Origin of the sequence: Sorangium sp. So ce1153, from assembly GCF_051521595.1 — a bacterium.
Taxonomy (GTDB): domain Bacteria; phylum Myxococcota_A; class Polyangia; order Polyangiales; family Polyangiaceae; genus Sorangium.
Genome location: NZ_CP150361.1, coordinates 14,697,984 through 14,755,654, shown reverse-complemented (window position 1 = coordinate 14,755,654; position 57,671 = coordinate 14,697,984). Strand labels below are relative to the sequence as shown.

Here is a 57,671-nt window from a genome sequence, read left to right as displayed (position 1 = left end):
CGTCGCCGGCGCCCTCGCTCGCCCAGGCATCGCCGGCGCCCTCGCCCGTGCAGCCGTCACCGGCGCCCGCGCCCGCCCAGGCGTCGCCGGCGCCCTCGCTCGCCCAGGCATCGCCAGCGCTCTCGCCCGCCCAGGCGTCGCCGACGCCCTTGCCTGTGCAGCCGTCGCCGCCGCTCGCGCCCGTCCACGCGTCCCCGCCGACGCCGCGCTCGCAGGTGCGCGAGGCCGAGGCGCCCGCCGCAAGCCCGCAGATCGCGGCGCCCGACCTCGCCACGGAGCTCCAGCAGCGCGCCGAGCGGCTCAAGGGCCGCGATCCGGTCGGCGCGGCGCGCACGCTCGTCGAGCTCGGCATCCACGAGGAGCGGACGCTCAGGGACCCCGCCGCCGCGCGCCGCTCGTACGAGCGCGCGCGGCAGCTGTCCCGCTCGCTCGAGCCGGCGCTCTCGCGCGTCCATCGCCTGATCGACGCGCGCACCGAGCTCGCCCTCGCGCTCGAGGTCGTCGAGGACAAGCTCCGCGTCGCCGACACCGACGCCGCCCGGGCCGATCTGCTCGCCGAGCGGGCGCGCCTGCTGCAGGCGCTCGGGCGCACGCCGGAGAGCTGCGACGCCTTCACCGAGGCGCTGCGGCTCGTCCCGCTGCACGCCGCGTCGCTGCGCGGGCTGGAGATCGCCCTGCGCCGCGAGAGCGCGCGCGGCACCGAGCAGGCCGGGAGGGACCTCGCGGCGCACCTCGATCGGCTCGCCGACGCCTACGCCCCCGGGCGCGGGCAGCCGGACGGCGACGGCCAGCTCACCGCCTGGATCCACGTCGAGCGCGCCGCCGTGCTCGATCGGAAGCTCCACAGGCCGGAGCTCGCCCTCGCGTCCCTCGAGGGCGCGATCGCCTTCGATCCGGGGCCGGGCCCCGTCCGGGAGGCGCTCCGCCGCCACCTCGTGCACCACGACGGCATCGTCGGCCTCGTCGGCGCGCTCTCGCTCGAGGCCGAGCACGAGCGCGACGACGAGCGCGCGTCGCGGCTGCTCTACACGGCGGCGCGGCTGCTCATCGACAAGATCCGCTCGCCGGCGGACGCCGTGCCCCTCCTGACGCGCGCGTCGGCGCGGGCCCCGGCCGGCTCGCCCACCGCGCGGCGCGTGGTCGGCGAGCTCATCCGCCTGCTGGAGGCGAGCGGCGCCCTCGAGCAGGCCGCCAGCGTGCGCCAGAAGGAGCTCGCGCTCCTCACCGACAACGAGGCGATCGTGCACGAGCACGTCCGCCTCGCGGAGATCCACGACACCCTGGGCAACGCGGAGCAGGCCGCGCTCCACGCGTCGCGCGCGCTGGCCCTCGATCCCGAGGACAGCTCGACGCGGGAGCGGCTCGACCGCGCGCTCCAGCGCCTCGGCCACCACGACGAGCGCGTGGAGGTGTGGACCGCCGTCGCCAACGCGAACCGGCCCACGCAGGTCCGGGTCGCGGCGCTCCTGCGCGCCGCCGACATCTGCGAGCACCAGCTGAAGCGGCGCGACGAGGCGCTCGCCATCCTGCGCGCCGCGTGGGCGATCGAGCCGGGCAACGGCGCCGTCTTCGACGCGCTCTCGGCCCTGCTCGCGCCAGAGCCGCTGTCCGTCGACGAGGAAGATCCGCGCGGCGTGCGGGAGCGGATCGATCTCTACACGCAGGCCGCCAGCGCGACGGACGACCCAACGCGCAAGATCGGGCTGCTCGAGAAGCTCGTCTCCATCTGGGAGGACGAGCTCGCCCAGCCCGCCCGCGCCGTGGAGGAGGTCGAGAAGATCCTCGAGATCGACCCGGAGCGGCGCGCCGCCATCCTCGCGCTGCAGCGCAACGCCGCCCGCGCCGGCGACGCGCAGCGGCTCGCGCGCGCGCTCTGCGCCGAGGCCGAGCTCACGAGCAGCCCGGGCCAGCAGCGCCGGCTCTTCCTGCGCGCCGCCGACATCACCGAGATCAGGCTCGGCGATCGCGACCGGGCCTCGGCGCTCGTCGACCGCGCGCTCGCGATCGACCCGACCGACCCGGACGCGCTGCGCGCGCGCTTCCGCCTCGACGAGCGGTCCGGCCGCTACGAGGAGGCGCGCCGCTCGCTGCTCAAGCTCATCCAGCGCGACCCCGCGGGAGACGCGGCGTTCAGCCTCTGGGTCGAGGTCGCGGCGCTCGACGAGCGGCGCCTCAAGCGGCCGCACAGCGCCGTCGAGTCGTACCGCGAGGCGGCGCGGCGGAGGCCCTCCCACCCGCAGCCGCGGATCGAGATCGCGCGGCTCCTCCGCGAGACGGGCAACTACGAGAAGCTCGTCGAGGTGCTGAGCGCGCTCGCCGACGAGACGCAGCGGCCCGACGACCACGCCCGGCTGCTCTTCCAGGCGGCCGAGGTGCAGGAGCTCGCGCTCGGGCGCGACCAGGACGCGCTCCGCCTCCTCGCCCGCGCCGACGCCGCGCTCGCCTCGAGCCAGCCCGACCCGGCGATCCTCGACGCGATGGAGCGCATCTACGTCCGCGCCGGCGGCGCCGGCTTCGGCGTGGGCATCGGCGCGCCCGCCGCGCAGCGGCCGGCGACCGGCGCGCGCGCCGCGTCCAGCCTGCCGGGGATGTCCCACTCGATGATCGCGAGCGAGCTCGCGGGGCTGTACGCGCGCTGGCTCGAGCGCAAGCCGCCGGCGCTCGTCGATCACGCGCTCCGGATCTCGCTCGCGCTGGTCCTCGCGGAGAACAGCCCGCGCCAGGCCATCGAGATCCTGGAGGGGCTCGTCGCCGTCGTGCCGAACCACGTCCCGGCGCTGCGCATGCTGGAGCAGCTCTACCGGATCCTCGAGGCCCCGACGTCGCTCGCGACGGTCTTGCGCGCCGAGGCCGACGTGTTCACGTCGAGCGTCGCGCGCGGGGGCGCCCTCTGGGAGATCGCGTCCCTCGAGGAGCAGCTCGGGCCGGGCGCCGCGCTCGAGGCGCTCGCGCGCATCGTCAAGGAGGCGCCGCGGGACTCGGCCGCGCACCTCTCGATCCTCCGCATCGCCGGCAGGTCGGGCCCCAATGACCCGGCCGGACAGCGGGTGGAGGTCCTCTTCGCCAGCGCCATCCGCGACAGCCGGGAGCTCTCGTCCGACCCCACCGCGCGCGCCCTCTACTTCATCGAGGAGGCGCTCCTCGCCGAGGCGCAGGCCGACGCGGACCCCGCCGCCGCACGCGCCGCGCTCGCAGGCTTCCGCAGCGCCCTCTCGCTGTGGCCGGAGAGCCTGCTCGCGGCGCGCGGCCTCGACCGGCTCGCGCAGCGCCTCGGCGACAGGGCGAGCGTCATCGCCGCCCAGCTCGCGCTCGCCGACCTCGTCCTCGGGGAGCCGGCGCGCGCGATGCACCTCGTCCGCGCGGCGGAGCTCACCGCCGAGGACGCGTCCCCCGAGGCCGCGGCGCGCGCGCTCGAGCTGTACGAGAGCGCGCTCCGCGCGGATCCGAGCTGCGTCGCCGCGGCGCGCGCGCTCGCCCAGAAGCTCGCGGGCGACCCCCACCGGCTCACCGACCGCCTCGGCGAGGCGCTCGGCCGCGCCACGAACCGCGCGGCGATCACGCTGCTCGGCACGGAGATCGCGCGCTCGGTGCTGCAGCACCAGGGGCGCCCCGGCGCGATCGATCCCGGCGTGGGCATCGCGGCCGTCCGGCGCGTCATCGACGCGACGCCGAGCGAGCCGTCGGCGCTGCTCCTCCTCGCCCGGCTGCTCACCGTGCAGCGCGTCTGGCTGGAGGCGCGCGACGCCCTGAAGCGCGCCGTGGCCGCGGCCACGGACGCCGAGACCAAGATCGCGGCGCAGTTCCTGATCGCCGACCTCTACGAGGGGGCCCTCGCGAACCCGGCGCTCGCGCAGGACGCGCTCCAGGCGATCCTGTCGATCGACGCGCAGAACCGGCCCGCGCTGGAGCGGCTGCACAAGCTCGGCGTCACGCGCGGCGATCACGCGCTCGCGCTGCGCGCCCTCGGGCGCCTCGTCGAGCTGTCGACCGACCCGAGCGCCCGCGTCGAGGCCGGCCTGCGCCTCGCCGACGCCTACCGCGACGCCGGCGACAGCGCGGGCATGGTCCGCACGCTCTGCGACGTCATCGTGAGCGCGCCGAGCAGCGACACGCGCGGCTGGACGGCGCTCGCGCGCCTCTACCGCGTCGAGACGAGCGAGGGCGCGGCGGCCTACGCCAAGGCGCTCGCGCAGCTGCTCGAGGTCGCCGCGGCCCGCCGCGTCCCGCCCGATCCGCGCTGGCTGACCACGCTCGGCCTGCTCGAGTCGACCTTGCTCATCCGGCCCCGCGACGGGCTCGCGCACCTCCAGCAGGCGGTCGCGCTCCCGAACGCCCCGCCGGAGTCGCGCACCGCCCTCGGCCGCGGCCTCGAGGCCGCGGGGCGCAACGCGGAGGCGGTCCAGGTGCTGCGGGAGATCCTCACGGCCGACGCGGAGGTCATCGCGCGGCTGCCGGACCTCGGCCCCGCGCTCGCCGCGCTCGAGGCGGCGCTCGCCAAGGACGGGCGCGCCGAGGAGCGGGTCACCGTCGAGGAGGTCCGCGCCTGCCTCGGCGAGGTGTCGCTCGAGCGCATGGGCCGGCTGAGGAGCCGGCGCGTGCCCTCGGAGGCGCCCTACGTCGGCGCGTTCGCCGGCCCCGAGATCGGCCGGCTGCTCGTCCCCGAGGCCCGGAGCTCGTGGATCGACGTGGCGCTCGCGATCGCGCCGATCGCCGCGAAGGCGATCCGCTTCGAGCTGAGCAACCTCGGCGTCGGCTCGCGCGAGCGGCTCGGCCCGCGCGACAACCACCCGACGCGGCAGCTCGCCGAGCGGGTGGGCCGCGCGCTCGGCATCGAGGCGTTCGAGCTCTACCTCGTCCCCTCGTGGCAGGGCGCCGCGCGCGTCTTCCCGGGCGATCCGCCGGCCATCGTCGCGCCGACCTCGCTCACCGAGCTGCCGGAGCTCGAGCAGACGTTCGCGCTCGCGCGCCTCTTCGCGCGGGTCGCGGTCGGCTTCACCTTCCTCGACGAGATCCCGGCCGAGGCCACCGACGGCCTGCTGATCGCGGCGATCCGCACGCTCGATCCCGGCTTCGGGTCGGGCGCCATCTCGCCCGCGCGCGAGCACGCCGCCCAGCAGATGCTCCCCGGCGTGCAGCGGGCCATCGGGCGCCGGCAGCGCAAGATGCTCGAGGAGATCGCGCCGAGCGTGGCCGTGACGTACGACGCGCGCGCCTTCGTCATCGGCCTGCGCCGGAGCGAGTACCGCGTCGGCTACCTGCTCTGCGGCGACGCGCTCGCCGCGATCGACTACCTCCGCCGGTACGATCGCGACATCGCCCGCTCGACCGAGGAGCCGCGCCTGCTGCTCCAGCACCCGGTGTCGAACGAGCTCCTGCGCTACGCGCTCTCGGCCGAGGCGTTCGCCGAGCGCCGCCGCGCTGGCTCGATCTGGCCAGCGGTGTAGGGGAGTCCCCTCAGCCCCTCTGCGACGACAGCGGCGCACACGCGCCGCTGCGTCGTTCACGTATTTGTATTTGTTCGACCCGAGCGGCGCAGGGGCGTCTCAGGCGCGCGGCGCCGGCCCCGCGGACCGCGCGTGGTATTCTTGGTTTGCTTGACCAACACCCTGGTCCCGGGCGCCCTGGTGGCGAGTCGCTATCGGGTCGATCGCCAGCTGGCCGAGGGCGGCATGGGGGTCATCTGGGCCGCCACCCACCTCTCGAGCGGCGAGCGTGTGGCGTTGAAGATGCTTCGCCCCGGCGCGACGGAGGACGCCTCGATCCGCCGGCGCCTCCTCCGGGAGGCGCGCGCCGCCGCCGCGGTCGATCACCCGAACGTGCCGTGCATCCACGACGTCCTGGAGCTCGACGACGGGACCCCGTTCCTCGTCATGGATCTGCTCGAGGGGGAGTCGCTCCGGGACAAGCTCCTGCGCGAGGCGCGGATCCCCCTCCCGGAGCTGTCGCGCATCCTCTTGCCGGTGATCTCGGCGGTCGGCACCGCGCACGCGCTGGGCATCGTCCACCGCGACCTCAAGCCCGACAACATCTTCCTGCTCACGCCCGAGGCGGCGGCGCGCTCGTCGAGGAGCGCGGCTCGAGGGCCGGACCTGGGCGCCGCGCTCGCCGACGAGCGCGCCGCCGCCGCGCCGGACGCGCCGGACGACGAGGCCTCCCGGGTCCGGGTGCTCGACTTCGGCATCGCGAAGCTCACCGCGAGGCACGGCCAGACCGCGTGGACCTCGGGGCGCACCGGGACCGGCGAGATGCTCGGGACCCCCTACTACATGTCGCCCGAGCAGATCCTCGGCGAGCACGACGTGGATCACCGCGCCGACATCTGGTCGCTCGGCGTCATCCTCTACGAGTGCCTCACCTCGGTCCGGCCCACCGAGGCCGAGAACATGGGCAAGGTGCTGAAGCGCATCCTGACCGGCGCGATCCGGCCGATCGGGGAGATCGCGCCCGCGCTGCCCGCCGGCGTCGCGGCGATGATCGATCGCATGCTCTGTCCGGATCGCGCGCAGCGCCTCGCCGACCTGCAGGAGGTCGGCGCGTTGCTGGGGCCGTACGCGGGCGTGGCGCTCCGCCCGTTCGGCCCCCCCGCCGCGCCGGGCGAGCCGGAGGGCGACGCGCCCGCCGTGGAGGCCCGCACCGGCGACGCGCTCTCGGCGGGCGCCGCCGACCTGGACGGCGAGGCGTCGCTCGCGACGCTGCGCGCGGGCAGCCTCCTGCCGGCGCCCCCGTCGAGCACCCCGCTGCCCCCGCACCTCGCCCGGGCGGCCGCGCTGGAGGCGCTGGCGTCGGCCGCCGACGCGCCGATCTCCGCGCCCCGGCCGGCCGCCGCCGCGCTCGCCGGGGCCGCGGCCGTCGCCCCGGGGGCGCGCCGCGCGAGGAGCTCGGGGATCAAGCTGATCGCCGCCGCGCTGCTCGTCGCGGCCGGAGCAGGCCTGTCGCTCCTGCACTGTTCGACGTCATCGGCGCACGAGGCGCCGCGCATCTTCACCGTGTCGCCGGGCGCCAATGCGCCAGGCGACACCGCCGACACCGGCGCGCCGGGCGCTGACGCTCCGGCGAACAGCGAGGTGAGGAAGTCAACCCAGGGTGAGCCGGAGATGCCTTGAGGGGTATGCCTGAACAGCCCGTGTAGGGTCTCCCTTACTGCTGTCGTGATGCCTTGAGACGGTGTTCGGGAGGAGTCGGATTCCTGTTGCGCCGGGCCTTTGAACAGGGTGACGTTCTCTCACCTTAGGAGAGAGCATGCCTACCGAAGTCATCGTCCGGATCCGTTCCCCTCGCGGGATCGTCGACTTGCCTGGAACGGTGGACGCCGTCGGACCGGCCGCGTCCGCCGCATTCCAAGAGCGCAAGTCCACGCCGGGGATTCGCCTGCTGGCGGTGAATGACAACGACTATGCCATCTCGCTCCAGGCGCCCGTGCCCGCGGCGGACCTCGCGGCGCTGCGCGAGCGCGAGGGCCGGGCGGTGCTCATCGTCTTTCCGGGGCGCACGCCGGTGCGCCGGCGGCTGCAGGCCGTCGCCGTCTCGACCGTGGAGGTCGAGCCGGATCAAGGCGTGGCGTCGCAGGCGGCGCCCCTCGATCTGAACGGCGGACGCGAGGGGGCCGCGCCGCTCTGGCTCTTGCCGGTCGGGGTGTTCAGCGCGAGCCCGACCCTGGCCCCTGAAGGGATCGCGGCCCGCGACGCCCTCGTCACCGCCGCCCGGTGGATCTCCTCGCGGCGGACGAGCACCTTCACGCAGCTGTTTCCGCCGAGCGCCTTCCACCCGGAGGAGCCGCTGCGCAAGGAGCGGCTCTCGGCGGGCCGGGGCATGGCGGTGCTGGAGCAGGCGCGCGCGGCGCTCGCGGCCGCGGCCGTCGGCGGCGACGAGGCGAGGCGCGACCCGACGTCGGCCGCGACCCTCCGCTCCGCGGCGCTGACCATCCTGTCGCACCTCATCGCGACGTCGCTGGACGACCGCAGCTTCGCGCCGGTCGCCGAGCGGGCCGCCGAGGAGATCTTCGCGCTCATCGACAAGGAGGCCGGCGACGAGGCCGCCCGGCCGGCGCTGCGCGCCCACGCGATCCAGCTGCTCCAGCTGCGCGCCCCGGGGCTCACGGCCGACCAGCAGGAGCGCGCGCGGGGGCTCGTCCGCGGGCTGCTCCGCGAGGCGCCGCCGTACGACGAGCTGACGGGCCCGTGGAACTTCGCGGTGTGCAGCGGCTCGGAGTTCCACGAGGGCGAGTGCCGCATCCTCGTGTCGACCCACGGCTTCAAGGAGATCGCGCTCCCGCCGGGCGCGCCGCCGTCGCCGAGCGGCTGGAGCCCCTACCGCGCCTTCGAGGCCCCCTTCAAGACGCCCGCCGGCGAGCCGATCCGCGTCTTTGCCCGCACGGCCACGCCGCGGGACGAGAACCTCGAAATGGGCATGAAGTTCTTCGTCGGGTTGCTCATCAACCGGCACGCCCAGCTCGGCTCCTTCGACCTCCGCGCGGCCGCGGTGAAGGTGAGCCAGGAGGGGTACAAGCTGATGATGAACTCGCAGTGCGCGGGGCTCACTACGCGCTTTGCCATCTCGCAGGTGTTCCCTGACGCGGACATCTACTCTTCCTGGGACTCGACCTATTTCCGGGTCGGTGCGGACGGGATGGTGAGCTCGTCCGAGGGGCTCGATTGCTTCGTCGCCGCGCTGCGCGGAATGAGCGAGCGCGCGCCGCACGCAGCGCTCGACGAGCGTATCCGGAAGGCGCAATGGCACCACCCGCAGGCGCAGGTCCCCGGGTTCTCGCAGTTCGTCGGGCCCTCGCACCCGCTCGTCGTGGCCCGCTATTCCGACGTGAACCGGGACGGGCGCGCGGATTACTACGACGGCTTCCTCGACTTCCAGCTCACGGAGATCGCCGAGGACATGGAGGGCTCGATGACGCCGCGCGACCCGGGGGTGAGCGCGTCGCAGATCAGCGGCGAGGCGGCGGCGGGCCTCAACTGGGCGGCCGGCAGCCTCAATCGGGTCGCGCAGTACTCGGACATCTGGGCCGGGCTCGCGGGCCACAGCGAGCTCTATTACGTCTTCCAGTCAGGCGGCTTCTTCAGCCACCGCGAGCCGCCGCACGACGTGCCGATCGGCGACGCCGTCCGGCAGGATCTCGGGCGGCTCCCGGCCGTCACCCGCTATCAGAAGACCTCCGACGCGCTCGGCGGCCTCTCTGTCGATGTCATGTTCCACAGCCACCTGAGCCACGCGGCCCAGGAGCTGAAGCGCCTGCTCTGCGCCGCCGACGCCATGCGCCGCGCCTTCGATCTCGGCTATCTCACGGGCGGAGAGGCGCTGTCGACACCGAGGGGCCAGCGGTGCGCCATGCTCCTCACGATGGCCGGTCTCCTGGAGTTCCCCGCGGATCAGAACTTCATCGACGGCCTGTGGTCGATGGCGCTCAAGGCGCTGCGGCTGCCGCAGATCTCGCGCACCACCGTGCGCGCGTGCATCACCGAGGAAGACCATGAGATGTCGAACTACTACGGATCGCGGCGCGGGCTGGGCCAGCTCCTGGCGGCGCTCGAGAAGAGCGATCCGGTGACGTTCGAGCAGCTCGGCACGGAGGATCCGCTCGTGGGGAGGCTGGCGGAGATCGAGCTCGGGGCGGGAGAGCGGCCGGTGGGCTGAGCGGGCCAGGCGGCGCCAGGTCTGGAGCCGGAAGGGGCCGCCGTGCGCGCGAGCGCTCTCACCGGGCGGCCCTCGCGTCGCTCGCGCTGGCCGCCCCTTTCTCTGTCCTGATGACGGCCTCGACCACGAAATCCTGCCACATGACGCCGAGATTGACGAGGTTCGGGCCGCTGGACGAAGGCTCATACTGCAGGAAAGGCGTCCTGCAGATGAGGAGTTCGTAGAACGGGAAGCGGTTGTGACAGCCGTCCACGCTCATATGCACTCGCGAGGGTCCACGCCGAGACAGAGTGAGCTTGTAGTCGAAGTCAATGTTTGGCGCGAGTTCGACGAAGGGGTACGCCGCGGCGCACTCGACGTCGATCGTGGACGTGACCGAGTCCACATTCTTGACGACGGGTGATTTGCTCTTGTTCGCCGCGGTCTTGGACTCAACGACCCATGGATTCCATTCTAACGTCACTGCTGCGGCAGGCGGGCCCACGGGCACGCCCACGACGCTCTTGGCGCTGCGCGTCCGCCGGTAGGAGGGGCCGACCCAGGTTTCTATCTTGCAGCCCGGCTGCTCGGAGACGAGCCCGGCCGCGAGATCGACGAGCGACGCGCCGCTCCTGTCCTTGTAGGAGCGCAGCATGCTGCGGGAGGCCTGAACCGGCTGCGGGAGGCTCCCGATCTTGTCGGCCTGGACGGTTACCCGGCTCCAGAGGCGAGAGTTGTACTGCGCGTCGCTGTGCTGACCAAAGCCACGCTCGTCCCCCTTGAACATGAACTCCACGAGCCCGCCCTTGCTCATCCCGGGCTCATAGGCCCAGCCGTCGCTCGCAGCGAGGAGCTTCTTGTGAATGAACGCCGCGAAGAAGATCTCGATGGTTGCGTTCCCGCTCATGGAAGTCTCGTGGTCCTGGGGTGGGTGGGAGCGAGGCGCTCCGCCTATGCTACCATGAAGGAAAGTCTCGACGAGATGCGCGCGGCTCGCGGGCGCATCGGGAGCCAGAGTCCGCCGCGACGCGCGGGAGCGCCCGCGAGGCCCTGGCCTCAGGGCATGCTGGCGATGGCCACGGAGGTGAAGCCCGTGCCGGTGCCGACGGAAGCGGGAGTGCTCCAGGCGCTGCAGGCGCCTGAGGCCATCGCCGTGCAGCGGATGTGCCGGATGGCCCCGGACGTCCCGGTGCCGCCCGTCGTCGCGTCGAGCACGTAGGCGAGCTCCACGGAGGCCGCTCCGACGCCGTGGGTCAGCGCCGGAGAGCCCACGATGCGGCTGCCGCTCACGCGCTCCCCCGGGGTCGACCAGCTCCCCGCACCGCTCGGGTTGAAGAAGCTCGTGAACAGCCGTCCCGCCGTCTCGCCGGAGCTCGATCGGTAGGCGACCACCGCGGAACCCCCGTCGAGGGCGGCAAGCGCAACCTGATCGCTCGTCGTGTCCGTGCCAATCTGGCGCGGCGTGCTCCAGGCAGTCGGTCCCGTACGCCTCGTCCAGAGCATCTGCCCGCTCGCGTTGACGAAGACCACCAGCAGATCGGCCCCACTCCCGCCGCGGAAGGCGACGACCGAGGCCGGCACAGTGGACGAGCCACTCGGGCTGAGCACGGCGTCGTTCACCCAAGGGGAGGGCACCGCTCGCTCCTTGACCTTGACCGACTGCGCAGAATCCTCGGGAACCGCAAAGGCCACCGCCGGATTACCCGTCGGCAGCACCGCGATGCCGGGCGCCAGCGTCGCCGGGACCACGTTCTCCACCAGCTCGCCACGGGTGATCCATGTTCCGCCAGAGAAAGCAGCGTACCGGTACGACTTTGGCGTCGCATCCACCAGGTACGCCGCGCCGATCGACCGCGCCTCGGAGCCGAGCGCAGGCCAAGCCACGGTGTTAACGTCGACGCCTCCGAGGTCCGACAGCGGAGCCCAGGATTCGCTTGTGTAATCCCACCGCGTGTACCGCAGCTTGTTGCTGCTCGGGTCCGAGCTGCCGCGAATCAACCCGATCCCCCCCTCCAGGTTCAGCGCGACCGCCACGCGACTTTCCGTCCTCGTGCCTTCGATCGACATGGCCGTCCAGCCGGCGTCCCCTGGATGATAGTGGCCGCCCAGAACTGCTCTCGCGCTCGCGCCTCCCAGGAGTAGCACGGTTTCTCTCACGCAAACGCCAGGCGTAATACCATCGGTACGCGTGCAGAACGCACCCTCCGCACAGTGCATATCGCTTGTACAATCGGCCAGGCATTCACTCCCCACGCAGGCGAACAGACCGCAGTTGCGCGTACCTCGGTCGACACATCGACCGCTACCATTGCAGGTATCTGGCAGATTTCGCGTTACGCCATCTCCGCAGGAGGCCGGAGCACACTCCGTCCCGGATTCGTACAGCTCGCACGCGCCGAAGCCGTTGCAGCTTCCTGTCGTGCCGCACGAGGTCGCTCCCTCTTCATCGCACTCGCGGTCAGGATCGGTGCCTGTTACGATACTGCCGCAAACCCCATCCATCCCGGCGCCCTTCAGCGCCGCCGTGCACGCCATGCAGGTCCCGGTGCAAGTGCTATTGCAGCACACACCGTCCACGCAAGAATTGCTCAGGCACTCCTCGTCTCTACCCACGTCGCAGTGTGCGCCAAGCGCTTTCTTCTGCACACAGGAGCCTCCGGCGCAGTAACTGTCGCTAGAGCACCACGTGTCATCGACACAGGTCGTATTGCACGACGCCCCAGCACACCTGTACGGTGCGCAGCTTGTCTGGCCACGGCTGGTACACGTCCCCGACGCATCGCAAGCACTTCCGAGATCCAGCCTCACCCCGCCAGCTAGGCAGGAAGCGGGTGCACACTCGGTGCCGCTCGGATAGACCTGGCATGCGCCCGCACCATTGCAGAATCCGGTGTTGCCACACGACGGCACCCCCTGATCGTTGCATTCGTTGCCGGGATCTTGACCTACTGCGATGTCGCCGCAACGCCCATCCTCCCCGCCGCCCTTCAGCGCTGCCGTGCAAGCTCTGCAGGTGCCGGAGCAGCCGCTGTCACAGCATACGTTATCTGCACAGAAGTTGCTCTCGCACTCCCGCGCAGCAGCACACGGCTCGCTGAGCTGCTTCTTGGCTACACAGGTCTCTGCGACACAATAGTATCCGGCGGCACATTGCGCGTCCCCCGTGCACCTCGTGCGGCAAGCGCCGCCGGAGCAGGTGAAGGGTACACAGCTCACCTCGGCTCCCTCGATCGCGTTCCCGATGCCGTCGCAGGTGTTCGATTCCCGCCGCGTGACCCCGTCGATGCATGTAGGAGATGAGCTCACTGAGCCGGGCGCGTACAGTCGGCACGAGCCTGCGCCGTCGCATTGACCATCGCGATCGCAGCTGGACGCCGGGTCCTGGGCACAATCACCGCCAGGGTCCGTGTTGTTCGCGATGTTCCCGCATTCACCGTCAACCCCGCTTCCTTTCTCTGCAGCTCTGCAGCTCCGGCAGGTGCCTGTGCAGTCACTGTTGCAGCAAACCTCGTCGGCGCAGGAGTTGCTCGAGCACTCTCTGCGTCCGGCACACGGCTCACCCGGCCCCTTCTTCCGCTCGCAGACGGCGCCCCGACAGTAGTGTTCGGGGGCGCAATGCTCGTCGACGGTGCAGCTCGTGCGGCAGAGCGCCGTACCTCCGCTCGAGTCGCAGATGTACGGCACGCAGCTCACCGGACCGCTCCGGATATCGCAGCTCTCGGAGCCGACGCAGACGTCAGCCGGATTGAGCGTGACGGTGTCCACGCAAGAGGACGGGCCACAGATGGTGTCGATGGGATACACTGCACAGCGGCCGGATCCATCACAAGATCCCGTCGTGCCGCAGCTGCTCGGCGGCAGATCCAGGCAGTCATGGTCAGGATCGGTGCCGGGGCGAATCGGCTCGCACCGTCCATTCTGGCGACCAGTTTTCATGCCGTCGCAGGAGTAGCACGCCCCTGTGCATTCGCTCGAGCAACAGTAGCCGTCCACGCAGTTCCCGTTCGCGCACTCCCCGTAACGGGAACACAGCGTACCTTCTACCTTTTTCGCCTCGCACCTGGTGCCGGAGCAGTAATACCCCGGAGCACAATCGGCATCATCGCCTGCACAATCTGTTCGACACTCGCCGCCTCCTGCATTACAGGCATAAGGAGCACATGACTGCACGCCGTTAGGATTGCAATAATTAATACCATCGCATGTATATGCTCGGTATGAGCTTGCGCCATCGGCACACTGCGGTGCACGACACACGGTTCCACTGGCGTACACCTGACAAGCGCCTTTTCCATCGCAGGCACCTGTCGTGTCGCATTGTGCGACAGGCGTCTCCGAGCAGTCGCGGTCGGGATCTTGTCCGGCCACGATGTAACCGCACACGCCGTCCGCCCCGTCGCCTTTCTTCAAGGAGCTGCAGGCGACGCAAGCGTCGGTGCAGTCTTTATTGCAGCATACCCCGTCTCTACAAAATCTGTGCGTGCACTCGTCGTTCTTCACGCACGGGGCCCCGTCAGGCTTTGTAGAGCAGACGTTTTGTTCGCAGACGTTGGTCTGGCAGTCCTCAGCGGCCTGGCAAGGGGTTCCGAGCGGGCAGGGGGGGCAACCGCCTCCGCAGTCGTTGCCCGTCTCGTTGCCGTTCCGTACACCATCGCTGCACGTAGGCTCAGCGCACGAGCCATCTCTACAGCTGCTCGTCACGCAATCATTATTCGTGTCACAGCGCTTGCCAACTACACATTTAGCATCGCACGATCCACCACAATCAACATCGGTCTCGTTACCGCTCGCCTTGCCGTCTATGCAGCAGAATGTACCATCATCAACGACACCGTTGCAGTCGTCATCCTTGAGATTGCACTCCTCCGCTGTGGTGGACGCAGTGGGCTCACACTTGATCCCACTCAAAAAACACGTGAGCTTCCCGGGATTGCAGTGCCCTCCCAAACCAGTCTCACACGGTTTACCGACATCGGGGAGATCCTCATCGGTCTCGTCATCGCAGTCGTTGTTCAGACCGTCGCACTGCTCCTCCTGGGGGAGGACCTGGCCAACGCACTCGCCCCAGCGGCCGTCGTCGCCGCAGCGCTGCATGCCGGACCTGCACTCGCCATCGTCATCGCCGTTGCCCCCGCCGCCGCTGCCTCCGCCTCCGTTGCCCCCGTTCCATTCACCCTTGCCTGCGTCGTTCGCAGACTTGGGGCCACCGAAGCAAGGCTGCTGGTCGATGCCCGGCGCACAGTGGGCTGTTTCGTCGATCTCTCCATCGCAGTCATTGTCGTACCCGTCATCGATCTCTTTGGTCGGGACGATCGCGTGCTCACATACCCCCCACACGCCATTGAGGCAGACCTGCTCACCATCCTGGCAGGTCCCGCGCCCCCGCGTCGCTATCGAGGCGGGATAGCAGCGCTTTTTCTCCCCTGACTTGCAGCCGCAATCGCCCTCATCGATCTGACCGTCGCAGTCGTTGTCGATCGAATCGTTACATTGCTCGGATTCCTGAGGACTGAACGGCGGACAGGTCGAAGGCAGCCCTATCTCGTCGCAGGCGTCGATGAGAACCCAGCAATTGCCCTTGCCAGAGTGGCATACCTGGGGCTCGAGCCTGTCGGCGTCAGGGCTGTTGCACGGGTTGTTTTCCGGGTCTGTGTCGACACCCAGGAGGTCCGCGCAGCTGGTCACTGTCGCGACGACGGACAGCATGAGGAGCACCAGCGCGCGGCGCACCAGGACGCCCCGACTGCGCCCCGCGCCTGTCGTGCGCATCGCCTCGCCCGGAGTGGACCTCCGCTGTAGCTGCGGCCTTACCATGCCCATCTCGCCTCCACGACCGTCTCACGCCCTTGCAGACCAACCCGAAGCGCAGGTTCCGGCAAGCTCCCGAGCTGCGGTCCCTGATTCCGCCCCACCCGCGCGGTCTCCGGCTGCGTGAGATACAGGAACGCCCACACGCCCAGTCCGACAGCACCCACCGTGAAGCTCACCGTGCTCAGAGGGCTCATGACCCCGGCGAAATCGGCGGCACTCTCGCCTTTCTTGTTACAGACACCGCCGCGGCAATTGCTCTCCAGGATACCCTTCTGACTCCACGTCAGCGCGCCCGCGGTGATGCCGCCGGCGACGCCGACGACGCCCACACATCCCGAGATCCACATGATGGTCCGACGCCCTTCCGTTCCCCCGTCCAGCGGGGGCGTCTGCACCGACGGCACCGGCTCGGTCGGCGCGCTGTACCGCACCGTCTTCCTCTCCTCCCCCGCCTCCGCCACCGTCAGCTCGACCGTGAGCCGCTGCCGCTTGTTCACGAAGAACCGCTTGTCCCGCGCCGGCGCTCCGGGGGCCTCCGTCCTCACCCAATGCTCGCCCGGATCGATGGGCAGCAGCACCCCCACCCTCACCGGGACCGGATCCGGGCTCGCCTTTGACGACCGCGTCACCTTCGTCCCAGCCGGCACCGTGGCCGGCAGCCGGAACGTCACCCGTGGGATGTCGGCGTCCAGCGCGTCGCGCCGCGCCACCGCGAGCTTCTGCCGGTCCGCCTCGTCCTTCTGCTCCGGCGGGGACAGGCGCTCGAACAGATCGAGGTACTCGTCATAGTGGAGCGCCGCAGTGGCGATGCGCCCCGCCCTCTCCTCGCACTCGGCCAGATAGAAGAGCGTCCGTGGCCTCTTCTCCAACCAGTAGCTCTTGCGGAGCGCATCGCATGCCGCGCCGTGTCGGCCGGCCTGGAGATCCGCGAGCCCTCTCTCGAAGAGCTCTTCCGGCTCGCTCGCCACGGCCGGCGCCGCCACCCCTAGAAGTGCGACACCGAGCAGGGCCACTACTCCTTTGGGAGTACGCTGCCGGCACCGGGCTTGACGCTTGCGCTGAAGTTGTGATTGGGGTCGAGGAGGAAACAACAAGCGGCCATGCTCGGCGCACATCGAAACGAGCATATCGGACACGTCGTCCCCCCAGCAAGAAGGTTGCCGCCCGCTTCGGGCGAGGACAGCTCCACGTCCGGTCGCGGCAGCGACCCCTGAACAAGCTTCGTCCGCACGCACCGCGACGCGGCAGCGACGGAACGCGCGCACCTCCACCAGGACGACCAGCACAACGCCTCTCCTTCCAGAGACAAATAGTGCTGACCTATCAAGCACATCCGGCGTTCGCCGAGGCGCCCCGGAGAGCGCCCCCGGCGTTCAGCCTCCCGCCTCTCGCCCGCATCCGGTTTCTGCTGGGCCTGTCATGCAGCGCTCCCGTACCGCGCCGACCCGGCGAACTCATCGATCCCTCTGGTGCCGCCGCGAGCGCTCCGCAATTTTCTTCCACGCGCGTCGCGCCCGGGTCTACCATCTTTTACATGCCGCACGCGACCGGCGTCCGGTGGCGCCGGACATCGCTCCGCCATGCCCTCTGGGCCATGCTGGCGGCCTGCGCGCTCGCAGATTGCAGGGCCGGGTTGGTCCCAGCCCGTCATATCATCGAGTTCCATGTCGCCGCGCAGGCGAACCACAACTCGCCCATCCCCGTGACACTCCTGGCTGTTTATGACCGAAAACTCTTCGAGCGGCTCTCCGAGATGTCGGCGAAGCAGTGGTACGAGCAAAGGAATCAGCTGCGGCGCGACTTCCCGGGCGGTGACGCGTTCACCGAGTGGGAGTGGGAATTCGTGCCCGGCTACAGGCCCCCGCCCGCCTTGGTGGAGATCCCCCGCGACGCGAACGCCCTCGTGTTCGCCAATTATCGGTCGCCCGGGCCCCACCGCATCCGCCTCGGTCCTCACCAGCGGCTCCAGATCGCGCTCGGCGAGGATGATCTCTCCATGACCACGCTCGACGCCGAGGAGGGCAATTGATGACGACGACGCGGATCAGCGGCCACGCCCTCCGCAACCGCCCCTCCTGCTCTGTCGCTCGCCGGCGGCCAATCCGCTGCCGCCGAGCTCGAGGCGCCCAGCCATGAGGCGCGCCGCCGAGGTACCCGCCGCCGTCCAGTGGCACGACGGCATGCTGCTCTCGCCGCAGCACTTCCAGGAGTCCGCGCGGCGCTCCGAGCGCCTCCTCGACTACCACCTCGGGCAGCTCCACCCCTTCCATCACGGCGTCCACCACCTCGAGATCGACGCCGGCCTCCTCGCGAGCGGCACGCTGCGCCTCCTCGAGATCGAGGCCATCCTCCCGGACCACCTCGTCGTTCACCACACGACGCGCGATCCCGAGCTCCAGGTCGACCTCAAGCCCCACGCCGCCGAGCTCGCGGCCGGGCCGCTCACGGCGTATCTCGCCGTCCCGAGAGAGCACCTCGGCGGCGCCGCGGTCGGCGGCGAGTTCGCCCGCTACCGCTCCATTGAAGGCGCGCCGATCCCGGACGACAACACGGGTGACGAGCCGCTCCCCGTCCCGCGCCTCGTCCCGCTCGCGCGGCTCCTGGTCGCCGCCGCGCCCCCGGCCCGCTTCGTGTGCCTGCCCATCGCCGAGGTGCGGCGCGAGGGCGAGGCGTTCGTGCGTACAGAGTACCTGCCGCCCTGCATGGCAGTCCCCCTCACCTCGCCGCTCGGCGCGATGTGCGGGCAGATCGTCGCCCGCCTCCGGGAAAAGGCGCTCCGGCTCGCCGACCGGCTCGGCGCGCACTCGCTGACCAAGGAGCGAGAGCTGATCGCGGACCTGCGCCGGCAGATCCACGCCCTCGTCGCCGCGCTGCCGCCGCTCGAGGTCGCGCTGGGCACGGGGCGCTCGCACCCCTACGCCCTCTACCTCGCCCTCGCGTCCCTCGTCGGCCAGCTCGCCGCCCTCGCCAGGACGCCCGTCCCGCCCGTGCTGCCCGCCTACCAGCACGACGATCTGCGGGCCAGCTTCCGCGCCGCGCGCGACCACATCTTCCGCCTCGTCGACGAGGGCATCCTGGAGTCGTTCACGGCGCACGCCTTCGACTTCGGCGAGGGGCGCTATCGGGTGGAGTTCCTGCGGCGCTTCGCCGGGCGGCCCGTGCTCGTCGCCGCGCGAGGCCGCCGCGGGGCGCCGGAGAAGGAGCTCGTCGCCTGGATCGAGGGCGCGCTCATCGGCTCGGCCCGCCGCGCGCGCGAGATGCAGCAGAGCCGCGTCCTCGGCGTCGGACGCCGGCGGGTCGACCGCTACGAAGACCTGATCGCGCCGAGCGGGACCGTGCTCTTCCAGCTCGAGGAGTCGAGCCCCTACGTCGATCCCGACGAGCCCCTCGTCCTCTTCAACACGGGAGATCCCACCGCGGCCGCCGGGCCCGCAGAGCTGGTCCTCTACGTGAAGGCCGGCGACGAGCGCGCATGACGGCCGCCTCCCCGATCATCGTGGATTCACCACGGCAGGAAGGCCGCGAGCCTCTTCACGGCAGCCCCGCGCACGCCCTCGCGGGGAGCACGCTCCTGCTCGACGCCTTCCACGGCTTCTACGCCGAGGTCGTGCGGCAGCGGCAGCTCATCGCGGTCGCCCACGGCGGGCTGGCGCCAGGCGTCGACACGGTGCGACAGCGTCTCGTCGACTTCCTCGAGGCGCAGGCCGTCGCGCTCGGCCGCAAGCTCACCAAGCACGAGCTCCGCGCCTACGACGACGCCCAGTACGTCATGGCCGCCATGGCCGACGAGCTCCTGCTCGCGGCCGACTGGAGCGGCCGACACGCGTGGGCAGAGCGCCCGCTGGAGGCGCACGTCTTCCACACCCACGACTCGGGCGAGCGCATCTTCCGCAAGCTCGACGACGTGCTCAGCGGGCGCGCGACGGCCCCGTCCGCGCTCCTGCTCGTCTACCTCGCCGCGCTCGCCCTCGGCTTCCAGGGCAAGTTCCGCGCGCTCGGCAGGCACAGCGAGCCCGAGATCTACCGGCAGGAGCTCGCCCGGCACCTCCAGCGCGTGGACCCCGGCCTGGGAGAGCGGCCCACCGAGCTCTGCCCCCTGGCCCACGCGCACACCCTCGGGAGCGCGCCGCGCAGCCGGCTGCCCGCGCTGCGGCAAGGGATCTTGCCGCTCGCCGCGGTCGCGCTCTGCCTGGTGCTCGCCGCGCAGCTGCTCTGGTCGTACCGCACCTCCGAGGTCGTCGAGGCGCTCGACCGCATCGAGGGGGCGTCCTCGTGAGCTGGCCGCTCGCGGCCGCCCTCGCGCTGCTCGCCGCAGCGCTCCTCGCGCTGGGGCTCTTCCTCCGCGCGCGCCGCAAGCGCCCCGCCCCCGTGGGCGCGGCGGCCGACGCCGACCTCTCCCGCGAAATGACGCGGCTCTTCGCCGCCGCGCGCGCGGCGCTCGGGACAGCGTCCGAGGAGGTCCCGTGCTTCCTCGTGCTCGGCGCCCCTGGCGCCGGGAAATCCGCGCTGCTCGCCGGCTCGGGCCTCCGGCCGCGCGCCGGAGTGCCCGCCCGCTCGCTCGGCGCCGCGGCCACCTGCCAGCTTTGGCTCTTCGATCAGGCGATGTTCGTCGAGCCAGCCGGCAGCCTGCTCGTGAGCGAGCCCCAGGGCGCAGCGGCGCCGCACGCGTCCGGCTTCCGCGCCCTCCTCGAGGCGATGCGGCGCGCGCGGCCGGAGCGGCCCGTCGACGGGGTCCTCGTCACCCTCTCCACCCGCGACCTGCTCGACGACGACGGCGCCGCGCCCGGCCAGCGGCGGCAGATCGCCCTGCTGCGCCAGCGGCTCGACGAGGCCCAGCGCCTCCTCGGGATGCACGTCCCCGTCCACCTCGCGGTCACGCAGTGCGATCGGCTCTCCGGGTTCGACCGCTTCGCGCGCGAGCTCGACGCCGATCTCCGCGAGGCGACCCTCGGCTGGGCCCAGCCGGGCGCGCCCTCGGCCGTCGAGAGCACCGCCGACCTCGTCGACGAGGCGATGAACAGCGTGGGCGCGGCGCTCTCGACGATCCAGGCGCGCCGCTTCGCTTCGGACAGGCCCTTCGCCGAGGGCGCCGAGGCGTACTTCCTCTTCCCCGAGGCGCTCTCTAGGCTGCACAAGCCCCTGAGAGCGGCCGTGGAGGAGCTCCTCCGCGCGCACGACGGGGGCGAGCTCGTCGCCGTCCGCAGCCTGTCCTGGGTCGGCCTCGAGAAGCCCGAGCCCGCGCCGGCCGAGGCGCCCGCGCCGGGGCCCGCCGCTCGACGCGCGCTCTTCGCGCGGGATCTCCTCGAGCGGAAGGTGATCGCGGAAGCGAGCCTCGCGCGCCCGACCCCCCTCGCGCTGAAGCGGCGGCGCAACGTCCTGCGCGCGCTCAGCTGGGCCACCGTAGCGGGCGCGCTCCTCTACAGCATCTTCCTCGCGCTCGAGAGCAACCGGCTGGAGCGCCACGCCGCGTCGCTGCTCCCCTTCCTGCGCGACCTTTCCTCGGACCTGCGCCAGATGACGCTCGAGGACCCGAGCGCCGACCCCTCGGGCACGGTGCGCAGGGAGCGCTCCGTCCGGCTCCTCCAGGGGCTCAGCGCGATCGAGACCGAGCGGCTCCGCTCCGTGATCCTCCCGGGATCGTGGCTGAGCAGCATCGACGCCCGCATCGTGCAGGCGATCACGACCGCCTACGAGCGGGTGATCCTGGACGCCTTCCGCACGGGCCTCCAGGCGAGGACCAGCCCGCTGCTCGCGGAGGCCACGTCGCTCCCCCAGGGGGCCGAGATCGCCGCGGCCACCCTGGAGCGCACGCCGGAGTACGCCGTCCTCGAGGCGTGGCTGCGCGAGGTGGCCGCGTTCGAGGGCCAGGTGGCCCGCTTCGACGCGCTCGCGGCCGGACCGCCGAAGGAGCCCTCCGCGGAGATCGGCGAGGCGCGCGTCCTCAGCGTCACGGATCTGGCCGAGTCCCTCTTCCAGCACCGGTCGCTGCCCGCGCGCACGACGGCCTACCAGCGGCGCGCGCTGCTCGCCGTCTCGCCCCTCCTCCCCTTCGGCCTCGACGCGTACCGCGATCCGGCGCGCGCCAAGGCCGACCGCCTCTTCGCCCAGCTCTTCCAGCGCATGTCGCGGGCGCTCGACGAGGCCGCGCTGCGCGCGGACGTGATCGCGCTCGTCCGCGGCCTGGAGGAGCTCGAACGCGGCGGCCCCGACTACAGGACCGAGAGCCTCGCCTCCCTCCACGACGCCATCGCGCGCACCGAGGCGCGGCTCGCGGCGCCCACCCTCTCCTGGGTGGCGGCCGACAAGCTCCCGCCGAACCCCGCGCTCGACCGCCTGCTCGACGCGGTGCGCGCCTCGAAGCTGCTCGGCGCTCAGGCCTACGGCCTGGTGAAGGACGACGGGGAGGGGCGGCTGCTGCTCCTGAAGAGCTACCTCGGCGACGCGGAGACCGCGCTCTCCGGCCCCCTGCTGGTGCGCAAGGAGGGCGTGGTGCAGCTCCAGCTCTCGCCCGTCGTCGCGGCCCTGAAAGAGCCCTCGGCCGCGCTCCTCCGCCAGCGCTTCATGGCGCCCGCGGACGCCGCGGATCCGGTGCCGGCGAGCCTCGACGACGCGCGCCTGAGCTGGAGCCTCGAGGAGCTCAAGGAGGGGGTGAAGCTCCTCAAGGAGTACGAGGCGTTCGCGCAGGAGGAGGGGCTCAAGCGGTTCCCGGAGAAGGTGCGGGGCACGCTCGGGGAGCTCGCCCGGCGCAACGTGCGGGACAGCGTCCTCGTCGCGGTCGGCAAGGCCGCGCGCCGCGAGATGGCCCCGCCGCCGAGCGAGTCGCGGCGCGTCGAGACGGTGCGCGCCGACGTCGCCAGCCTCTCGCTCGCGGGCGAGCCGCTCCGGGAGATCCTGGGGGCCGCGGGGCGCCTCGGGCTGGAGGAGGTGCGCGACCGCGTCCGCGCGCTCGTGCGCGGCCAGGGCGGGCACCTGCTCACCCTCGCGAGCCGGGCGCTCGAGGCCGAAGGGCTCTACGAGGTGAAGAACGGCACCTTCCTCTGGTGGAACGGCGAGCGCAGCCCCGCGTTCGAGGCGTTCGGCCTCGCCGAGGGCGACGGGGCGCAGCTCGCGGAGTACGCGGTCGCCCAGCGAGGCCGCGCCGACGCCCTCACCCGCGCGCTCGCCGAGCCGGTCCTCGCCCTGATGGAGAGCGCCGAGGTCGGGGCCGAGGCGCAGTCGGTGAGCGGCATGGCGCCCTGGCAGCGCGTCGCGGGGGCGCTCCGCGACTACGAGGGCAAGAAGGCAGGGAACAGCGTCGCCGCCCTGGAGCGCTTCCTCCTCAACGACCTGCCCGCGATCACGTTCGAGACCTGCATCGCCCAGCTCGAGCGCGTGCCGGTCGACGTGCGCTCCGACGATTACTTCGCCAGGCGGCGCCGGCGCATCCTCGTCCTGCTGCGCGACCGGTGCGCCACGCTCGCCGAGGACGAGATCCGCACGAAGTACCCGAGCCTGCGCCGCGCGTTCCACCGATCGCTCGCGGACCGCTTCCCCTTCGCGCGGCTCGAGCCGGGCGTCGACCGCGAGGACGCGAACCCGGACGACGTCCGGCTCTTCCTCCAGAGCGCCAGCGACTTCCGGAAGCGCTTCCGGCCCGTGCTGTCGCTGCGCGGCGGCGCCGCGGCCCGCGCCGTCGTGCGCTTCCTCGACCGCACCGAGAAGGTGCGCGAGTTCCTCGCGCCGATGTGGGCGCAGGGGGACGCGACGATGGACGGCTCGTACGACGTCACGGTCGGCTTCCGCGTCAACCAGGCGCGCGAGGTGGCGGGCAACCAGGTCGCCGAGTGGAGCCTGCGCGTGGCCGAGGAGCGGCTGTTCCTCGGCGGGCCGAAGCCCACGGCCACCTGGCGGCTCGGCGACCCGGTCCAGCTCACGCTCCGGTGGGCCAAGAACAGCCCCGATATCCCCTCGCTCGAGCAGAGCGCCGGCACGATCGCGAAGGAGCGGACGGTGACCTTCGAGGAGCGCGGTCCCTGGTCGCTCCTCCGGCTCATCGCGATGCACACGAACTCCGTCGAGGAGGCGGAGCTGAAGAAGGAGGACGCCGCCGCCAACCTGCTCCAGCTGGTCGTCTTCACGATCCCCGATCCCGCGGGGGGCTGGGTGGAGCGGGTCGGCGCGACCGGCGGCGTGGCGCGCGTGTTCGTGCGGCTCGGCCTCGTCGGCAAGGAGAAGGACAAGCCGCTCAAGTACCCCGACTTCCCGACGGCAGCTCCCGTGCTCGACGCCGAGTAGCGCGGAGCAAGAGCGAACCCACGGATCCCATGGCCACCGACACGACAGCGATCGACATCGAGCGCCTCCTCGCCCCCCTCTCGGAGACCGCGCCCGCGGGGGCGCCGCTCCGCTACGAGGGCACGTACGACCGCATCCGCGAGGCCCGGCGCGAGGACGATCCGACGCTCCCCCAGGGCGTGTGGGTGACGCGCCTCAAGGCGGCGGACTGGAAGCTCGTGGCCGAGCTCTGCGCCGAGGCGCTCGAGCGCCGCTCCAAGGACCTGCAGGTCGCCGTCTGGCTGGCGGATGCCTGGGCGCAGCTCGGCGGCCCCGGCGCGGTGGCGAGGGGGCTGCGGCTGATCGCGGGGCTCTGCGATCGCCACTGGGACGCGATGTTCCCCGCGCTCGACGACGACGGCCTCGAGGCCCGGGGCAACCTCGTCGGCTGGCTGGACGAGGCGCTCTCGCGGAGGCTCCGGCACCTGGCGCTGATCGACGGCAGCGAGGATCGGCCCGCCAGCACGCTGGCCGACTGGGAGGCCGGCCGCATCGACGGCCTCGGCTCGGCCGACGGCGCGCGCTCCCCCGAGTCCCTCGCCGCGCGTCTCTCGCTCGTCGATCGGTCGCGGTGGGCGGCGCTCCAGGGCGACGCGCGCGCGGGGCTCTCCGCGGCCGAGGCGCTGGAGCGGAGCCTCGCGGCGCGGATGGACCGGCCGCCGGTCCTCCACCGGACGCGCGGCGCGCTGCGGCTGCTCGACGCCATGACCACGGCGGCCGTCGGCGAGCCCGGCGGCGCGCCGGCGCCCGCGACGGGCGATCCCCCCGCGCAGGGCGCGGCCGGCCCTGCCCCTGCGCGTGGCGCCGGCGCGGCCATCCAGAGCCGCATCGAGGCGTATCGGCAGCTCAACGAGGCGGCCGACTACCTGCTGCGCACCGAGCCGCACAGCCCGGTCCCTTACCTCGTGAAGCGCGCCATCTCCTGGGGCAACATGTCGCTCGCGGAGGTGCTCGCCGAGTTCGTGTCCGGCGCCGACGATCTCGTCGCGATCTACCGGCTCCTCGGCATCCGCGGGCGAGAGGAAGGCGATGGCGGGTGATCACGTGAACTCGCCGGCTCCGGCCCGATCCGCGGATCGGGCCGGACCGGCTGCGCGAGGGTGGAATGGCCCCTGGGGGAGCGTCCGCGCGAGATGCACGCTCGACCGAGGCCGCGGGAGAGAGGAACGACGATGGCAGAGAGCAAGCAGCAGTGGCTGAGCAGGAACCGACCACCGCGGGTGCAGATCACCTACGATGTCGAGACCGGCGGCGCGATCGAGAAGAAGGAGATCCCCTTCGTGGTCGGGATCATGAGCGACCTGTCCGGCACCTCCGAGGCGCCGCGGCCGAAGCTCAAGGACCGCAAGTTCGTGGAGATCGACCGCGACAACTTCAACGAGGTGCTCTCGGCGGTGGCGCCGGAGGTCACGTGCCTCGTCGACAACAAGCTGACGAGCGACGGCGGCAAGCTGAAGCTCAACCTCTCCTTCTCGAGCATGGATGACTTCAGGCCCGAGCAGATCGTGGAGCAGGTCGAGCCGCTCCGCGCGCTGCTCCGCGCGCGGGAGCGGCTGAACGACCTGCTCGCGAAGCTCGAGGGCAACGACGACCTGAGCGAGCTGCTCAAGCAGGTCGTCGAGGACACGACCAAGCTCCAGGCGCTCAAGCAGGAGCTCGAGAAGAGCCGGGGCGGCTGAGCTGAGGCGTTTGGACGGGAAGGGAGAGAGCCATGGCGAATGAAAGCACTCAGGGGATCGGCTCGGCGGCCGCGGCGCCTACCGGGGAGGCGAGCCTGATCGACCAGATCCTCGCCCAGGGGATGGTCCGCGGCGAGGCGGAGCCGCAGCGGAAGCACGCGCGCGACCTCATCGACGAGTTCGTGAGCCAGGTCGTCGATGAGAAGGTGAAGATCGGGAGCGACACGGTGGCGGCCATCGAGGCGCGCATCGCCGAGATCGACGCGCGCATCAGCGCGCAGCTCGACGCCATCCTGCACCACAAGGAGTTCCAGAAGGTCGAGGCGCGCTGGCGGGGGCTGAACTACCTCGTCATGAACACCGAGACCTCGACGCGGCTGAAGCTGCGCGTGCTCAACGTGAGGAAGGACGAGCTGCGCAAGGACTTCGAGGGCGCGGCGGACTTCGACCGGAGCGCGCTCTTCAAGAAGGTGTACGAGGAGGAGTACGGCACGTTCGGGGGCGCGCCGTACGGGCTGCTCGTCGGCGACTACGAGTTCGACGGGACGAACCCCGACGTCCACCTCCTCACCGAGCTCTCGAAGGTGGCGGCCGCGGCGCACGCGCCGTTCATCGCGGCGGCGTCGCCCGAGCTCTTCGACATGCCGAGCTTCACCCAGATCGGCGTGCCCGGCGACCTCGCGAAGGTCTTCGAGAGCACGCAGCTCGTCAAGTGGCGCGAGTTCCGCGAGACGGAGGACTCGCGCTATGTCGGGCTGGTCCTCCCCCACATCCTCATGCGCCTGCCGTACGGGCCGAAGGGCACGCCGGTCGAGGGGTTCAATTACGAGGAGCAGGTGGGCGCGGGCGACGGCAACTTCCTCTGGGGGAACGCGGCCTACGCGCTCTCTCAGCGGATCACGAACGCCTTCGCGCTCTACGGCTGGTGCGCCGCGATCCGCGGCGTCGAGGGCGGCGGCCTCGTCGAGAACCTCCCGCTGCACACGTTCAAGACGAGCGAGGGAGACGTCGTCGCCAAGATCCCGACCGAGGTCGCCATCACCGATCGGCGCGAGAACGAGCTGTCGGAGCTCGGCTTCATCGGGCTCTGCTACAAGAAGGGCAGCGCGCAGGCGGCCTTCTTCGGCGGGAGCACCACGAACAAACCGAGGACGTACAACCTGCCGCAGGCGAACGCGAACGCCCGCCTGAGCGCGCAGCTCCCGTACGTGCTCGCGGCGTCCCGGTTCGCGCATTACATCAAGGTGCTGATGCGCGACAAGATCGGGAGCTTCACCTCGCAGGAAGGCGTCGCCAACTACCTCAACAACTGGATCGCCGACTACGTGCTCCTCAACGACGGCGCCGGCCAGGAGACCAAGGCGCGGCTGCCGCTGCGCGAGGCCCGGGTCGACGTCTCCGAGGTCCCTGGCAAGCCCGGCGCGTACCGCGCGGTGGTGTTCCTCAAGCCGCACTTCCAGCTGAACGAGCTCACGGTCTCGATGCGGCTCGTCGCGGAGCTGCCGCCGCCGGCGGCGTGAAGAGGCGCGGCGCGCGCCGCCCGGGGGCGGCCGCGCTCGGGCCTCGCGCCTGCACAATCGTTGGGAATCGTGGGTAGTAGAGGAGGGATGAACCATGCAGAACGTTTACCTGGAAATAGATGGTATCAAGGGTGAGAGCACGTCGGCTCAGGGCAAGGACATGATCGAGCTCCTGTCCTTCAATCACGGCGTGGCGATGCCGCTCACGGCCGGGCCGTCGAACACGAGCCGCGCGAGCGGCCGCTGCGTCCACAACGACTTCGCGATCACGAAGTACCTCGACCTCGCCTCGCCGACGCTCAACCTCAAGTGCTGCGGCGGCGAGGACATCAAATCGATCAAGGTGCACCTGTGGAAGGCCGACGCGGCCGGCACCCCGCACAAGTACATGGTGTACACGCTCGAGAGCTGCATCCTGACCTCCGTCTCGGTGACGGGCGGCTCGGATCAGCCGATCGAGAACATCACCTTCAGCTACAAGAAGATCACCTGGGAGTACGCGCAGCAGAAGCAGGAGGCGCCGGGCGGCGCGAAGGGCAAGAGCTCGGCAAGCTTCAGCCTCGAAGAGAACAAGGGCAAGTGATCCGCGGGGCCGGCGGCGCACCGCCGCGCCGGCCTTCCGGGCGAGGGCGCGAGACGCGAGATGGACGATAGCTGGGGAGCAGCGGACGCGGGGCGCGTGCCGCTCTTCGATCGCCTGATCGACGAGGATCCATCGCAGCGCAGCGAGGCGCGGCCGAAGCGCAGCCATGACCTCGACGCGCTGCGCGCGTCCGTGCGCCGCGAGCTCGAGCGGCTCCTCGGCACGCGCTGCCCCGTGCCGGGGGACGTGGCCCTCTCGCGCCAGCGCACGGTCGTCGACTACGGCCTGCCGGACCTGGATCTCGGCGGCCGCGCCTCGATCAAGGAAGAGCGGCTCCGCGTCGCGCGGCTCGTGCGGCAGACGATCGAGGCGTACGAGCCGCGCCTCGCGCGGGTCGAGATCGAGCTGCTCGAGCCCGCGGAGGGCGATACGCGCCACCAGGTCGCCGTCCGCGCGGTGCTCGTCACCGACCGGGTCCGCGAGCCGCTCAGCTTCACCCTGCCGCTGCCCGAGGCCGGATGAGCGCGAGCGACCAGGACGCGGAGCTGCTCGATCTCTACGCGCGCGAGCTCGCTTACCTGCGCGAGCGCGGCGCCGAGTTCGCGGCGGCGTACCCCAAGATCGCCGCGCGCCTCGGCCTGGAGGGCCGCCACGCCGCCGATCCGCACGTCGAGCGCCTCCTCGAGGCGTTCGCGTTCCTCACCGCGCGCCTCCAGCGCCGCCTCGACAGCGATCTCCCGGAGCTGACCACCGCGCTGCTCGGCGTGCTCTATCCGCCGCTGCTCTCTCCCGTCCCGTCGATGGCAATCGCGGCGTTCGAGGTGAGCCCGAAGGACAGCAAGCTGACCTCGGGCCACGTGATCGAGCGGCACACGCCGCTCTTCGCGGAGGCGCGCGGCGGCCAGACCTGCCGCTTCCGGACGTGCGCCCCGGTCACGCTCTGGCCGATCGAGATCGAGAGCGCCAGCCTCGGCGCGCCGGAAGCGCTGGACCTGCCGCCGGGCAGCGGGGGTGTGATGGCCGCGCTCCGCATCCGCCTGCGGAGCGGCGGCCCTCCGCTGCGCGCGCTCGGGGTGAAGCGGCTGCGCTTCTTCCTGAGCGGCGGGGGCCTGAGCGGCTACCGCATGTACGAGCTGCTGTTCGGCCACACGCTGCGCGTGCTCTGCGCCGGCGGCGGCGGCGGGCGCGACCTCGCCGAGGCGCGCCTCCATGCGGTCGGCTTCGAGCCGGACGAGGCGGCCCTCCCCTACCCTGTGTACGCGCCCGCCGGGCACCGGCTCATCCAGGAGTACTTCGCCTTTCCGGAGAAGTTCCTCTTCTTCGACGTCGAGCTCACGCGCCTGCCCGAGGGCACGGCGTGCGACCTCCTGTTCCTGCTCGACCAGCGCCCGCCGGCGAGCCTTGTGTTGCGGGCCGACACCTTCCGGCTCGGTTGCGCGCCGATCATCAACCTGTTCCCGCGGACGACCGAGCCGATCCGGGTCGATCACCGCTTCCCGGAGTACCGGCTGGTCGCGGACGCGCGCCGCGAGCGCACGACCGAGATCCACTCGATCAACAAGGTCACGGCCACGGCGCCCGGCGAGGCGGAGCAGGTCGAGTACGCGCCCTTCTTCTCGTTCACGCACCATGTCGAGGGCGCGGGCCCGCGGGCGTTCTGGCATGCTCGCCGCCTCGCGACGTCGCGCGAGGACGTGCCTGGCACGGACGTGGTGCTGTCGTTCGTCGATCTCGACTTCTCGCCGCGGAGGCCGTCCTCGCGGGCGGTGTACGCGTCGGTGCTGTGCACGAACCGCGACCTCCCGGAGGAGATGTCCGCCGGCGTGCCGCTCTCCCTGGAGCGCGGCGCCGCCATGGGCCGCATCACGTGCCTGACCAAGCCGACGCCGCAGCGCGATCCGCCGCTCGGCGGACAGGCGCTCTGGCGGCTCGTCTCCAACCTCTCGCTCAATCACCTCTCGCTCTCCGGTCCCGGCGGCACCGACGCGCTGAAGGAGATCTTGCGGGTCTATCTTTTCGCGTCCATTCCCGAGGCGGAGCGCCAGATCCAGGGCATCGCGGACCTGTCCGCGCGGGTGGTTACCCGGCGTGTCGGCGCGGACGCGTGGCGCGGGTTCTGCCGGGGCACCGAGGTGACGCTGACGCTGGACGAGGAGCAGTTCGTGGGCTCGAGCCCGCTTCTTTTCGCGGAGGTGCTGAGCCGTTATCTCTCGCTCCAGGCGCACATCAACTCGTTCACGGAGCTCGTGCTGAAGAGCACCGGGCGCGCGGAGGTATGGAAGCGATGGCGACCGATGGCCGGGACAAAGGCGCTTCTCTAGAGGACTGGCTCTTCGCCGAGGGCCGCCGCTTCGATTTCTTCCAGGCGGTGGCGCTGCTCGAGGCGCGCGCCGAGGGGAGCCGGAGCGTGGGCGAGGGCGCGGAGCCTGGCGCCGAGGCGGTGCGGTTCCGCGGGACGGTCGACCTCGCGTTCCCCGAGACGGACGTGGTCCGCGTCGAGCGGCCTGCGCGCGAGGGCGAGCCGGCGGCGATGACGGTGAGCTTCATGAGCCTCGCGGGCGCGCTCGGGCCGCTGCCGCCGCCGTTCGCGGAGCTCGTGTACCAGCGCGCGGCGCGGCGGGATCTCGCGCTCCGCGACTTCCTCGACATCTTCAACCACCGGTTGATCTCGCTGGCCTACCGCAGCCGCAAGCGGCACCGGATCGGGCTCGGCGTGGCGTCGCCGGAGCAGGACGACGCCGCGCGGTACCTCCATGCGCTGATCGGCCTCGGGCTGCCGTCGCTGCGCGACAGGCTCGCGGTGAGCGACCGCGCGCTGCTGGAGCCGGCGGCGCTGCCGGCGCGGGAGGTGCGGCCGATGGCGGGCTTGGCGGGGCTGCTGCGGCACCACCTGGGCGTGCCGGTCGAGGGGGTCCCGCTGACGGGGGCGTACCATCCGATCGAGGAGCGCGATCGGACGGCGATCGGGCCTTCCGGGCGCAACCGGGGGCTGGGGCGAGGGGCGACCCTGGGGCGGCGGGCGTGGGATCAGGAGGCGGGGTTCGAGCTCGTGGTAGGGCCGCTGTCGCTCCGCGATTACCTGCGCTTCTTGCCGGGCGGGGAGCTGCTCGGGCCGCTCTGCGCGCTGACGCGCTTCTACGCGGGCGAGGTCCTGAGCTTCACGGTGCTGCTGCGGCTCCGCGCCGAGGAGGCGCCGGCGGCGCGCCTGGGGCGGCGGCACGGGGCGCGGCTCGGCTCGACGGCGTGCCTCGGGGGGGGCGGGCGGAGGCGGGAGCCGGTGGAGAAGAGGCTGCGGGGGGCGGCGCTGCAGGGCACGAGCTCGCCGCACGCGGGGGGGGCGGCGGCTCCGCGATCCGGCTGAGGGCTCTCAAGACAAGGCCGATATGCTCTGTTCCTCCGCGCGGGACGCCGAACACCGATGCTCCAGCTTCGAAACCAGACCCCTTTCAAGGCCAGCATCGCGCTCTTCCCGGACGCTCACGGGGTGGACACGCTGTACGTCGCGGTCCGCGCGACCTTCGCTCTCCGCGGCGGCGCGGTGCGCGTCGCCGAGGCGCAGGAGCCGCTGAAGCTCGCGGACGAGTACTGGGGCGAGCCGGGGCAGAGCAGCCTGAAGCACGCGGCCGACGTCCACCTCGGCAAGCCGGCGACGGACGTGGTGCTGCTCGGCGAGGCGTGGGCGCCGAATGGGCGTCCGGTGCCGTCGCTCGACGTATCGCTCGTGGTCGGCCCGGTCGCCAAGGTGGTCCGCGTCTTCGGCGATCGCGAGTGGCGCGGCCCGATGGACCTCCGCATCTCGCCGCCCGTCCCGTTCGAGCGCGCGCCGCTCGTCTACGAGCGCGCCTTTGGCGGCGTGCTCAAGCACGATCCCGAGAAGGGCCCGCTGGAGATCGATCAGCGCAACCCGGTGGGCGTCGGGTTCGGCCTGCGGAGCGCCCCGCCCGAGAAGGCGGTGCGGCGGCTGCCCAACCTGGAGGACCCGGCGCACCTCATCTCCAGCGCGCGCGACCGCCCGCCGCCGGCGGGTTTCGGCTGCATCGCGCCCTCGTGGGAGCCGCGCCGGCGGTATGCGGGGACCTACGACGAAGCGTGGCAGGAGACGCGCGCGCCGTACCTGCCGGAGGACTTCGACGCGCGCTTCTTCAATGCGGCCTCGCCGGGCCTGGTGTGCCCGGGCCACCTGCGCGGCGGCGAGCCGGTCAAGGTGCAGAACGCCGCGCCGGATCCATGGGAGGCGCGGCTGCCGCTGTGCGAGCTCGACGTGCGGGTCACGATCGATCGCGACGTCGAGCGACCGCCGATGCGGCTGCAGACGGTGGTGATGGAGCCCGGTGAGGGGCGGATCGGGCTCGTGTGGCTGGGCGCGGTGGGCTGCGACAAGAGGGCGCTCAAGGTGAGGCTGGTGGAGATCGACGCGAAGCGCCTCGAGCTGAGCGGGCGGAGGGCGTGATGGCGGCTCAGGGCGCGGACATCCTGCGGGTCGGCATGGTGAGCTCCGTCGGGCTGAGCGCCGAGGTGACGAGCGCTGCGGTGCGGGCGGGGATATGCCGGTTCCAGGAGACCTCGGTCCTGGATCGCCGCTTCAATCCGCTGGCGATGGCGCTCGTGGCGACGCCGGATCTGCCGCCGCTCGCGCCTGCGCTGGAGGAGCTCTCCGGGCTGACCGCGCGGCAGATCCGGATGCTGCGCCTCGCGGGGCCAGCGCTGCGCGCGTGCCTCGAGGGCGCGCCGCCCGGGCCGGCAGCGGTGCTGCTCGCGGGGCCCGAGGCGTTCCCGGAGGGCCGCGCTGCGCCGGTGGGGCCGGCGTTCCTGGAGCACCTCGTGGTGCAGGCGGACGTGAAGCTCGATCTCGGGCGCAGCCGGGTGTTCCCGGCGGGACGGGCGGGCGTCTTTCTCGCGCTCGCTGCGGCGCTGGAGGGGCTGTCCGCGCGCCGGTACGATCGCGTCGTGGTGGGCGGTGTGGATACGCTCCTCGACCTGTACTTGCTCGGGACGCTGGACCTCGAGGAGCGGCTGCGCGCGCCGGGGATCTTCGACGGCTTCACCCCGGGGGAGGGCGCGGCGTTCCTGCTGCTGGCGCGGCCGGGGGCCGGGCCAGGGAGAGCGCCGCTGTCGCGGGTCGTCTCGGTGGGCACGGCCGAGGAGGAAGGGCACCGCTACAACCAGGGGGCAGCGTACCGTGGCGAGGGACTGGACGCAGCGCTCAAGGCAGCGTTCGCGGCCGCGCCTGGCGACCCGATACGGACGGTCTACGCCGGCTTCAATGGCGAGAACTTCTTCGCCAAGGAGTGGGGGGTGGCGATGGCGCGGCACAGGAAGAAGATCGCCGACGATTTCGCGATGGAGCACCCGGCCGACTGCTTGGGCGACGCGGGCGCGGCGCTCGGTGCCATGCTGGTGGGCCTGGCGGCGCTGTCGCTGGCGGAGGGCCACCGGCCGCCGCGCTGCCTCGTGTGGGCGCCGTCGGATCTGGCGGCGCGCGGGGCGGCGATCCTGGACAGGGGCTGATCCCGGAGCGGAAGGAACGAGCGATGGGAACGACGGTGTTCGCGAACATGCGCGGTGTGGTCCACAAGCAGAGCGGCGGCATGAGCATGGTGTTCCCCGACGTCTGCAAGACGCCGACCCCGGGCGGACCGGTGCCGATCCCCTACCCGAACATCGGGCAGGCATCGGACACGTCGGACGGCCCGAAGAAGGTCACCTGCGATGGGAAGATGCCGATGGTGAAGGGGGCCAAGTACGCGAAGTCGAGCGGCGACGAGGCGGGGACGGCCGGCGGCGTGATGAGCGGGTGCAATCGGGGGGAGTGCGAGTTCATGATGTACTCGTTCGACGTGAAGCTCGAGGGGAAGAACGTGTGCAGGCTGGGGGATCCGCTGTTCCATAACAAGAAGAACATGATGGGATAGGCAAACCTCTTGCAAGGCAATATATGGAAATTGGAGAAACCACGGCTTTCGCAACGTTCGCGGACGGCGACGCATGCCCGATGGAGCCACACTCCGACAGCAAGGGGTTTGATGGAAAGAAGAAGGGGGCGAAGAGCGTGCCCCAGCTCCGCGAGGCCATGAAGACAGGGCGCAGCACGCGAATGTGGACGCAGTCAGGCGAGAATTTTCAGAAGAGCGAGAACAAGGATAAAAATCTTGAGCGGCCCGAGCCTGACAAAGGCAACTCGCCACTCGACGAGGGGAAAGCACCGATATCTATCTGCGACCAAAACTATCCGCTGTCCATCGCGGCGCACCATATAATTCCCGGCGAGGCGAGCCTCCCGCATTCGGGCCTCGCTCGCTTCATCTGGGAGGAGAATGGACTCATCAAGAGTGACATCGGCTACGATGTGGACGGCTCGGAGAACGGCATCTGGTTGCCGACGCATCAGATCATGTCTCGCGCAATGGGCAAGGCGCAGAAGATCGTCATCCACGATGAAGAGGACGTGCCCTCGCAGAAGGGGCTATCCTGGGAAGAACTCTCGGAACGCGCCAAGAGCCACGAAGACAAGGCGACCTACACGACGCTCTTCCTGCGCCGATACACGCAGCAGGCCATGGATTTCGAAGGGGTGCAGGCTCAGTTCCACGACGCCCACTCGAACTACAACACCTGGGTGATCGAGCGACTTAACGGAATAGACGCGTACATCCAATCGAAAATCGATATGTGCGAAAAATGCAAGGGCGATGGCAAAAAGGCGCCTCCCTACATGCTGGTCTTCCGGCTGAACACCCTCTCCAAGACGATTCGACAGATACTCAAGGCCCCGCCGAGCCGGATGTGGCGCATCGTGTACACGTCGGAATTTGCGCGCATGTACGCGATGAAACCGCTGACAAAAAACGATCTCTATGGCTGACAACGAACAGCGCGTCCGCGCACCCCCCGAGGCATAGCAAATGTACTTCGTGTTACAGAACCCGGTAGACCCATCGGAGACGCTGGCAGACTTCCGCCCTGATCCGCGCTTTCGCGCGAGCTGGTTGACCGGCGCGCGCTTCTCCTCGGCGCCGCCGAATCCGCTCGAACTCACCTGGGTTCCGGAGAACGAACACGGGCGGCGAGTGGCCTACTATGTCCATGGCCCGGTACTGATGGCCAAGCGTCTCATCGCAGCGCTTGAGGAGGTGGGCGTCGACAACCTCGACACGTATCCTGTGATGATCCGATCTACGAAGGGTGCTCCGGACTGCCATGATTACCTGGCCGTCAACATCATCGGTGCCATGGACGCGGCGGACATGGAGAAATCGATCGTGCTCGACGCGCCCGACGGGCCGATGATCACGGTTATTTTCGAGAGCCTGGTCATCGATGAGCAGAAGGCGGCGGGACACCTCCTCTTCCGGCTCGCCCAATCCGCGAGCACAGTCCTCGTGCATGAGAAGGTCGCGTCGCACCTCCGCGCGAGGAGCGAGCTCGGTCTGACGCTGTTGGATCCGGCGGACTACGTCGGATGATAAGCTCGCCCCGCTCCAGGCTGCCTGGGATGTCGGCGCCGCGCCCTCTCCATCACAGCGGCAGCAAGGCTTGATGCACCCGCTTACAGCTGCGCGCTCGGCCGCCGAATCGGCCATCGCAAGCATTACGACGATCTGCTCGTTCGCCGCGCGGCTCGTGGTCAAGACCCCGGTAACGGTGTACGCACGCGAGCCCGCTGGCAGGGAAGCGCTCGGCGAGAAGAGGCCGCACGCCCCCATAGGTTCTGTCGCAAGGCACAATCCAGCCGAAGCAGAGCCCTCGAGCCCTCCACCACCATATTCACAAAAGGATCCACCAATGAAGACAATGATATCCCGCCCCCCTATTAAACCATTTTCAACCTTCAGAAGCTCGTCCAAAGCGCTTGTCAGCTCCGTACCCGCTTTGATAGGCAGAGCGAATTTACCCTACTGGAGCTCCACCACATACTATAAACATCATACGCCACCTTCATACCTCGGAAGAAATGCCGCCGACCTGCTGGCGTTCGCCAAGGAGAAACATGCGGAACGAAATCAGAAACAACCCATCCGCGCCAACACCGTCGTGGAACCCCTCGGAAGTGAGGCGAAAGAGACCGTTCTCAAGGCGATCGACGAGATCTTATACAATGCCAGCAAACACGGATATTCCAAGCTCTATGTAAGATATAATCGAGGCACTCACTACAAACAAGCAATAACCACTCATACCAATGGCAACACAACCGCGGAGCACATTATCTACCTGCTGTTCGAAAGGAACTCGCAGACCGGTCATTACGAAGCTGTCCATTACGAGACCCCCAATGGTATAAAAGAAGGAACAGCCATATTCCAAGCCGGCGCAGGAAGTCCAACGATCAATTTACCAGCAAAAAACAAATAAGCCACGACGCTTCCGGACCTGGACAACGACGTTCATGTCGATCTCACCCTGGAACACGGTACCGCCATGAGTTCTCCGTGGAGCAAACTGCGAGGCGAGGACCTGTCAGCGGTCTTTCCCTGGATCCAGAAGCGATTCTCCTACCAACCCGAAATGTACGGCGCCGCCCTGAGCCTACCACCCGATGAATGGACCGGGGAGTGCCAGCTCTGGGGGTATTGGGAGGAGGGCGCGCTCTGCGGCTTGGCTCGCGGGGAGTTCTCTCTTGATCTGTGCTGTGACAGCTGTACGGGGGCCGTGCTCTTCGGGGAGTTCCTCGCCCGCCATGCGCCCCTGTGGGTCGAGTTGGTCTGCTCGGCCGCCGTCTCGAGCGGCTTCCTCGACGCGTGGCGCCGTTTGCGCCCCGACGAGCTTCTCCGTGTGATCCCCATCCAAGCCTGTAGTCTCCATGCTTTACGTCCACGACCTGCGCCGCGTAGCATGCCCGCGTTTCAGCTTCGCCTGGCTACGTTGGCCGATATAGAGGCTCTCTATGTCATGTACATCAGCGGGTATGTCGAGGAGCACGGCTTCGCTCCGCCCACCACCCTCACCGCCGACCCGAGAGCGTCGCTCGCTGAACGCGTGACCGAGGGGCAAGAATACTTGATCGAGCATGGAGGTGCCATCGTGTTGTCAGTGAGCATCGGCGTCGTCACGCCTGAGGTCGTCACCATAGAGAGCGTGTACATCCCTCCGGAGGTACGAGGCCAGGGTTGGGGGCTGCACGGGCTGCGAGCGCTCTGCCGTCGCCTGCTCGAAGCACACGAATGCATCGCTCTCAAGGTGCGTTCGAGCAACACGCGGGCTATCCGTCTTTATCAAAAACTCGGCTTCATCAAGCGCATGGACTCGTGCCTACTCTACCGAGCCTCGCGGTAGCCCGCGTGACGCCATCACGCAAGCGCGGTGGCGCGCCGTGTCAGAAAGGTTCTCGGCCGATCTGCTCCGCTCTCTGCGGCAACGTATTGGGGCAGCGGCCCTCGAAGCAAGGAGCCGCCAGCACCGCCCGCCCTCCACCGTCTGCACGGCACGATTCAACGCTTGAGACGGCGCGCTCGGCGCCCAGCCGCCCGCTTCAAGCGTTGCAACGACCGGCTCGACGACTGAGCCACCGCTTCCAAGCGTTTCAACCGCGCGCTGGATCCCCGGACACGCCCTTGAAAGCGCCTCATCGGTCGCCGAGTCGCCCTTGCAACCGTTGTAACAGGCCACATCGGCATCCACGTCGACCTCGCAAGCGCAGCCCTCACCCACATGGCCAGCTTCGCCACCGCGGCCATCACCGCAGGTCAGCCCCTCACGCCCAGAGCAGCGTCACCCGCCTCCCCGACGGCGTCGTCGCCTCCTCGAAGCGCGTGCGCTCCTCGATCTCCCCCGCCTCCTTGCGCCGGTCGAACATCACGAGCACCCCCTCGTCGAGCCCGAGCTGCGCGAGGTACCCATCGAGCTGCGCCATCCCCTTCGGCAACGGGCTCTTCTCCCCCTCGCGCCAGACCTTGAGCTCCAGCGCCGCGCGCTGCACGGCGCGCCGCCCCTCGGCGTCGCGGTGCAGCCAGCGCACGAGCAGGTCGATCCGCCCTCTGCCGAGGCCGTACTCGCGATCGATCGTCCCGCCGCCGTTCACCACCCGCTGCAGAAAGGCCATGAGCACGATCTGCGGCGCCACCTCGTGATAACCCAGGCTGCCGGCGAGCGCCTCGCCGTGCTCTCGCCAGAACGCGGCGAACTCCTGGAGCAGCCGCGCCACGTCGAGCCGGCCGTCCGGGAGCACGAAGCTCTTCGGCTCGGCCAGCACGACCGGCTCCACGTCGCCGGCGAGCACCCGGGCGATCACCTCGCGGTAGATCGGGTTCGCGACGCGCGCGGGGTTGTCCGAGGCGAGCAGCCCGAGATCGCGGGCATACTGGAGGTCGTCCTGGTACGTGTCGCCGCCGATCGAGAGCGCGCCCGCGAGGAGCGGCTCGATCACGCGCCGGATGCGCGGCTCGTGAAGGCGCGCCACGAGCGAGTCGAGGTGCGTCGCGCGGGCGAGAATGAGCCGCTCCTTCGCCTCCTCGACATGAGCCACGGTGATCGGCTCGGTTGGCGAGACTGCCATCTTCTCCACGACCTCCCTGGCGAGCGCATTGACCAGCCAGGGCTGTCCCGCCGTCAGCGCGAAGGCACGCTCGATGGCCTCCTCCGTGAACACCTGGCCGGTCTCGGCGGTGTGCTGGCCGTACAGATCGCGCACCTCGTCGCGATCGAAGTCGCCGATCCTGAGGGACTCGATCTTGATATTGAACGGGCTCGCCGTCCCCAGCCGGCCCGGGTCCCCCCCGCTCGCGGCCTTGTACTCGCGCACGTCGCGCAGGCCGCACAGCACCACCGAGGCGGGAAAGTCCGCTGGACGGCTCGCGAAACCGGCCCGGAGCTGGCGCAGCACGCTGATCAAGCTCTGTCCCCGCAGCGCGTCGATCTCGTCGAAGAACAGCGCCAGCGGCCGGGGGCACGCGCGCGCCCATGCGGCCAGCTTCGCCCGGAGCAGCCCCTCGTCCCCCTCGAGCGACATCGGCGGCGGCCTGAGCTCCGCGGGCAGCTCCACCTCCGCTTGCAGGTCGATCTCCCGCAGGATCGCCCGCTGCGCCGAGCCGATGTCATCGCCGGCTGCCTCCCCTTCCTCGCACGAGAAGCGCAGCGCCGCGAAGCGCCCGGACGCCGTGAGCCGCCTCGCCAGCGCTCGTAGCGCCGTGGTCTTGCCCGTCGGCCGTGGCGCGTACACCACGAGATAGCCCATCTGCTCCACCAGGCCGATCGCCTCGGGCAGGAGCCTCTCCGCCGGGATCATGTAGTGCCAGTCCGGGCGGCACGGCCCGGCCGTGTTGAATCGGCGCGCCACGCGCGGAGCTTGCGTCCCGGCGCCGCCCGGCCGCAAGGCCCGAGCGCCCGGCCGCAGGCACCCCGGCGGGCCGCCCGCCGCCGCTCCCCCCGCACCCGCTCCTCCCCTACCCCCCGAGCTCCGCCCGCTGCCGCTCCCCCCGCGCCCGCACCTCGAAGACCCCCAGCCGCGGCCTCAAGAAGCACCGCTCGATCGCCGCCGCCGCCCTCGCCGGCTGGTTCCCGCGCCGCAGCACCTCGTTGAGCCCCGCGAGCTCGACCTCCCTCCCCCAGAGGTGCCGCCTCCCCGCCGCGAGATCCCCCCGCCGCCGCGCCCACCACCGCGCCACCGCCGCCGCGTCGGGCCACGGCAGCCCGTCGTCCGGATCGGGCCCCACGTCCTCGTCTTCCGCATCGTCGCTCGGCCCCGTCTCCTCCAGCGCGGGCCCCTCGAGCTCCTCCTTCACGAGATCCACCCCGGTGATCATCGACAGCGCCCCACCCGCGCACCGCGCCAGCCCCGGCGCCCCCATCCGCTCGATCAGCCACGGCACGAGCGCCGGATCCCCGAGCGCCCCCACCCCGGCGATCGCCACCCGCTGCGCCCCCGCCGACTCCCCGCGCCCCCTCAGCCACCGCGCCCCCGCGTGCGCCCCGAGCTGCCGCAGCGCCACCCCCGCCGCGCGCTCCGCGAGCGCCCCCCCGCCCGCCGCGATCTCCAGCAGCACATCCACCCCGCGCGCCTCGCCGAGCAGCGCGGCCGACCACGCCGCCCAGAACCGCACCGCCCCGTCCTCCGCCCCGAGCGCCGGCCGCGCCTCGTCGAGCCCCTCCACGAACCCGAGCTCCCCGAGCGCCTTGAGCGCCCGCGCCCGCAGCCGCACGTCCTCTGCGGAGAGCGCCTCCCGGAGCGCCGGCCCCGGATCCCGCCGCTGCGCCGCGCTCGCCGCGATCCCGATCGCCCTGAACGCCGGCGGCGCCTTCGCGTCGAGCAGCGCGGGCAGCACGTCCTTCACCACGAGCCCCGGCGCCGCCCACCCGATCGCGGACACCACGCCCCGCGCGATCGCCGGCGCCTCCACGCCCCGCGCGATCCACCGCGCGACATCCCCCTGATCCCGCCGCACGAGCGCGAGCAAGAGCGCCGCGAACACCTCGCCCGCCCCGCCTTCCACCGCCGCGGCCGCACACATCTCCGCCGCCCCCGGCCCCCCGCGCCCCAGCAGCTCGAGCTGCGCCGCGAGCCGCGCGTCGACCTCCGCCAGGCCCTTCAGGTCGTACCGCGGATCGCGCGCCGCGCTGTCGCGCTGGCACCACAGGAACCCTGCGTTGTCCACCGCCTGCGCGAAGACCTCATCCTCGGTGATCGACAACGGCGCACCTCCCTCGGCAGCTCCACCAGCCCTCCCGCCCGCGCGCGCGGGCGCTGAAGGGCGTCAGTTGTTCTTCACCTCGCTGCCCTTGACCGTCACCTTCCCCCCGCCCTTCAGCGTGAGATCCGCGCCGGACTCCCCCTTCAGCGCCTGCCCCGCCTTCAGGTTCATCGCCTGCTCGCTCTTGAGCGTCACCGTCTTGGCCTCGATGATCAGGTTCCCCTTCACCTTGAGGGTGTAATTGCCCTTCACCTCGTGGGTGAAGTTCCCCCCGTTCGTGTGGGTCTCGCTCCCCTCGACCGTCACATCGCGCGTCCCCTTGACCGCGTGGGACTCGTTCCCCTTGGATACGTCGATCGCCCGGTTGCCCTTCGAGACCGTCAGCGCCTCGTTCCCCTCCTCGACGGTCGCCGTGCGGCTCTTCGTGACGCTGATCGTCTGATCGCCGCCGACGCCCAGCGTCTGATCGTGATCGACCGTGATCGTCTGGTCGTGCTTGACGCCGATCGTCCAGTCGTTCTCGACCTCGACGACCATGTCCTTCTGGGCGTGCATGTAGAGCTCCTCGCTGTCCTTCCTGTCCTCGAAGCGGAGCTCGTTGCCCGCGCTGCCTTCCTTCGAGGAGCGGGACAGCAGGGTGCTCTTCGTCTGCTCGCCCGGCATCGCATAGGGGAGGGGCTGCTCGGCGTTGTACACCGACCCGGTGCAGAGCGGCCGATCCGGATCGCCGCCGAGGAAGCTCACGACGACCTCCTGGTCGATGCGCGGCAAGAACCAGCTCCCCCACCCCCGGCCCGCCCACCCCTGGGCGACGCGGATCCAGCAGGAGCTGTTCTCGTCTCTCTTGCCGTGACGGTCCCAGTGAAACTGCACCTTGATGCGGCCGAACTCGTCGGTCCATATCTCCTCGCCGCGCTTGCCGACGACGACGGCCGTCTGCGCGCCCGCGATGACGGGCTTCGGCGTCACGCGCGCGGGGCGAAACGGGGTGTCTCTGGGGATCGCCTCGAAGGAGTTCTGGTATTCGTCGTTGTCGGCGGCGTGCGAGACGGCGAGGAGCAGGTGCTCGCCATTGACGTCGTCGCGCTCGTGCTGGGCGAGCTGGAAGGCGTGGCCGGCGGTGAAGCTGCGGCAGAACGAGCTGCCGACGATGCGCCGGGCCACGGCTTCCTCCGCCTCGATGCGCCGCGTGGCGGACGCGTCGCCGGCGCCCTTGTCGGCGTAGCCGCCCGGGTACTCGAAGAGCGCCAGCCTCGGATCGCCGCCGCTCGACCGGCTGAGCAGCGACGTGCTCGGCGCCTTGAAATTGTAATCCGTCGCCGCGAAGGCCCCCGCGACGACCTCCTCGATGAGCTCGCACTCGGTCATCGAGTCCTCGTCGCGCGTCGAGCTCTCGGCGGCCCCCACGTAGCGCACCTCGCCGAGCTCGGGGCACAGCGGGTTGCCCGCGCTGTCGTCGCCCAGAACGAGCGTGTGCTTTCCGTCCTCGTGCTGGAAATAGTAGTAGATACCCTCTTCCTCCAGAAGGCGTGAGACGAACTCGAACGCGGTCTCCTGGTACTGGACGCACACCTCGCGCGGAGCGTAAGCGCCGGTCAGCTCGTTCTTGTAGTCGGAGAAGCCGAGATCGTCGAAGACCTGCTTCACGATGTCGGGCACCGACCTGTCCTGGAAGATGCGGGAGTCGGTCGTCTTCGTCAGGAACCACAGCCAGGGGTGGATCTCGGCCCGATATGCGGTCCGGGGCTTGCCGCCGTCCACGTGGACACGGCCGGCCTGCCGGAAGCGGGTGACGACGCCGTGGATGGCGCGCGCGCCGCCGCTGGAGAGGCGGATGATCGCGGTGACGCCCTGGCCGACAATGGACGAGAAGTCGATGGCCCGCTCCTCGGACAGGAGGTCGAGCTCGAATCGGAACAGCCCCGAGATCCGTTCCTCGCCCTGAAGGCGAACGAGCGCGAAGGCGTCGGGGCCGAGAGGGGAATGGAGGGCAAGGATCGTCTTCGCCTGGGAATAGGGCATCGCGCGTCCTCGTCGGGGCTGGCGGTCGGGCCGAGGCTATCACAGGGGCCCGGCGGAGCTGCACTGCCGCGGCGCGCCGGAAGCGCGGTTGGCGTGCGCGGCGCGGTGTGCGACAAGGGGTGGCCGGCCTCGCGAGGCGGCGCTGGGCTCTTGCTGGCAAGCGCGGGTGCGTATGGAGACGGGGCTGATACTCCTCGGGCTGATGGCGCTGCTCGTGACGGCGCTCGTCGCCGAGCGGGGACGGCGGCGGCTGCGGAGGGAGCTCGAGGAAGCGCGGCGCGCGCTCGCCGCGGGACACGCCATGGCGGCCGAGCCGGCGCCATCGTGCAACGCCGAGCCCACGGGCGGCGACGCGGAGGCCGCTCGGCAGGCGCAGGAAGCGGCCCAGCGCGAGCTCCTGGGAGCCCGGCAGGCGCTCGACGTGGCGCATGTCGAGGCCGAGGCGGCGCGGCATGACACCGCGGCGGCCCGGCAGGCGCTCGACGCGGCGCAGGCCGAAGCCGAAGCGGCGCGGCGTGACACCGCGGCGGCCCGGCAAGCGCTCGACGCGGCGCAGGCCGAAGCCGAAGCGGCGCGGCGTGACACCGCGGCGGCCCGGCAGGCGCTCGACGCGGCGCAGGCCGAAGCCGAAGCGGCGCGGCGTGACACCGCGGCGGCCCGGCAGGCGCTCGACGCGGCGCAGGCCGAAGCCGAAGCGGCGCGGCGTGACACCGCGGCGGCCCGGCAGGCGCTCGACACGTCGCAAGCAGCGATGGAGTGCGCGCGGGCTGCTCTGGAAAAAGAGCAACAGGCTGCGCTGGAGGAGGCTCGACAGGCGCGGGCAGAGCGGGATTCGTTTGCTCTGGAAGCGCGGGCGCTGCGGGCAGAGCTCTCGGCGGCACGCACGCCTGTCGAGGTGAAGACTCCGCAGCGGCCGGGAGCGTCGATGAGGACGGGAACAACCAGGACGCCCGAGCCGCGGAGCGTGGCGGTCTGGTGGTGTCAGCGCTGCGGACGAGGAGGAACGCGGCCCGAACGCTGCTGCCGATGAAGGTCGAGCCGACTCCATCCCGCGCATCGAGAAGGGATGGTTGGCCCGGCCGTGGTGAGACCGCCGACCGCAGCCGTCACGGCCTCGCGCATTGCGCGCGGCGCGTCGTTGCGCCTCCCCCGCGCCGTGCGTCGGTGCCCTCGTCTGGATCTTCCTGAGCGCCGGCTCATCGGCGGTGCGACCTGCAGGCATTTTACATCGAGGGCCGATCAGGCTACGCAGATCGTATGCGCCTCCACGAGGTGCGGGAGAGCCACTTCGACGCCGTCGACGGGGCGGAGGGATCCAGCCGTGGAAAGAGAAGAGGAGCCTGCCGGGATGGAGGTCGCAGCACTCGTCGAGGCGCCCGCGGACGAGGACGCGCAGGAAAGCGAGGCCGGCGTGCAGGACAGCGGCGCCGAGACGCTCCTCGAGCTCCTGCTCGCCGAGCAGGCCCCACCCGGGGCCGAGGAGCCGGCCGCCCCGCCGGAGCGCATCGACGGCGTCGTCATCGGCGAGCTCGCCGCGCTCGGCGAGGAAGGCGGGGCGCGGGTGGTGTTCCCCGGCGGACCGGCTGCCGGCGCGGCCGCGCGCGTCATGGCAGCGCTCTCCGCCGAGGACGTGGGTCGCGAGGTGGCGCTCCTCTTCGAAGGGGGCGACCCAGGCAGGCCCGTGGTGATGGGACGACTCCACGCTCCGCGGGATACCGCCCAGCGCCGACCCGAGGCGCACGCAGACGGCGAGCGGCTCGAGCTCACCGCGGACAAGGAGATCGTCCTGCGTTGCGGCAAGGCGAGCATCACGCTCACGCGGGCTGGCAAGATCCTCATCCGGGGCGAGTACCTGCTGGTGCGCTCGTCCGGCGTGAATCGCATCCAGGGTGGCTCGGTGCAGATCAATTGAGCTGTCGCTCGACAGCATTATGCCCTGGATGTATCCGCCCCGCCGCGAGCGCAGGTCCGATTGCTCGACGCCCCTCGAGGACAATGTCGTAAACTCATCCAGGACGATGTTTGCCGAGGCGGTCGCTCGGATCGGGCTGAGGTCGGGGGACGACCCGCGGCTGCGCCAGCACAAGCGGATCCTCACGGTCACAGCCGCGCTCAAGGCGTGCGCGTGCCCCGTCTGGGTGATCGCCTATGCGGCGAGCGGGGATGTCCGCTCGGCGGCGATCCCGCTCGGCTACATGGCGTGTACGGTCCTGAGCCTCGTCCACTTCGCCCGGGCGAAGTCGTTCTCGGGGTTCCGGTTCCGCCAGGCCCTGCTCATCTTCGCGCTGCCGTTCCTGATGCACGCGAGCCGCGGCGGGTTCGTCGCGTCGAGCGGCGTCGTCCTGTGGGCGCTGCTCGCGCCGCTGACGTTCGTGCTGTTCCACGGGTCGCGGTCGTCCATCCCCTGGTTCACCGCCTACGCGCTCCTCGTGGCGGCGGCCGGCGCCGTCGACCCCTGGCTCGCGGCGCGCGCGCCGGAGACGCCCCCTGCCCTCATCGCCTGCTTCTTCGCGATGAACATCCTCACGGTGTCGGCCATCACCTACGCCGCGGTGCAGTATTTCGCGCGCCAGCTCGCCGAGGAGCAGGAGAAGCTCGCGGAGCTCGTCGCCTCCTCGGCGCAGGCGCTCGACGACGTGGCGCGCTGGTCGTCCGCCGCGTCGGCGCAGGTCGCGGAGGCGATCGGGGCGCGCGAGATCGCGGTGTGGAAGGCCGAGGACCAGGAGATGGTCAGTATCACGGCGACGACCACCGAGGCCCCGTCCGCCGAGGCGCTGCGCGGCGCCGCGCTCGCGAAGCAGTCGATCTCGCGGACGTCGGACGTGGTGGTCCCCGCCGTCGGCCTGTCGGGCGAGATCCACGGCGCCCTGGTCGTCGTCGGCAGCAGCGTCGTGTGGAGCGACACGACGAAGCGGCTCGTCGACTCGTTCGCTCACCACCTCGGCAGCGCGCTCGAGCTGTCGCGCATGCGCAAGGAGCTCGCCGGGGCGGCGGAGCGCCGGAAGGCGACCCTCGAGGACATGGTGAGCCGCGGGATCGACGTCCTGCAGATCTGCCCGAGCTGCCATCGTTGCTACGATCAGAGCGCGCCGGAGTGCAGCGACGACGGGGCCGCGCTGAGCACGCCGCGGCCGTTCCCTTACCGCGTCGCCGGGCGGTATCGCCTGACCCGGGTCGTCGCGGAGGGCGGCATGGGCCGGGTGTTCCAGGCCAGGGACGAGCGGCTCGGGCGCGACGTGGCGATCAAGGCCATCCGGACAGAGCACTTCAACAACGACGACGTGCGCGCGCGCTTCGCGCGGGAGGCGCGCCTCGTCGCGCGCATTCACCATCCGTCGGTGGTCGAGGTGTACGACTCGGGCGAGCTCGAGGACGGCTCGCTCTATATCGTCATGGAGTGGCTCGAGGGCTGCAACCTGGCCCACGCCATGAAGCACAACGGGCCTGGGACGCCGCCCCAGGTCGCGCTGCTCCTGCGCGAGGGCGCCTCGGCGCTCGCGGCCGCGCACGCGGCGGGGCTCGTGCATCGCGACGTGAAGCCGGAGAACATCCACCTCGTCCCGAGCACGTCGCCGGGCGGCTTCCGGGTCAAGATCCTCGATTTCGGCATCGCCAAGGAGCTCTCGGCGGACGTCAGCGCGACGTCCACGGGCGTCTTCCTGGGGACGCCGCTGTACATGGCCCCCGAGCAGGCCGCCGGCAGGCCGGTGGACGCGCGCAGCGATCTCTATTCCTTCGCGGCGGTCGCCTACCAGGCGCTCACCGGGCGGCGCGTCACGCTCGGCGACGACCTCTCCACCGTCCTCACGAGCCTCTCGCAGGCCCCGCCGCCGTCCGTCTCGTCGCTGCTCCCGGGGACGCCGCCGGAGGTCGACGACGCCTTCGCCACGGCGCTCGCCGTGTCCCCGGACGGGCGTCCCGGCGACATCGCGGCGTGGGTGAGCTCCTTCGTCGACCTCCTCGACGGGCTGCCCCGCCGGTGCCGGGGCTGGCGCGTCGCGGGCGTCACGCACGATGAGGACGACTTCAGCCGTGTCGAGACGGTCCGCATCAACGAGCCCGGGGCGAAGCTCCAGTCGGTCGCGCCGCGCGCGTCGTGACCGCGTGAGGCCCCGGCGCCGCGGGAGGTCGGGCCTTGCAAACAGGGGGATGGAGGGGGTATGCCCGGAACGGGACCTCCATGCTGTGCCCTCGTTGCCACCGGCGGTACGCGGATGACCACCGCTTCTGTCCGCACGACGGGGAGAAGCTGGTCAAGAGCCTCGACATCCGGCGGCTCCGGTCGCAGCCCACCGAGCACGTGGGCACCGTCGTCGCCGGGCGGTACCGGGTGCGGGGCCTGATCGGCAGCGGCGCGATGGCGCAGGTCTTCCTGGCCGAGGACACGCAGGGCGGCGCGCCGGTCGCGCTGAAGTTCCTGGAGCCGAGGTTCCGCCGCGTGCCCAAGGTGAAGGCGCGGTTCCTCCTCGAGGCCAAGGCCGCGGCCACCGTCGTGCACCCGAACCTGGTCGAGGTCCTCGATATAGGCCTTCACGAGGACTCTCCTTACCTCGTGATGGAGTACCTCTTCGGAGAGTCGCTGAGCTCGCTGCTCCTGCGCGAGAAGCGCCTGTCTCCGGAGGCCGGCGTGCCCATCCTGCTGCAGGCCGCCGCGGGGCTGGGCGCGGCGCACAGCGCGGGGATCGTCCACCGGGACATCAAGCCGGCCAACGTGTTCCTCGTCGGCGAGAGGGGCGACGCCTGGGCGGCCAAGATCGTCGATTTCGGGTTCGCCAAGCTGTACGAGCACTCGGGGCTCACCCAGGCCGGTGTGACCGTCGGCACCCTGGAGTACATGGCGCCGGAACAGACCATCAGCGACCCGCCCGACGCGCGCACGGACGTCTATGGCTTCGGCATGCTGATGTACCGGATGTTCTCCGGCCGGCTCCCCTTCAGCGTCGCGAGGAGCTCCGGCGCCTCGCTGTCGCCGGCCATGGAAGAAGCCATGGTGCTGGCCAACCAGCTCATGACGCCGCCCCCGCCGCCCGGCCTGGGCGCGGGCCCGGTGTGGAGGGCGCTGGAGGCGGTGATCATGAAGTGCCTGCGCAAGCGGCCGGAGAACCGGTATCCGTCGATGGAGGCGCTCGGCGACGATCTCGGCCGGCTCGGGCGGCCGGGCGCGCTGGCGGCGGACGCGCCGGTCGCCTCGCCCGACGTGTACGCCGCGAAGACGCCGTATGGCGAGCACGCGGCGCGGTTCCTGTACAAGCAGCTCGGCAAGGTGTACGGCGCATCGCCGTAGCCGCGACATGCCCGGAATGCGCTGCCTCGCACGTCGTGGCGCCGCGCTGGCGGCCTGCGCCGCCGCCCTGGGCTGGCCGCCCGCCGCGGGCGCGGCGCCGCCCGCCGCGGGCGCGGCGCCGCCCGCCGGGGGCGCGGCGCCTGAAGACCCGCGCGAGGCCACCGCGAGCGGCTCCGCCACGGGCGCCGCGAGCGGCTCCGCCACGGAGCCCGGCATCCGCCTCACGCTGCCCTGGCTCCTCGTGCAGCTCGTGCCGAGCCCCGAGCTGTGGATCGGGCCGAGCGGCACGCGCTTCGGGATCCGCTGGCAGGTGACGCCGGTGCTCTACTCCTTCGGCATCAACCGCAAGCTCTCGCCGTGGCGCGCCTTCATCGCCGAGCCGCTCACGCGCCACGCGGGTTCCATCGAGCTGTTCGGCTCGCCTGAATACGTCGCTGGCCCGAGCGCGCCGGCCGCGGGCTGGGTGTTCCGCGGCGGCGTGCGCGCCTATTTCTCGCTCCTTGACCGGGGAGAGGCCCTGTCCTGCTCGCTCGGCGGCTCCGTGCTCCACGCTCGCGATCAGGTGGCCGCCTCGTACGAGGCGGGGATCTATACCCTGTTCGGCGGCCTCGGCGCTCAGGTGACCGTCACGCCGACAGCCGCCTTGCGGTCGACGACGATCACGCTCAGCATTCGCTATTTCTGACGCCGCGCATGGCCCATCGCATCTCCTCGCCTCCCGCGCGGTCGACCGCGCCTTCAGCCACGCTGTCGACCGCAGGGTCGCTCGCGCGCCCGCTCGCCGCGGCGCTCCTCGCGATCGCGGGCCCGTCGAGCTGCGTGCCCGCGCGCATCCTCGGGAGCAACGTCGCGAGCCTGTTCGACAGCCCGCTGCCGGTGCCGGACAAGGTGCGCGAGCCTCGTCGACCGGAGGCGCGGCTCGCGGTCCTCTGGGTCGGGCACGCGACCGTGCTCGTGCAGATCGACGACAAATTCATCCTGACGGACCCTGTCTTCACATCAAACGTGGGGATCATCGTGAAGCGGCTGGTCGAGCCGGGGCTCGCCCCTGAGGACCTGCCGCCCATCGATGCCGTCCTCATCTCGCACATGCACTTCGACCACCTCTCGCTGGGGTCGCTGTCGCTCATCGAGCCGAAGGTCCGGTCGCTGCTCGTGCCGCTGGGCGGGCTCGTGTACGTGCCGAACTACACGTTCGATTCCGTCGAGGTCCCGACCTGGACGACATGGCGGCAGGGAGATCTGAAGATCACGGCGGTTCCGGTGCGGCACGCCGGCTACCGCTACGGGCTGGACCAGGCCTGGATGACGGAGAGCTTCACGGGCTATGTCGTCGAGTACCATGGGATCACGGTCTACTTCGGCGGTGACACCGCCTACGCGCGCGATGACTTCGTGAAGACGCGCGCGCGGTTCCCCGGGATCGATCTGGCCCTCTTGCCGATCGCGCCGGTGGGGCCGCACGAGTACATGGCGCCGAAGCACGTGGACCCGGCGGCGGCGGTCCAGGCCTTTCTCGACCTCGGGGCGCGGCGGATGATGGCGATTCATTTCGATACCTTCATCAACAGCACCGACGCGTTCGGCGAGGCGCCCCGCGAGCTCCGGCGCGTCATGGCGGCGCGCGGGCTGGGGCCGGATCGGGTGTTCGTCCCGAGGCACGGAGAGCAGTGGGTCCTGATCGCGAGATAGAGCATGAGGGGCGCGGCGACGACGGGCGCGCCGGCGCGTACGCCGCAGCGAAGGCAGCCTGGTCAGGGAAGCCGGGCGCGTCTCGGAGGCGCCGCGCGCGTCACGACCCGCCCCTCCCCTTCAGGCGCTCGATCTCGGCCAGCGCCTCGGCGAGGCGACGCTCGACCTCCTCGCGCAGGCGCGCCTCCTCCTTGCGCTTGCGCGCCTCCTCCTTGCGCTTGCGCGCCTCCTCCTTGCGCTTGCGCGCCTCCTCCGCAACCCGCTCCTCGGCCGCTCGCGCGCGCACCTCCAGGCTGTCGAGCATGGACTCGAGCGTGCCGATCATCTCGTCCGCCTCGAGCAGCGCCGAGCTGCCGTGGAAGAAGCGAAGGCGCTCCTCCTCGATCGCCAGGTCGAGCCCGAGCACCTGGGAGATGTACCGGCCGCCCTGCGGGATGATCGGCTCGTACCGGCGCGGCCCCGCGCCGGATCGCGCGCTCTCCAGGGGCAAGCGGAACCCGGAGAGCTTCAGCCGGGCCCGGTCGAAGACGTAGTACTCGGGGATGCCGAGGCGCGCGTACCGCTCGACGTTCTCGACCAGATCCTTGCGGCGGCGGCCGGAGACGATGACCTCGAGCGCGAAGTCGAGCCCGCGGCCCTCCACGCTGGTGACCCACTTCTCGCGCCGGTGCACGGGCACGTCGAGCACCGCCATCACGTCGGGCGCGAACATCCGCTCGCCGGGGTAGTACACGGGCAGCTCGCAGGCGAGGTACACGCGCCGCCCGATCCGGGCGAAATAGCTGCCGAGCGCGGAGCGGGCGCCTACCTTGGCGCCGAAGTGCTCGTCGCCCTCCGGCGGCGACGCCTCGGAGACGGGGAACTCGGAGGGGAGGCTCGCGACGACGCGCGCGCGGCCAGCGGGGCTGAGGCGAGCCCAGACCTCCTCCGAGGGCGCGCGCGGGTCGTCGGGATCGACGCGGTACAGGACTGCCGGCCGGCGCATGACCGCAAGAATAGCCGGCGCGGCGGGTCCATCCCAGGCCGCGGTTCACGAACGGCCGGCCGTGCCTCCCCGTATGGGATCGGCCGCGCCCTCCAGCTCGCGTAGGGCCGCGGCGTAGTCCTCGGGCGTGTTCAGGTTGCGCAGCGACCGGAGCGCCGGATCTGCCGCCAGAAGGCGCGGGTCCGAGAGCAGGAGCTCCGGCTCCGCGACCAGCGTGCGAGCCCGCTCGAACAGGGAGGACAGCCGCAGCCTTCCCTCCGCGAGCAGCGCCTCGGCCTCGCCGCGCACCGAGCAGGCGTACACGGCGCCGAGCGGGTGATCGTGCCCGTCCGCCCGCGGCACGGCGACGGCGTAGCCGCCCGCCTGCAGGTCCGCGAGGCGGCGGACGAAGGCGGGGTGCAGGAAGGGCGCGTCGGTCGCCGAGACGTAGGCCCGCTCGGCCAGCGGCGCGACCGCCGCGAGCCCCGCCGCGATGCCCTGCAGCGGGCCGCGGCCCTCCTCCGGGTCGCGCACGACCTGCACCCCTTCCGGCAGCGGCGGCAGCTCCTGCCCGGGCGCGGCGACCACCGCGATCGGCCACGCCGCCTCCCCGAGGCGCCGCACCACCCGCTGGAGGAGCGCCTCGCCCCCGAACGGCAGCCACGCCTTGGGGCGCCCCATCCGGCTGCTCCGCCCGCCGCAGAGCACCACGCCCGCGAGCCCGACCGCGCGCCCCGTCACCGCCCGCTCCGCGGTGTCCGCGCGACGCGCCCGCCGACGCGCCCGCCGACGCGCCCGCCGACGCGCGCACCGAGCTCACCAGCGTCGCCAACGTCGGTGAGGCGCTGCTCCTGGTTCATGGGCGCGGAGCATGGGCGGGCGCCCGGGCGCCGGCCACCGGGATCACCGCTCGCCCCGGATTGTTGGGCGCAGGCGGGCCCCCCGGATTGTTGGGCGCAGGCGGGCCCCCGTGGATAATGCGCGCCGAGAAACCGCTCGCGATGCGCCCCGCCCCTGTTCTCCTCGCGATGTGCGCCACGGCCGCGCAGATCGGCTGCGAGCGGCCCGCCAACGTGGGCGCCGGGCTCGCCCCACCGCCCGCCGTCGCTTCCGCGGCCGTCTCTGTCGCGCCCGAAGCCGCCCCTGGCGCGCCCGCGGCCGTCCCTGGCGCGCCCGCGGCCGCCCCTGCCACGCCGGCCGACGCGATCACCCTCATCGCGGGCGGCGACGTCTGCCTCGGCAAGGCGCTCGGCCAGGAGCTGCTCCGCAATCCGGCGCACGACCCCTTCGCCCCTGTCGCGGCGCTGTTCGCCTCCGCCGACGTGCGCTTCGTCAACCTCGAGAACCAGCTCAGCGATCAGGGCGGAGAGACGCAGCACCGGCTCCAGCCGCTCGTGTTCACGGGCCCGCCGGCCGGCGCGGACGCGCTCGCGCGCGCCGGCATCACCGTCGTGTCGCTCGCGAACAACCACATGTGGGACTACGGCAAGGGCGCGTTCCTCGACACCCTCGGCCACCTGGAGCGCGCGGGCGTCGCCTACGCCGGCGCCGGGCGGACGCGGATGCAAGCCTACGCGCCGGTCATCGTCGAGCGCCGCGGCTTCCGCGTGGCGGTGCTGGCCGTGACCGGCATCTGGAACCAGGGCTCGCTCTGGCAGCACCCGGCGCGGGAGTTCGTCGCGGCCGCGGAGCGGGACGGGCTCGCCGCCGCGGTGCGCGCCGCGCGCAAGCAGCCCGGCGTGGACGCCGTCGTCGTGAGTTACCACGGCGGCACCGAGTACCTGGACACCCCGCTGCCCCAGGCGCGCGCGCTCGCCAGCGCCGCCATCGACGCGGGCGCCGACGCCTTCCTCGGCCATCACCCGCACGTGCTCCAGGGCATCGAGCTCCGCCGCGGCCGGCCCATCTTCTACAGCCTCGGCAACTTCATCATGAAGGTGAAGAGGACCGGCCCCGCCGTCGAGCTCGCGATGCTCGCGCGCCTGCGCCTCCGGCGGGCCGCGCCGCCCCTCGCCGAGATCTGCCCCGTGCGCAGCGAGGGCCTCGAGACCGTCCCGCTCGCGGCCGACCCGCGGCGCGCCGAGACCGAGGCGGCGTTCATCGAGCGGATGCGCCACGTGTCGGCGTTCGTCGACGCCGAGCCGGCGATCGGCCCCTTCGCCGCCGACGGCTGCGCGCCGCTCGAGGAAGCCGCGAAGGCGGCCTCGGCCTCGCCGCCGAAGGTCGCCGGGCCGATCCGCTGAGCGACGCCCTGGCAGGCCGTCGCGCGCGCATTGCCGCTCGGAGCGAGCGCCGCGCACGCCCATAGGGCACTCACTCGATGAGCTTCAGCACCACGTTACCCGTCTTCTGTCCGGACGCGACGTAGGCATAGGCCTCCTGGATCGCATCCAGGGTGACGGTGCGGTCGATGACAGGTCGAAACTGGCGCTCGGCGACGAGCCGGCCCATCACCTCGAGAAACGCCTTCCGGTCGGTGGGTATCGGGAACACGACCCGCTTTCCTCCGAGAGCGGGCGTGAGTAGCGCAAGGAATGGATTCTGGCCGCCCGGTCCGAGCTCCGTGGAAACATACACGCCCCTGGGAGCCAACGAACGCTTGCAGGCGCCAAACGTGCTCTTTCCGACAGCGTCGAACACGTAGTCATAGACCTGGTCGCCCCGGGTGAAGTCCGCTTGCTCGTAGTTGATGACCCTGTCGGCCCCCAGCGACTTCAACAGCTCCAGATTCCTGGTGTTCCCCACCGCGGTCACGGTGGCGCCCCGGTACACGCACATCTGCAGAAGCGCGGATCCGATCGCCCCGGTGGCCCCGTTGATCAGCACGCGCCGATTCGCCTCGAGCGCCGCTCGCTCGAGGATGCTGTGAGCATACCAGGCGCCCTCGATGCAGGCTGCGGCCTCTTCGAAGCTCAGGCCGGCGGGCATGCGCGCGACCGAGTCGTCTCCGGAAATGACGAGGTACTCTGCATGAGACCCGGCCCCGAGATCGTTGATCCCCCAGACATCGTCGCCGACCGCAAAGCTGCTTACGCGCGGGCCGAGCGCTTCCACCCGTCCCGCGAAGTCGGTGCCGAGCGTCTTGTTTTTGGGCCTGCGAAGACCGGTCATGAACCGCATGACGAACGGGCTGGCCGAGAGCAACGCACAGTCGGTGCGGCTCACCGTGGCTGCGTGGACCCGGACCAATATCTCGTCATCGGCCGGCGTGGGCACCGCCACGTCTTCGATCCGGATGACTGCCGGTGGGCCATACCGTTCCCGTCGGGCGGCTCTCATGGTTGACCGATACCGGAGGTAGCTGAGCGTGTCCATATTGCCTGCGGCCGTGAGCTCGCACGAGCCCTGTGAGACGCGACGCGTCAAGCACGCCGAGCGTCGGGTGCTGGGGCGTACCAGGCGTTCGCTCGCCACGCGAGTTGCTGCGGTCATCCCCCGCGGGAGCGATCCGTCGTTCGTTGGAGGCATGTGTACCGCGGAGATGGATGCCACCCACCTTTTTGCAGAGGCACGTCCACCGAGATACGGGTGCCACCCATCTCTTGGTGGAGGCACGTGGTAATGCTCAACTTTGAGCCGGAGTGCTCAAGTTTGCCTGATCGGCGTGGCGACTAGGGATCTCGCCGCGTAGGTTCGGCCGGAAGTAGTGCTGCCCGCGGGTGTTCCACCACCCCGGGCAGCGTGGCCGAACCCCGTTCCACCGAGGTCCGACGATGCAGTTGTACCTGATCCCACCCGGCGGTGGGCAAGGCGAAGGTGCGCCCGCGCGCAACCGACCCCGCCCGTGTCTCTCCCTCACCCCGATCCAGCGCAAGCGGCTCCGCGCCGCGCTGCGCAATCTCCGCAAGGCGTACGGCTCGTGGTCATGCCTCGCCGAGGTCATGGGCATGGCGGTCGACAGCCTCAAGGGCATCGCCTACGGCCGCGACAGCGGCTCGCCCGGGACCGCGCAGCGTGCCGCCAAGGCGGCCGGTGTCACCGTCGAGCAGCTCCTCGGCGGGCTCGTCGTCGCTGACCGCTGCCCCTCATGCGGGAGGTGCGGGTGAAGCGCCCGCGGAAGGGGGCTCGCCGCCCGCCTGCCGCACGACATCCCCGGAAGAAGCTGACGATGGAGGCGATCCTCGCGGAGCGCGGGATCATCCTGGCGACGCTCGCCGGCATCCCGAAGCGCGACCGCGCCGACGTGGAGCAAGAGGTCTTCCTTGGCGCGTGGCGAGCCATCCGGAGCGGCCGATACCGGCCGGACCCGAAGGACAAGCCGCGCGACGCGCTCCGGAAGTGGCTGCACGGTATCGCGTGGCGCCAGGCGTCGAAGTACTTCGAGAGCGCCTACGTGCGCCGCGCCATCCTCCACGCGGAGCCGCTCGGGCTGCTCCGGGGGCTCGTTGGTCCGAGCCTCGACGCGCAGGTGGAGGCGCGCGACCTGCTCAGGGCGATCGAACGGCTGGAGCCGCGTCATCAGGAGATCCTCCTGGCCATCGACGCCCCGGAGGCGCTCTCCTCGTACGCCGCGCAGCGCGGGATGAGCCCGTTCACCGGGGCGAGCCGGCTCCGCATCGCCCGCGCCATGCTGGCCCTGCGGCTCCGGAGGTGGCGACGATGAAGCCCCGCGACCCGCAGCGGCGCGTCCGCGTGACGGTGTCGGGGAAACCCGTCACGCGCACGATCACGCCCGCGCAGATCGACCGCTACCTCAACGCCCTGGAGTGGGTGAAGGACCCCAACGGCCCACTCCCGGACCCCACGGACCGAAGCGTCACGCTCGCCCGCATCGTCGTCACGATCGCGCTGTTCGAGCGCCGCTCCCCCGGCGAAGTCCTCGACGACATCGCCGACGGCAAGGGCTTGCAGCGCTGGATGCGGTCGCGCAAGACCTGGCCGACCTGGTAGCGGCCCGGCGTGACTCCAGGCCCCGCGCCGGGCGCGAGGCCGTCGCCGAAGCGCGCGGGGCGTTGGAGATCCTCGACGCCGTAGAGCGGGTCTACGTCCATGACAGGTAGACCACGTACCAGACCGCTCGCCCGGCGAAGCCGTGCGCCTGTGGCAACATTCCACACACCTTCCTCGGCGCGTAGCCCAGGCTGCGGGAGCCGTCCCAATGGCTGAACACGCCCGAAGCGCCGGGACAAAACCGGTCCGACCAGCAGCTGACCTCGCTTGAGGAGAGCATGCGAACCGTGTCAATCTCATGAGTCGCACAGGCGGGGCCGGCCCTGCCGTTGGCATGGCACGTGCTCTGCCTAGAGCAGCCATCAGCTTCACCGGCCACGCCGTGGCGCGCCACACAAAGCTCGACCCAGGAGGTATTGCCATGACATTAGCGAACAGCAGCGCAGCGGAGGCGATGGACGCACTCGAGCCCGACTCGGGTGTGAGGCGCAGTAAGCCTCCCAGCACGCTCCACTATGAGTGCGCTCCGTCGCGCGCCACGGCGGACGAGTGGGTCGTCGAGGCGATCGACTACAACTCAGAAGGTGAGATATATGTGGCGCTGTTCTCGGGCGTAGGAGCAAAAGAACGCGCAGAGGAATATGCGGCCTGGAAGAATCAGCAGCAGGCAATAGCCTAGTAGTCGGCTTCCACGTCGATGTAGTCGATGCAGGTTTGCGGCCTTGCGTGGTTATCCGCCGTATGCCATTCACCAGGCTCGGATGACACGCTGCGGAGGTCATCGATGTCCATGCATCGCCAATTCCTTGGCGATCCATCGATCACCGGACCCCTACTACTCGTCCCACCAAACTGGTAGAAGAGCGCGTGACGTCGGCCACGCTTGGTTCCGATCGCGTGCGGGCACATGAGGCGCCTGTGGCCCTGGTAGTAGGCAGTGATGACCTTCTTGTTCACGATCGCGTCTCGAATGATATCGTACACCGTTGCCATCAAAAGCTCCTCCGGCATGCAGTCCATGTGGCGCTTAGTGGCGCTCATTCGCCTCGCTGGTTGATGATCGCGAATATCTGGGCATGGCTCGGCATGCTAGGGTCGAAGTCGCTCGCGAGCGTGAGCAGGTGGCATGCGATGCGCTTCACGTCGTGCACGGTAAGCCCGTCAGAGGGCAGCTCAAAGGGGAACGGCTCTCGGTTCGGCCCGAGAGGGAAGGTCCGGCGTGCCTCGCTGAATCCGCCAGCGGTGCCCATCATGGCCCCCGGGCTCTTCAGCGTCTGAGCCGTAGAGACAGTGGCGCCGCCCGCCGCGAGGGAAACCGGGGACTGGGCGGCTGCCTCCACAGGAGCAGACCCCGCCTTGGGCTTCTCCTTGCTCTTCCTGGCCCGCTCAGGCGACGCCTCTTTCGATTTGAAGCGGAACTTCAGCGGATCCCGCTTCCAGGCGATGTAGTCGGACAACGCCGACCTCGCGCGACCCGCGTACGTGCGAGCGGTCTCCGGGTTGCCTTGGGTCTTCGTTGCCCAACGCCGCCCAAGATCTTCGATGTTTCCCAGCAGCCACTCAGCATCACGCGGCTCTTCCGGGCCGAGGATGGTGACGAGTTGGTTCAACGCGGTAATTCGCAGCTTAGCCGTGACCTGCGGGATCTCGCCGCGGTCGGCCTTGGTCTGGAGCCAGCCGGTCACCTCCTCGTAGGGGATGCCGTTGACGTCGGCGTGAACTGCGCTTACGTTCTGCATACAAAGCTCTCCCTTGACCCACCTGGGGCCTCTTGGCGGCTTGCCGCCGTGCCTGAACAACCGGAAGCTAGATCGCCGGTGGCCCAGGATCAAGCGGAGGGCTTTGGCTTATCTGCCGCCGTGATTAGAACGCCAGCGGCCAAGTGCGCGGAATCACTGAAAGATTCCCGATTAAGAAATCAAAAATCGGCGTGCGCGATTTTCGGCTCGGTGAGATCGCTCACTGTCTTATCTGTTGCTCTGTGCAGGTAACACGCGATCAGTCTGCTGGATTGAGCAGGCCTGCGAAGAGGTACAGCTGCACCATGCGCCGCGGCCATGGGGAGGGCATCGGCTCTGGCGGTCGAGGGCTCGGATTCTCCGAATCCGGCCTGCTTTCCACGGGCGGCGTGGGGGCTACAGGCGCAGCCGGCGCGCTCCCGACCAGCCGGAGGAAGCCCCGGCCGTTCGCCCGCGCCCTGGCTGACGCCGTGGGCGCTCCCGCGGGCGCCACGGCGATGGCCGCCGAGACGAGTTCCTCTACGGTCCAAGCGAGCAGCAAGAAGATCGGCTTCAGCAGGATGGACCGCCAAAGATGGCGCAGCTCGTAACTATGGCGTCCTCGCGCACCGAACCCCGACGTAGTTAACGCGGGCCGTCGGACCGCCGGTGGTGCGGCGGGTAGAGAGCGCATCCAGCCTATTGCCGTCCCAGCCACCGCCACGAATCACTCGGCTCATGGCAACGGTTGTGTTAGCGCAGTTGTCGCATTCTACCATATAGCCTGCGTGCCAGTCCAGGGCCCACTCCCACATGCTACCGGCAAGGTCCGACTGTCCCCACTTGCCATCGCCCTTCGGCGATCTAGATCCAACGGACAATATGTCACGGAACGCACACTCTACGGCGGCAGATCCATCCCCGGTGCAGTGATACACCGCGTAACTCGGA

The 57,671-nt window shown here is 70.8% G+C and carries 46 protein-coding genes and 1 pseudogene (2 of these 47 cut by a window edge); 33 read left to right on the top strand and 14 right to left on the bottom strand.

All coding sequences use genetic code 11. From position 1 onward, the window contains the following. Positions 1-274 carry the start of a hypothetical protein gene (locus tag WME85_RS53850; RefSeq protein WP_437833919.1) on the bottom strand. It extends 959 nt beyond the left edge of the window, so 274 of the gene's 1,233 nt are visible here — the first part of the coding sequence; it begins with the start codon at positions 272-274; its stop codon lies beyond the left edge, outside the window. Between WME85_RS53850 and WME85_RS53845 the strand changes: the two genes are divergently transcribed. The 3 genes from WME85_RS53845 (at position 216) to WME85_RS53835 (ending at position 9,642) form a co-directional block, all read left to right on the top strand. Further along, entirely contained in the window at positions 216-5,444 is a 5,229-nt protein-coding gene (locus WME85_RS53845; RefSeq protein ID WP_437833916.1) for a cellulose synthase, read from the top strand. The two genes, WME85_RS53850 and WME85_RS53845, sit on opposite strands and share 59 nt — an antisense overlap. A gap of 150 nt (positions 5,445-5,594) precedes the next feature. After that, on the top strand, positions 5,595-7,103 hold the full coding sequence (locus WME85_RS53840) for a serine/threonine-protein kinase (RefSeq protein WP_437833913.1): 1,509 nt from the start codon (positions 5,595-5,597) through the stop codon (positions 7,101-7,103). 136 nt (positions 7,104-7,239) lie between these two features. Next, a complete protein-coding gene (locus WME85_RS53835) occupies positions 7,240-9,642 on the top strand; it encodes a hypothetical protein (protein ID WP_437833910.1) in 2,403 nt (800 codons plus the stop codon). A gap of 58 nt (positions 9,643-9,700) precedes the next feature. Here WME85_RS53835 and WME85_RS53830 read toward each other — a convergent pair whose 3' ends face one another. Both WME85_RS53830 and WME85_RS53825 read right to left on the bottom strand, forming a co-directional pair. Then, complete coding sequence (locus WME85_RS53830) at positions 9,701-10,528, bottom strand: hypothetical protein (RefSeq protein ID WP_437833908.1); 828 nt, start codon at positions 10,526-10,528, stop codon at positions 9,701-9,703. 149 nt (positions 10,529-10,677) lie between these two features. Then, positions 10,678-11,688 carry a hypothetical protein gene (locus tag WME85_RS53825; protein ID WP_437842641.1) on the bottom strand — a complete coding sequence of 337 codons (1,011 nt, stop codon included), beginning with the start codon at positions 11,686-11,688 and terminating at the stop codon, positions 10,678-10,680. 2,469 nt (positions 11,689-14,157) lie between these two features. Between WME85_RS53825 and WME85_RS53820 the strand changes: the two genes are divergently transcribed. Beyond that, on the top strand, positions 14,158-15,048 hold the full coding sequence (locus tag WME85_RS53820; protein ID WP_437842639.1) for a hypothetical protein: 891 nt from the start codon (positions 14,158-14,160) through the stop codon (positions 15,046-15,048). A gap of 21 nt (positions 15,049-15,069) precedes the next feature. Here WME85_RS53820 and WME85_RS53815 read toward each other — a convergent pair. Together WME85_RS53815 and WME85_RS53810 are read right to left on the bottom strand one after the other, a co-directional pair. Beyond that, positions 15,070-15,327 (bottom strand): annotated as a pseudogene (locus WME85_RS53815) (hypothetical protein); the annotation flags it as partial. Between the two features lie 101 nt (positions 15,328-15,428). Beyond that, on the bottom strand, positions 15,429-16,445 hold the full coding sequence (locus tag WME85_RS53810) for a tetratricopeptide repeat protein (protein ID WP_437833905.1): 1,017 nt from the start codon (positions 16,443-16,445) through the stop codon (positions 15,429-15,431). 620 nt (positions 16,446-17,065) lie between these two features. Here WME85_RS53810 and WME85_RS53805 point away from each other — a divergent pair. The 18 genes from WME85_RS53805 (at position 17,066) to WME85_RS53720 (ending at position 36,800) form a co-directional block, all read left to right on the top strand. After that, entirely contained in the window at positions 17,066-17,461 is a 396-nt protein-coding gene (locus WME85_RS53805) for a type VI secretion protein (protein ID WP_437833902.1), read from the top strand. Positions 17,462-17,564: 103 nt separating this feature from the next. Further along, on the top strand, positions 17,565-18,908 hold the full coding sequence (gene tssK, locus WME85_RS53800; RefSeq protein WP_437833899.1) for a type VI secretion system baseplate subunit TssK: 1,344 nt from the start codon (positions 17,565-17,567) through the stop codon (positions 18,906-18,908). Next, complete coding sequence (locus tag WME85_RS53795; RefSeq protein ID WP_437833896.1) at positions 18,905-19,708, top strand: DotU family type IV/VI secretion system protein; 804 nt, start codon at positions 18,905-18,907, stop codon at positions 19,706-19,708. Before tssK ends, WME85_RS53795 begins: the two co-directional genes overlap by 4 nt. Further along, positions 19,705-23,706, top strand: a complete 4,002-nt coding sequence (locus WME85_RS53790) for a type VI secretion system protein (RefSeq protein WP_437833893.1) — start codon at positions 19,705-19,707, stop codon at positions 23,704-23,706. The genes WME85_RS53795 and WME85_RS53790 overlap by 4 nt, the downstream gene beginning before the upstream one ends. 29 nt (positions 23,707-23,735) lie before the next feature. After that, positions 23,736-24,785, top strand: a complete 1,050-nt coding sequence (gene tssA / locus WME85_RS53785; protein WP_437833890.1) for a type VI secretion system protein TssA — start codon at positions 23,736-23,738, stop codon at positions 24,783-24,785. A gap of 132 nt (positions 24,786-24,917) precedes the next feature. After that, complete coding sequence (gene tssB / locus WME85_RS53780) at positions 24,918-25,424, top strand: type VI secretion system contractile sheath small subunit (protein WP_437833887.1); 507 nt, start codon at positions 24,918-24,920, stop codon at positions 25,422-25,424. 32 nt (positions 25,425-25,456) lie between these two features. Then, positions 25,457-26,944, top strand: coding sequence for a type VI secretion system contractile sheath large subunit (gene tssC, locus WME85_RS53775; RefSeq protein WP_437833884.1), 1,488 nt, complete (start codon positions 25,457-25,459; stop codon positions 26,942-26,944). Between the two features lie 94 nt (positions 26,945-27,038). Further along, positions 27,039-27,527, top strand: coding sequence for an Hcp family type VI secretion system effector (locus WME85_RS53770; protein WP_437306873.1), 489 nt, complete (start codon positions 27,039-27,041; stop codon positions 27,525-27,527). A 60-nt stretch (positions 27,528-27,587) separates the two neighbouring features. After that, positions 27,588-28,049 carry a type VI secretion system baseplate subunit TssE gene (gene tssE, locus WME85_RS53765; protein WP_437833881.1) on the top strand — a complete coding sequence of 154 codons (462 nt, stop codon included), beginning with the start codon at positions 27,588-27,590 and terminating at the stop codon, positions 28,047-28,049. Then, entirely contained in the window at positions 28,046-29,848 is a 1,803-nt protein-coding gene (tssF, locus tag WME85_RS53760; protein WP_437833879.1) for a type VI secretion system baseplate subunit TssF, read from the top strand. Before tssE ends, tssF begins: the two co-directional genes overlap by 4 nt. Further along, positions 29,812-30,888: a type VI secretion system baseplate subunit TssG gene (tssG, locus tag WME85_RS53755; RefSeq protein WP_437833876.1), complete on the top strand. Its 1,077-nt coding sequence runs from the start codon at positions 29,812-29,814 to the stop codon at positions 30,886-30,888. The genes tssF and tssG overlap by 37 nt, the downstream gene beginning before the upstream one ends. Before the next feature lie 57 nt (positions 30,889-30,945). Continuing rightward, on the top strand, positions 30,946-31,977 hold the full coding sequence (locus tag WME85_RS53750) for a DUF2169 family type VI secretion system accessory protein (RefSeq protein WP_437833874.1): 1,032 nt from the start codon (positions 30,946-30,948) through the stop codon (positions 31,975-31,977). Beyond that, positions 31,977-33,035 carry a hypothetical protein gene (locus WME85_RS53745; RefSeq protein ID WP_437833872.1) on the top strand — a complete coding sequence of 353 codons (1,059 nt, stop codon included), beginning with the start codon at positions 31,977-31,979 and terminating at the stop codon, positions 33,033-33,035. Before WME85_RS53750 ends, WME85_RS53745 begins: the two co-directional genes overlap by 1 nt. Before the next feature lie 23 nt (positions 33,036-33,058). Further along, entirely contained in the window at positions 33,059-33,439 is a 381-nt protein-coding gene (locus tag WME85_RS53740) for a DUF4150 domain-containing protein (RefSeq protein WP_437833870.1), read from the top strand. A 23-nt stretch (positions 33,440-33,462) separates the two neighbouring features. Then, entirely contained in the window at positions 33,463-34,389 is a 927-nt protein-coding gene (locus WME85_RS53735) for an AHH domain-containing protein (RefSeq protein ID WP_437833867.1), read from the top strand. Between the two features lie 40 nt (positions 34,390-34,429). Next, positions 34,430-34,990, top strand: a complete 561-nt coding sequence (locus tag WME85_RS53730; protein WP_437833865.1) for an imm11 family protein — start codon at positions 34,430-34,432, stop codon at positions 34,988-34,990. Between the two features lie 319 nt (positions 34,991-35,309). After that, the gene (locus tag WME85_RS53725) at positions 35,310-35,879 is read left to right on the top strand and encodes a hypothetical protein (protein WP_437833862.1); all 570 of its coding nucleotides are present in this window, start codon (positions 35,310-35,312) and stop codon (positions 35,877-35,879) included. A gap of 537 nt (positions 35,880-36,416) precedes the next feature. Continuing rightward, positions 36,417-36,800, top strand: a complete 384-nt coding sequence (locus tag WME85_RS53720; RefSeq protein WP_437833859.1) for a GNAT family N-acetyltransferase — start codon at positions 36,417-36,419, stop codon at positions 36,798-36,800. 418 nt (positions 36,801-37,218) lie between these two features. Here the strand turns inward: WME85_RS53720 and WME85_RS53715 are convergent, their stop codons facing one another. The 3 genes from WME85_RS53715 to WME85_RS53705 all read right to left on the bottom strand — a co-directional run bounded on the left by WME85_RS53715 (position 37,219) and on the right by WME85_RS53705 (position 42,172). Further along, positions 37,219-38,799: an AAA family ATPase gene (locus tag WME85_RS53715; protein ID WP_437833856.1), complete on the bottom strand. Its 1,581-nt coding sequence runs from the start codon at positions 38,797-38,799 to the stop codon at positions 37,219-37,221. Between the two features lie 106 nt (positions 38,800-38,905). Then, on the bottom strand, positions 38,906-40,150 hold the full coding sequence (locus WME85_RS53710; protein WP_437833853.1) for a TIGR02270 family protein: 1,245 nt from the start codon (positions 40,148-40,150) through the stop codon (positions 38,906-38,908). Between the two features lie 63 nt (positions 40,151-40,213). After that, positions 40,214-42,172: a type VI secretion system Vgr family protein gene (locus WME85_RS53705; protein WP_437833851.1), complete on the bottom strand. Its 1,959-nt coding sequence runs from the start codon at positions 42,170-42,172 to the stop codon at positions 40,214-40,216. Between the two features lie 172 nt (positions 42,173-42,344). Here WME85_RS53705 and WME85_RS53700 point away from each other — a divergent pair, with 172 nt between their 5' ends. From WME85_RS53700 to WME85_RS53675, 6 genes are all read left to right on the top strand, one after another. Next, complete coding sequence (locus tag WME85_RS53700; protein ID WP_437833848.1) at positions 42,345-43,202, top strand: hypothetical protein; 858 nt, start codon at positions 42,345-42,347, stop codon at positions 43,200-43,202. Positions 43,203-43,520: 318 nt separating this feature from the next. Further along, the gene (locus WME85_RS53695; RefSeq protein WP_437833845.1) at positions 43,521-44,084 is read left to right on the top strand and encodes a DUF6484 domain-containing protein; all 564 of its coding nucleotides are present in this window, start codon (positions 43,521-43,523) and stop codon (positions 44,082-44,084) included. Positions 44,085-44,190: 106 nt separating this feature from the next. Then, positions 44,191-46,272, top strand: coding sequence for a serine/threonine-protein kinase (locus tag WME85_RS53690; protein ID WP_437833842.1), 2,082 nt, complete (start codon positions 44,191-44,193; stop codon positions 46,270-46,272). Between the two features lie 80 nt (positions 46,273-46,352). Beyond that, complete coding sequence (locus WME85_RS53685) at positions 46,353-47,456, top strand: serine/threonine-protein kinase (protein ID WP_437833839.1); 1,104 nt, start codon at positions 46,353-46,355, stop codon at positions 47,454-47,456. A gap of 16 nt (positions 47,457-47,472) precedes the next feature. Then, the gene (locus WME85_RS53680) at positions 47,473-48,141 is read left to right on the top strand and encodes a hypothetical protein (RefSeq protein ID WP_437833837.1); all 669 of its coding nucleotides are present in this window, start codon (positions 47,473-47,475) and stop codon (positions 48,139-48,141) included. A gap of 8 nt (positions 48,142-48,149) precedes the next feature. After that, a complete protein-coding gene (locus tag WME85_RS53675; protein ID WP_437833834.1) occupies positions 48,150-49,148 on the top strand; it encodes an MBL fold metallo-hydrolase in 999 nt (332 codons plus the stop codon). A 100-nt stretch (positions 49,149-49,248) separates the two neighbouring features. On the opposite strand, the gene WME85_RS53670 is transcribed toward WME85_RS53675, so the two are convergent. Together WME85_RS53670 and mobA are read right to left on the bottom strand one after the other, a co-directional pair. Continuing rightward, positions 49,249-50,133, bottom strand: coding sequence for a Uma2 family endonuclease (locus tag WME85_RS53670; RefSeq protein ID WP_437833831.1), 885 nt, complete (start codon positions 50,131-50,133; stop codon positions 49,249-49,251). Positions 50,134-50,178: 45 nt separating this feature from the next. Then, the gene (mobA, locus tag WME85_RS53665) at positions 50,179-50,853 is read right to left on the bottom strand and encodes a molybdenum cofactor guanylyltransferase (RefSeq protein WP_437833828.1); all 675 of its coding nucleotides are present in this window, start codon (positions 50,851-50,853) and stop codon (positions 50,179-50,181) included. Between the two features lie 260 nt (positions 50,854-51,113). Between mobA and WME85_RS53660 the strand changes: the two genes are divergently transcribed. Continuing rightward, positions 51,114-52,355 carry a CapA family protein gene (locus tag WME85_RS53660; RefSeq protein WP_437833825.1) on the top strand — a complete coding sequence of 414 codons (1,242 nt, stop codon included), beginning with the start codon at positions 51,114-51,116 and terminating at the stop codon, positions 52,353-52,355. Between the two features lie 70 nt (positions 52,356-52,425). On the opposite strand, the gene WME85_RS53655 is transcribed toward WME85_RS53660, so the two are convergent. Beyond that, complete coding sequence (locus WME85_RS53655) at positions 52,426-53,391, bottom strand: NAD(P)-dependent alcohol dehydrogenase (protein ID WP_437833823.1); 966 nt, start codon at positions 53,389-53,391, stop codon at positions 52,426-52,428. A gap of 434 nt (positions 53,392-53,825) precedes the next feature. Here WME85_RS53655 and WME85_RS53650 point away from each other — a divergent pair, with 434 nt between their 5' ends. From WME85_RS53650 to WME85_RS53635, 4 genes are all read left to right on the top strand, one after another. Then, positions 53,826-54,158 (top strand): transcriptional regulator, encoded by a 333-nt coding sequence (locus tag WME85_RS53650; RefSeq protein ID WP_437833820.1) that lies wholly within the window; start codon positions 53,826-53,828, stop codon positions 54,156-54,158. 62 nt (positions 54,159-54,220) lie between these two features. Next, entirely contained in the window at positions 54,221-54,715 is a 495-nt protein-coding gene (locus tag WME85_RS53645) for an RNA polymerase sigma factor (RefSeq protein WP_437833818.1), read from the top strand. Further along, positions 54,712-55,002 (top strand): hypothetical protein, encoded by a 291-nt coding sequence (locus WME85_RS53640; RefSeq protein WP_437833815.1) that lies wholly within the window; start codon positions 54,712-54,714, stop codon positions 55,000-55,002. Before WME85_RS53645 ends, WME85_RS53640 begins: the two co-directional genes overlap by 4 nt. A gap of 421 nt (positions 55,003-55,423) precedes the next feature. Then, the gene (locus WME85_RS53635; protein ID WP_437833813.1) at positions 55,424-55,681 is read left to right on the top strand and encodes a hypothetical protein; all 258 of its coding nucleotides are present in this window, start codon (positions 55,424-55,426) and stop codon (positions 55,679-55,681) included. Here the strand turns inward: WME85_RS53635 and WME85_RS53630 are convergent. The 3 genes from WME85_RS53630 to WME85_RS53620 form a co-directional block, all read right to left on the bottom strand. Further along, the gene (locus WME85_RS53630) at positions 55,678-55,995 is read right to left on the bottom strand and encodes a hypothetical protein (protein WP_437833810.1); all 318 of its coding nucleotides are present in this window, start codon (positions 55,993-55,995) and stop codon (positions 55,678-55,680) included. The genes WME85_RS53635 and WME85_RS53630 overlap by 4 nt on opposite strands. Before the next feature lie 44 nt (positions 55,996-56,039). Further along, complete coding sequence (locus tag WME85_RS53625) at positions 56,040-56,741, bottom strand: hypothetical protein (RefSeq protein WP_437833807.1); 702 nt, start codon at positions 56,739-56,741, stop codon at positions 56,040-56,042. 590 nt (positions 56,742-57,331) lie between these two features. Beyond that, positions 57,332-57,671 carry the end of a formylglycine-generating enzyme family protein gene (locus WME85_RS53620; protein WP_437842613.1) on the bottom strand. It continues 662 nt past the right edge of the window, so 340 of the gene's 1,002 nt are visible here — the last part of the coding sequence; its start codon lies beyond the right edge, outside the window; it ends in the stop codon at positions 57,332-57,334.

What these genes read in the sequence shown, in the direction of transcription:
- WME85_RS53835 (WP_437833910.1), top strand. Translation starts at nt 7,240, where the DNA reads ATGCCTACCGAAGTCATCGTCCGGATCCGTTCCCCTCGCGGGATCGTC.
- WME85_RS53830 (WP_437833908.1), bottom strand. Translation starts at nt 10,528, where the DNA reads ATGAGCGGGAACGCAACCATCGAGATCTTCTTCGCGGCGTTCATTCAC.
- WME85_RS53825 (WP_437842641.1), bottom strand. Translation starts at nt 11,688, where the DNA reads ATGTCGATCGAAGGCACGAGGACGGAAAGTCGCGTGGCGGTCGCGCTG.
- tssK (WP_437833899.1), top strand. Translation starts at nt 17,565, where the DNA reads ATGAGGCGCGCCGCCGAGGTACCCGCCGCCGTCCAGTGGCACGACGGC.
- WME85_RS53795 (WP_437833896.1), top strand. Translation starts at nt 18,905, where the DNA reads ATGACGGCCGCCTCCCCGATCATCGTGGATTCACCACGGCAGGAAGGC.
- tssA (WP_437833890.1), top strand. Translation starts at nt 23,736, where the DNA reads ATGGCCACCGACACGACAGCGATCGACATCGAGCGCCTCCTCGCCCCC.
- tssB (WP_437833887.1), top strand. Translation starts at nt 24,918, where the DNA reads ATGGCAGAGAGCAAGCAGCAGTGGCTGAGCAGGAACCGACCACCGCGG.
- tssC (WP_437833884.1), top strand. Translation starts at nt 25,457, where the DNA reads ATGGCGAATGAAAGCACTCAGGGGATCGGCTCGGCGGCCGCGGCGCCT.
- WME85_RS53770 (WP_437306873.1), top strand. Translation starts at nt 27,039, where the DNA reads ATGCAGAACGTTTACCTGGAAATAGATGGTATCAAGGGTGAGAGCACG.
- tssE (WP_437833881.1), top strand. Translation starts at nt 27,588, where the DNA reads ATGGACGATAGCTGGGGAGCAGCGGACGCGGGGCGCGTGCCGCTCTTC.
- tssF (WP_437833879.1), top strand. Translation starts at nt 28,046, where the DNA reads ATGAGCGCGAGCGACCAGGACGCGGAGCTGCTCGATCTCTACGCGCGC.
- tssG (WP_437833876.1), top strand. Translation starts at nt 29,812, where the DNA reads ATGGCGACCGATGGCCGGGACAAAGGCGCTTCTCTAGAGGACTGGCTC.
- WME85_RS53750 (WP_437833874.1), top strand. Translation starts at nt 30,946, where the DNA reads ATGCTCCAGCTTCGAAACCAGACCCCTTTCAAGGCCAGCATCGCGCTC.
- WME85_RS53745 (WP_437833872.1), top strand. Translation starts at nt 31,977, where the DNA reads ATGGCGGCTCAGGGCGCGGACATCCTGCGGGTCGGCATGGTGAGCTCC.
- WME85_RS53740 (WP_437833870.1), top strand. Translation starts at nt 33,059, where the DNA reads ATGGGAACGACGGTGTTCGCGAACATGCGCGGTGTGGTCCACAAGCAG.
- WME85_RS53735 (WP_437833867.1), top strand. Translation starts at nt 33,463, where the DNA reads ATGGAAATTGGAGAAACCACGGCTTTCGCAACGTTCGCGGACGGCGAC.
- WME85_RS53730 (WP_437833865.1), top strand. Translation starts at nt 34,430, where the DNA reads ATGTACTTCGTGTTACAGAACCCGGTAGACCCATCGGAGACGCTGGCA.
- WME85_RS53725 (WP_437833862.1), top strand. Translation starts at nt 35,310, where the DNA reads ATGAAGACAATGATATCCCGCCCCCCTATTAAACCATTTTCAACCTTC.
- WME85_RS53720 (WP_437833859.1), top strand. Translation starts at nt 36,417, where the DNA reads ATGTACATCAGCGGGTATGTCGAGGAGCACGGCTTCGCTCCGCCCACC.
- WME85_RS53705 (WP_437833851.1), bottom strand. Translation starts at nt 42,172, where the DNA reads ATGCCCTATTCCCAGGCGAAGACGATCCTTGCCCTCCATTCCCCTCTC.
- WME85_RS53700 (WP_437833848.1), top strand. Translation starts at nt 42,345, where the DNA reads ATGGAGACGGGGCTGATACTCCTCGGGCTGATGGCGCTGCTCGTGACG.
- WME85_RS53695 (WP_437833845.1), top strand. Translation starts at nt 43,521, where the DNA reads ATGGAGGTCGCAGCACTCGTCGAGGCGCCCGCGGACGAGGACGCGCAG.
- WME85_RS53690 (WP_437833842.1), top strand. Translation starts at nt 44,191, where the DNA reads ATGTTTGCCGAGGCGGTCGCTCGGATCGGGCTGAGGTCGGGGGACGAC.
- WME85_RS53685 (WP_437833839.1), top strand. Translation starts at nt 46,353, where the DNA reads ATGCTGTGCCCTCGTTGCCACCGGCGGTACGCGGATGACCACCGCTTC.
- WME85_RS53680 (WP_437833837.1), top strand. Translation starts at nt 47,473, where the DNA reads ATGCGCTGCCTCGCACGTCGTGGCGCCGCGCTGGCGGCCTGCGCCGCC.
- WME85_RS53675 (WP_437833834.1), top strand. Translation starts at nt 48,150, where the DNA reads ATGGCCCATCGCATCTCCTCGCCTCCCGCGCGGTCGACCGCGCCTTCA.
- WME85_RS53670 (WP_437833831.1), bottom strand. Translation starts at nt 50,133, where the DNA reads ATGCGCCGGCCGGCAGTCCTGTACCGCGTCGATCCCGACGACCCGCGC.
- WME85_RS53660 (WP_437833825.1), top strand. Translation starts at nt 51,114, where the DNA reads ATGCGCCCCGCCCCTGTTCTCCTCGCGATGTGCGCCACGGCCGCGCAG.
- WME85_RS53655 (WP_437833823.1), bottom strand. Translation starts at nt 53,391, where the DNA reads ATGAGAGCCGCCCGACGGGAACGGTATGGCCCACCGGCAGTCATCCGG.
- WME85_RS53650 (WP_437833820.1), top strand. Translation starts at nt 53,826, where the DNA reads ATGCAGTTGTACCTGATCCCACCCGGCGGTGGGCAAGGCGAAGGTGCG.
- WME85_RS53645 (WP_437833818.1), top strand. Translation starts at nt 54,221, where the DNA reads ATGGAGGCGATCCTCGCGGAGCGCGGGATCATCCTGGCGACGCTCGCC.
- WME85_RS53640 (WP_437833815.1), top strand. Translation starts at nt 54,712, where the DNA reads ATGAAGCCCCGCGACCCGCAGCGGCGCGTCCGCGTGACGGTGTCGGGG.
- WME85_RS53635 (WP_437833813.1), top strand. Translation starts at nt 55,424, where the DNA reads ATGACATTAGCGAACAGCAGCGCAGCGGAGGCGATGGACGCACTCGAG.
- WME85_RS53630 (WP_437833810.1), bottom strand. Translation starts at nt 55,995, where the DNA reads ATGGCAACGGTGTACGATATCATTCGAGACGCGATCGTGAACAAGAAG.
- WME85_RS53625 (WP_437833807.1), bottom strand. Translation starts at nt 56,741, where the DNA reads ATGCAGAACGTAAGCGCAGTTCACGCCGACGTCAACGGCATCCCCTAC.